General features: G+C 63.2%; 59 protein-coding genes (1 of these 59 running past the window's edge). 34 read left to right on the top strand and 25 right to left on the bottom strand.

Translation table 11 applies throughout. From position 1 onward, the window contains the following. From AC1D1F_RS18155 to AC1D1F_RS18130, 6 genes are all read right to left on the bottom strand, one after another. Positions 1-481, bottom strand: the start of a protein-coding gene (locus tag AC1D1F_RS18155; protein WP_477652631.1) for a tripartite tricarboxylate transporter permease. It extends 1,031 nt beyond the left edge of the window; the window shows 481 of its 1,512 coding nt (coding positions 1-481); the start codon lies at positions 479-481; its stop codon lies off the left edge, out of view. Positions 482-494: 13 nt separating this feature from the next. Then, positions 495-980 carry a tripartite tricarboxylate transporter TctB family protein gene (locus AC1D1F_RS18150; protein WP_477652630.1) on the bottom strand — a complete coding sequence of 162 codons (486 nt, stop codon included), beginning with the start codon at positions 978-980 and terminating at the stop codon, positions 495-497. A gap of 346 nt (positions 981-1,326) precedes the next feature. Then, a complete protein-coding gene (gene tfpB, locus AC1D1F_RS18145) occupies positions 1,327-3,129 on the bottom strand; it encodes a type IV pilus assembly ATPase TfpB (protein WP_477677016.1) in 1,803 nt (600 codons plus the stop codon). Positions 3,130-3,195: 66 nt separating this feature from the next. Then, positions 3,196-3,981, bottom strand: a complete 786-nt coding sequence (locus AC1D1F_RS18140; protein ID WP_477696385.1) for a class I SAM-dependent methyltransferase — start codon at positions 3,979-3,981, stop codon at positions 3,196-3,198. Further along, on the bottom strand, positions 3,981-4,490 hold the full coding sequence (locus AC1D1F_RS18135; RefSeq protein WP_477677014.1) for a DNA-deoxyinosine glycosylase: 510 nt from the start codon (positions 4,488-4,490) through the stop codon (positions 3,981-3,983). Before AC1D1F_RS18135 ends, AC1D1F_RS18140 begins: the two co-directional genes overlap by 1 nt. Then, a complete protein-coding gene (locus AC1D1F_RS18130) occupies positions 4,487-5,332 on the bottom strand; it encodes a TatD family hydrolase (protein WP_477677013.1) in 846 nt (281 codons plus the stop codon). Before AC1D1F_RS18130 ends, AC1D1F_RS18135 begins: the two co-directional genes overlap by 4 nt. Positions 5,333-5,550: 218 nt before the next feature. Here AC1D1F_RS18130 and AC1D1F_RS18125 point away from each other — a divergent pair, with 218 nt between their 5' ends. From AC1D1F_RS18125 to AC1D1F_RS18090, 8 genes are all read left to right on the top strand, one after another. Next, the gene (locus tag AC1D1F_RS18125; protein WP_477652625.1) at positions 5,551-6,627 is read left to right on the top strand and encodes an extracellular solute-binding protein; all 1,077 of its coding nucleotides are present in this window, start codon (positions 5,551-5,553) and stop codon (positions 6,625-6,627) included. Between the two features lie 21 nt (positions 6,628-6,648). Then, the gene (locus AC1D1F_RS18120) at positions 6,649-7,749 is read left to right on the top strand and encodes an ABC transporter ATP-binding protein (protein ID WP_477677011.1); all 1,101 of its coding nucleotides are present in this window, start codon (positions 6,649-6,651) and stop codon (positions 7,747-7,749) included. A gap of 7 nt (positions 7,750-7,756) precedes the next feature. Continuing rightward, entirely contained in the window at positions 7,757-8,659 is a 903-nt protein-coding gene (locus AC1D1F_RS18115) for an ABC transporter permease (protein ID WP_477677010.1), read from the top strand. A gap of 10 nt (positions 8,660-8,669) precedes the next feature. After that, entirely contained in the window at positions 8,670-9,530 is an 861-nt protein-coding gene (locus tag AC1D1F_RS18110; RefSeq protein ID WP_477677009.1) for an ABC transporter permease, read from the top strand. A gap of 206 nt (positions 9,531-9,736) precedes the next feature. Then, on the top strand, positions 9,737-10,672 hold the full coding sequence (locus AC1D1F_RS18105; RefSeq protein WP_477677008.1) for a S1C family serine protease: 936 nt from the start codon (positions 9,737-9,739) through the stop codon (positions 10,670-10,672). 45 nt (positions 10,673-10,717) lie between these two features. Then, on the top strand, positions 10,718-11,731 hold the full coding sequence (locus AC1D1F_RS18100; RefSeq protein ID WP_477677007.1) for an AAA family ATPase: 1,014 nt from the start codon (positions 10,718-10,720) through the stop codon (positions 11,729-11,731). After that, positions 11,712-12,671 (top strand): DUF58 domain-containing protein, encoded by a 960-nt coding sequence (locus tag AC1D1F_RS18095; protein ID WP_477677006.1) that lies wholly within the window; start codon positions 11,712-11,714, stop codon positions 12,669-12,671. Before AC1D1F_RS18100 ends, AC1D1F_RS18095 begins: the two co-directional genes overlap by 20 nt. Before the next feature lie 21 nt (positions 12,672-12,692). Continuing rightward, positions 12,693-13,793 (top strand): VWA domain-containing protein, encoded by a 1,101-nt coding sequence (locus AC1D1F_RS18090; protein WP_477677005.1) that lies wholly within the window; start codon positions 12,693-12,695, stop codon positions 13,791-13,793. 30 nt (positions 13,794-13,823) lie between these two features. On the opposite strand, the gene AC1D1F_RS18085 is transcribed toward AC1D1F_RS18090, so the two are convergent. From AC1D1F_RS18085 to AC1D1F_RS18065, 5 genes are all read right to left on the bottom strand, one after another. Then, on the bottom strand, positions 13,824-14,723 hold the full coding sequence (locus tag AC1D1F_RS18085) for an amino acid ABC transporter substrate-binding protein (RefSeq protein WP_477677004.1): 900 nt from the start codon (positions 14,721-14,723) through the stop codon (positions 13,824-13,826). An 81-nt stretch (positions 14,724-14,804) separates the two neighbouring features. Beyond that, positions 14,805-16,124 (bottom strand): hypothetical protein, encoded by a 1,320-nt coding sequence (locus AC1D1F_RS18080; RefSeq protein ID WP_477696384.1) that lies wholly within the window; start codon positions 16,122-16,124, stop codon positions 14,805-14,807. A 92-nt stretch (positions 16,125-16,216) separates the two neighbouring features. Next, entirely contained in the window at positions 16,217-17,320 is a 1,104-nt protein-coding gene (locus tag AC1D1F_RS18075; protein ID WP_477696383.1) for a molybdopterin-dependent oxidoreductase, read from the bottom strand. An 8-nt stretch (positions 17,321-17,328) separates the two neighbouring features. Further along, the gene (locus AC1D1F_RS18070) at positions 17,329-18,570 is read right to left on the bottom strand and encodes a RidA family protein (RefSeq protein WP_477696382.1); all 1,242 of its coding nucleotides are present in this window, start codon (positions 18,568-18,570) and stop codon (positions 17,329-17,331) included. Between the two features lie 10 nt (positions 18,571-18,580). Further along, on the bottom strand, positions 18,581-19,894 hold the full coding sequence (locus tag AC1D1F_RS18065) for an amidase (protein ID WP_477696381.1): 1,314 nt from the start codon (positions 19,892-19,894) through the stop codon (positions 18,581-18,583). A gap of 111 nt (positions 19,895-20,005) precedes the next feature. Here AC1D1F_RS18065 and AC1D1F_RS18060 point away from each other — a divergent pair, with 111 nt between their 5' ends. Next, the gene (locus tag AC1D1F_RS18060) at positions 20,006-20,902 is read left to right on the top strand and encodes a LysR substrate-binding domain-containing protein (protein ID WP_477676999.1); all 897 of its coding nucleotides are present in this window, start codon (positions 20,006-20,008) and stop codon (positions 20,900-20,902) included. A 164-nt stretch (positions 20,903-21,066) separates the two neighbouring features. Continuing rightward, positions 21,067-21,750 carry a cyclase family protein gene (locus AC1D1F_RS18055; RefSeq protein ID WP_477676998.1) on the top strand — a complete coding sequence of 228 codons (684 nt, stop codon included), beginning with the start codon at positions 21,067-21,069 and terminating at the stop codon, positions 21,748-21,750. Position 21,751: 1 nt separating this feature from the next. On the opposite strand, the gene AC1D1F_RS18050 is transcribed toward AC1D1F_RS18055, so the two are convergent. Further along, the gene (locus AC1D1F_RS18050) at positions 21,752-22,135 is read right to left on the bottom strand and encodes a nuclear transport factor 2 family protein (protein WP_477676997.1); all 384 of its coding nucleotides are present in this window, start codon (positions 22,133-22,135) and stop codon (positions 21,752-21,754) included. 249 nt (positions 22,136-22,384) lie between these two features. Between AC1D1F_RS18050 and AC1D1F_RS18045 the strand changes: the two genes are divergently transcribed. The 5 genes from AC1D1F_RS18045 (at position 22,385) to AC1D1F_RS18025 (ending at position 26,531) form a co-directional block, all read left to right on the top strand. After that, a complete protein-coding gene (locus AC1D1F_RS18045) occupies positions 22,385-22,810 on the top strand; it encodes a VOC family protein (protein WP_477676996.1) in 426 nt (141 codons plus the stop codon). 318 nt (positions 22,811-23,128) lie between these two features. Beyond that, positions 23,129-23,743 carry a TetR/AcrR family transcriptional regulator gene (locus AC1D1F_RS18040; RefSeq protein WP_477676995.1) on the top strand — a complete coding sequence of 205 codons (615 nt, stop codon included), beginning with the start codon at positions 23,129-23,131 and terminating at the stop codon, positions 23,741-23,743. Positions 23,744-23,836: 93 nt separating this feature from the next. Next, positions 23,837-24,691 (top strand): oxidoreductase, encoded by an 855-nt coding sequence (locus tag AC1D1F_RS18035; RefSeq protein WP_477676994.1) that lies wholly within the window; start codon positions 23,837-23,839, stop codon positions 24,689-24,691. Between the two features lie 63 nt (positions 24,692-24,754). Further along, complete coding sequence (locus AC1D1F_RS18030) at positions 24,755-25,756, top strand: NADP-dependent oxidoreductase (RefSeq protein WP_477696380.1); 1,002 nt, start codon at positions 24,755-24,757, stop codon at positions 25,754-25,756. 70 nt (positions 25,757-25,826) lie between these two features. Beyond that, positions 25,827-26,531: an SDR family oxidoreductase gene (locus tag AC1D1F_RS18025; protein ID WP_477676992.1), complete on the top strand. Its 705-nt coding sequence runs from the start codon at positions 25,827-25,829 to the stop codon at positions 26,529-26,531. 21 nt (positions 26,532-26,552) lie between these two features. On the opposite strand, the gene AC1D1F_RS18020 is transcribed toward AC1D1F_RS18025, so the two are convergent. The 3 genes from AC1D1F_RS18020 to AC1D1F_RS18010 all read right to left on the bottom strand — a co-directional run bounded on the left by AC1D1F_RS18020 (position 26,553) and on the right by AC1D1F_RS18010 (position 28,497). Continuing rightward, the gene (locus tag AC1D1F_RS18020) at positions 26,553-27,404 is read right to left on the bottom strand and encodes an alpha/beta fold hydrolase (protein WP_477696379.1); all 852 of its coding nucleotides are present in this window, start codon (positions 27,402-27,404) and stop codon (positions 26,553-26,555) included. A 77-nt stretch (positions 27,405-27,481) separates the two neighbouring features. Beyond that, entirely contained in the window at positions 27,482-27,697 is a 216-nt protein-coding gene (locus tag AC1D1F_RS18015; protein ID WP_477652606.1) for a glycine zipper 2TM domain-containing protein, read from the bottom strand. Between the two features lie 308 nt (positions 27,698-28,005). Then, positions 28,006-28,497 (bottom strand): VOC family protein, encoded by a 492-nt coding sequence (locus tag AC1D1F_RS18010; protein WP_477676990.1) that lies wholly within the window; start codon positions 28,495-28,497, stop codon positions 28,006-28,008. Between the two features lie 225 nt (positions 28,498-28,722). Between AC1D1F_RS18010 and AC1D1F_RS18005 the strand changes: the two genes are divergently transcribed. The 3 genes from AC1D1F_RS18005 to AC1D1F_RS17995 all read left to right on the top strand — a co-directional run bounded on the left by AC1D1F_RS18005 (position 28,723) and on the right by AC1D1F_RS17995 (position 30,078). Then, the gene (locus AC1D1F_RS18005) at positions 28,723-29,004 is read left to right on the top strand and encodes a hypothetical protein (protein WP_477676989.1); all 282 of its coding nucleotides are present in this window, start codon (positions 28,723-28,725) and stop codon (positions 29,002-29,004) included. 25 nt (positions 29,005-29,029) lie between these two features. Continuing rightward, the gene (locus tag AC1D1F_RS18000; RefSeq protein ID WP_477676988.1) at positions 29,030-29,533 is read left to right on the top strand and encodes a DMP19 family protein; all 504 of its coding nucleotides are present in this window, start codon (positions 29,030-29,032) and stop codon (positions 29,531-29,533) included. 95 nt (positions 29,534-29,628) lie between these two features. Beyond that, positions 29,629-30,078: a hypothetical protein gene (locus AC1D1F_RS17995; RefSeq protein ID WP_477676987.1), complete on the top strand. Its 450-nt coding sequence runs from the start codon at positions 29,629-29,631 to the stop codon at positions 30,076-30,078. Between the two features lie 57 nt (positions 30,079-30,135). Here AC1D1F_RS17995 and AC1D1F_RS17990 read toward each other — a convergent pair whose 3' ends face one another. The 5 genes from AC1D1F_RS17990 to AC1D1F_RS17970 form a co-directional block, all read right to left on the bottom strand. After that, positions 30,136-31,347 (bottom strand): hypothetical protein, encoded by a 1,212-nt coding sequence (locus AC1D1F_RS17990; protein ID WP_477696378.1) that lies wholly within the window; start codon positions 31,345-31,347, stop codon positions 30,136-30,138. A 14-nt stretch (positions 31,348-31,361) separates the two neighbouring features. Next, complete coding sequence (locus tag AC1D1F_RS17985; RefSeq protein WP_477696377.1) at positions 31,362-32,120, bottom strand: hypothetical protein; 759 nt, start codon at positions 32,118-32,120, stop codon at positions 31,362-31,364. A gap of 45 nt (positions 32,121-32,165) precedes the next feature. Further along, positions 32,166-32,735 carry a hypothetical protein gene (locus tag AC1D1F_RS17980; protein WP_477678927.1) on the bottom strand — a complete coding sequence of 190 codons (570 nt, stop codon included), beginning with the start codon at positions 32,733-32,735 and terminating at the stop codon, positions 32,166-32,168. Between the two features lie 45 nt (positions 32,736-32,780). Then, positions 32,781-33,056: a DnaJ domain-containing protein gene (locus AC1D1F_RS17975; RefSeq protein ID WP_477652591.1), complete on the bottom strand. Its 276-nt coding sequence runs from the start codon at positions 33,054-33,056 to the stop codon at positions 32,781-32,783. A gap of 301 nt (positions 33,057-33,357) precedes the next feature. Next, positions 33,358-33,783, bottom strand: a complete 426-nt coding sequence (locus AC1D1F_RS17970; RefSeq protein WP_477678928.1) for a hypothetical protein — start codon at positions 33,781-33,783, stop codon at positions 33,358-33,360. Between the two features lie 116 nt (positions 33,784-33,899). Between AC1D1F_RS17970 and AC1D1F_RS17965 the strand changes: the two genes are divergently transcribed. Together AC1D1F_RS17965 and AC1D1F_RS17960 are read left to right on the top strand one after the other, a co-directional pair. Then, positions 33,900-34,547, top strand: coding sequence for a hypothetical protein (locus tag AC1D1F_RS17965; RefSeq protein WP_477678929.1), 648 nt, complete (start codon positions 33,900-33,902; stop codon positions 34,545-34,547). Positions 34,548-34,769: 222 nt separating this feature from the next. Beyond that, positions 34,770-35,267, top strand: coding sequence for a hypothetical protein (locus AC1D1F_RS17960; protein WP_477678930.1), 498 nt, complete (start codon positions 34,770-34,772; stop codon positions 35,265-35,267). Positions 35,268-35,472: 205 nt separating this feature from the next. Here the strand turns inward: AC1D1F_RS17960 and AC1D1F_RS17955 are convergent, their stop codons facing one another. The 4 genes from AC1D1F_RS17955 to AC1D1F_RS17940 are packed head-to-tail and all read right to left on the bottom strand — an operon-like array spanning position 35,473 to position 38,614. Further along, positions 35,473-36,075, bottom strand: a complete 603-nt coding sequence (locus AC1D1F_RS17955; RefSeq protein ID WP_477678926.1) for a hypothetical protein — start codon at positions 36,073-36,075, stop codon at positions 35,473-35,475. A 38-nt stretch (positions 36,076-36,113) separates the two neighbouring features. Beyond that, complete coding sequence (locus AC1D1F_RS17950) at positions 36,114-36,620, bottom strand: hypothetical protein (RefSeq protein ID WP_477678925.1); 507 nt, start codon at positions 36,618-36,620, stop codon at positions 36,114-36,116. A 19-nt stretch (positions 36,621-36,639) separates the two neighbouring features. Then, positions 36,640-37,368: a lipoprotein-releasing ABC transporter ATP-binding protein LolD gene (gene lolD, locus AC1D1F_RS17945; RefSeq protein ID WP_477696376.1), complete on the bottom strand. Its 729-nt coding sequence runs from the start codon at positions 37,366-37,368 to the stop codon at positions 36,640-36,642. Continuing rightward, entirely contained in the window at positions 37,361-38,614 is a 1,254-nt protein-coding gene (locus tag AC1D1F_RS17940) for a lipoprotein-releasing ABC transporter permease subunit (RefSeq protein WP_477678923.1), read from the bottom strand. Before AC1D1F_RS17940 ends, lolD begins: the two co-directional genes overlap by 8 nt. A 151-nt stretch (positions 38,615-38,765) precedes the next feature. On the opposite strand from AC1D1F_RS17940, the gene AC1D1F_RS17935 reads away from it, so the two are divergent. Further along, positions 38,766-39,821, top strand: a complete 1,056-nt coding sequence (locus AC1D1F_RS17935) for a hypothetical protein (protein ID WP_477696375.1) — start codon at positions 38,766-38,768, stop codon at positions 39,819-39,821. A 51-nt stretch (positions 39,822-39,872) separates the two neighbouring features. Continuing rightward, positions 39,873-41,606 (top strand): single-stranded-DNA-specific exonuclease RecJ, encoded by a 1,734-nt coding sequence (recJ, locus tag AC1D1F_RS17930; protein WP_477678968.1) that lies wholly within the window; start codon positions 39,873-39,875, stop codon positions 41,604-41,606. Between the two features lie 400 nt (positions 41,607-42,006). On the opposite strand, the gene AC1D1F_RS17925 is transcribed toward recJ, so the two are convergent. Next, a complete protein-coding gene (locus AC1D1F_RS17925; RefSeq protein WP_477696374.1) occupies positions 42,007-42,675 on the bottom strand; it encodes a glutathione S-transferase in 669 nt (222 codons plus the stop codon). 191 nt (positions 42,676-42,866) lie between these two features. On the opposite strand from AC1D1F_RS17925, the gene AC1D1F_RS17920 reads away from it, so the two are divergent. The 12 genes from AC1D1F_RS17920 to AC1D1F_RS17865 all read left to right on the top strand — a co-directional run bounded on the left by AC1D1F_RS17920 (position 42,867) and on the right by AC1D1F_RS17865 (position 54,321). Then, positions 42,867-43,922 (top strand): ABC transporter ATP-binding protein, encoded by a 1,056-nt coding sequence (locus tag AC1D1F_RS17920; protein WP_477696373.1) that lies wholly within the window; start codon positions 42,867-42,869, stop codon positions 43,920-43,922. A 71-nt stretch (positions 43,923-43,993) separates the two neighbouring features. Continuing rightward, positions 43,994-45,298 (top strand): ABC transporter substrate-binding protein, encoded by a 1,305-nt coding sequence (locus tag AC1D1F_RS17915; RefSeq protein WP_477652583.1) that lies wholly within the window; start codon positions 43,994-43,996, stop codon positions 45,296-45,298. Positions 45,299-45,456: 158 nt separating this feature from the next. Further along, a complete protein-coding gene (locus AC1D1F_RS17910) occupies positions 45,457-46,371 on the top strand; it encodes an ABC transporter permease (protein ID WP_477678186.1) in 915 nt (304 codons plus the stop codon). A gap of 102 nt (positions 46,372-46,473) precedes the next feature. Next, on the top strand, positions 46,474-47,355 hold the full coding sequence (locus tag AC1D1F_RS17905; protein ID WP_477678185.1) for an ABC transporter permease: 882 nt from the start codon (positions 46,474-46,476) through the stop codon (positions 47,353-47,355). After that, entirely contained in the window at positions 47,352-48,065 is a 714-nt protein-coding gene (locus AC1D1F_RS17900; RefSeq protein WP_477696372.1) for a GntR family transcriptional regulator, read from the top strand. Before AC1D1F_RS17905 ends, AC1D1F_RS17900 begins: the two co-directional genes overlap by 4 nt. Before the next feature lie 148 nt (positions 48,066-48,213). Further along, positions 48,214-48,948: an aspartate/glutamate racemase family protein gene (locus AC1D1F_RS17895; protein ID WP_477678184.1), complete on the top strand. Its 735-nt coding sequence runs from the start codon at positions 48,214-48,216 to the stop codon at positions 48,946-48,948. A gap of 78 nt (positions 48,949-49,026) precedes the next feature. Beyond that, positions 49,027-49,887 (top strand): 3',5'-nucleoside bisphosphate phosphatase, encoded by an 861-nt coding sequence (locus AC1D1F_RS17890; RefSeq protein WP_477696371.1) that lies wholly within the window; start codon positions 49,027-49,029, stop codon positions 49,885-49,887. Further along, positions 49,887-50,792, top strand: coding sequence for a DMT family transporter (locus tag AC1D1F_RS17885; protein ID WP_477678182.1), 906 nt, complete (start codon positions 49,887-49,889; stop codon positions 50,790-50,792). The genes AC1D1F_RS17890 and AC1D1F_RS17885 overlap by 1 nt, the downstream gene beginning before the upstream one ends. A gap of 29 nt (positions 50,793-50,821) precedes the next feature. Next, positions 50,822-51,457: an L-threonylcarbamoyladenylate synthase gene (locus AC1D1F_RS17880; RefSeq protein WP_477678181.1), complete on the top strand. Its 636-nt coding sequence runs from the start codon at positions 50,822-50,824 to the stop codon at positions 51,455-51,457. Between the two features lie 135 nt (positions 51,458-51,592). Beyond that, positions 51,593-52,267: a site-2 protease family protein gene (locus AC1D1F_RS17875; protein ID WP_477696370.1), complete on the top strand. Its 675-nt coding sequence runs from the start codon at positions 51,593-51,595 to the stop codon at positions 52,265-52,267. Continuing rightward, complete coding sequence (locus AC1D1F_RS17870; protein ID WP_477678179.1) at positions 52,264-53,592, top strand: tryptophan--tRNA ligase; 1,329 nt, start codon at positions 52,264-52,266, stop codon at positions 53,590-53,592. Before AC1D1F_RS17875 ends, AC1D1F_RS17870 begins: the two co-directional genes overlap by 4 nt. 144 nt (positions 53,593-53,736) lie before the next feature. Further along, positions 53,737-54,321, top strand: coding sequence for a response regulator transcription factor (locus AC1D1F_RS17865; protein ID WP_436157339.1), 585 nt, complete (start codon positions 53,737-53,739; stop codon positions 54,319-54,321). The last annotated feature ends 278 nt before the right edge of the window (positions 54,322-54,599 follow it).

The raw sequence follows: 54,599 nt of genomic DNA, 5'->3' as shown, positions 1-54,599 counted from the left end.
GCACCACGGCGCCGATCAGGCCCAGCACCATCAGCGCGAAGTATTCGGCGGGGCCGAACTTGAAGGCCAGTTCGGTCAGCGGCGGCGCGAAGGCCGCCAAAATCAGCGTACCCACGCAACCGGCAAAGAAGGAACCCAGGCCGGCCGCGGCCAGCGCCGGGCCCGCTCGCCCTTTTCGGGCCATCTGGTAGCCGTCGATACAGGTGACCACCGACGAGGATTCTCCCGGCAGGTTGACCAGGATGGCGGTGGTGGAGCCGCCGTACTGGGCGCCGTAGTAAATACCGGCCAGCATGATCAGCGCCGACACGGGCGGCAGTGCATAGGTGGCGGGCAGCAGCATGGCGATGGTGGCAACCGGGCCGATGCCCGGCAGCACGCCGATCAGCGTGCCCAGCAGGCAGCCGATAAAGGCATACACCAGGTTGATGGGCGTGAACGCCACGCCAAAACCCAGCGAGAGATTTGCAATCAGATCCATTTTTTATATCTCCTTAGCCGATGAAGAAAGGCCACACCGGGAACTGCAGCTTGAGCAGGACGACAAAGGCGAGGTAACTGCCGATGGCCAACACGGTCGCAAGGATGAAGGTGTTTTTGACTTTCCAGCCGGCTTCGGCCATGCTGGAAATAAAGGTGAGCGCGTAGATCGCGACGATCATGCCCATGGGGGGTAGCTTGATGCTGGGCAGGCCGCCCAGCAGGACGCCGAAGATCAGGTTGGCCAGGATGATGTAGGCCAGCGGCTTCCAGGCCCATTTGCCGATCTTGTCACCGCCCTCGGTTTCGACGACCAGCGACTTGAAGGTGATGCCGGCGCCCAGGAGGGCCATCAGCACGCCCAGCATCAGCGGGAAATAGCCGGGGCCCATGCGGGCGCCCTCGCCCACGTTGTAGGTGGTAGCCCCCCATGCGAACGCCACACCGACGCCCATGAACATGAGGCCGGAGAAAAAGTCTTTCTGACTCTTGATATTCACGGCTGTCTCCTCAATACGTACATAAAAGTAAAAGAAAGAATCGCTGGATTGTGCATTCAATCCCCCAGGCCCGACATGTGGCTTTCACTTACCTTTCATCAATCTTTCACTTACCCCTCACTTACATGAAAGCAGGGTGCCCTGAAAGAGTGCTGAAAATCCGTGAAAACCCGCAGTCCAGGACCTGTTTACGGCCAGAACAGGCACCGTATTGAGGCCCCTGAACAATTTCAAAGAGCCGTTCACAAAACCCAGCGAAGCGGTCCTGGCTAGGCGCACCGCCGCAGACAGTGCTACAGCACGGCAAGGCGGTGCAACAACGCCAGGAGGGTTTTGTGAGCGGCTCTCAGGATAAGGGTGGGGTGGAGGCCAAAATTTCGTCGATGGTGGTCAGGCCTTCCGCCACTTTCAGCGCGCCCGCCAGCCGAAGCGGGCGCATGCCTTCGCTGACCGCCTGGCGGCGCAGTGCATCGATGTTCGGCTCCTTGGAGACCTTTTCCTTGAAGCCCTCGGTGACCGTCAGCAATTCATAGAGGCCCATGCGGCCCCGGAAACCCGTCATGCGGCAGTCCACGCAGCCCACCGGTTTGTAGGGCCGGTAGCCGCCGCTGATTTGCCAGGGCTTGACCAGTTCGGCCAGAGTCTCGCGCGCGGCGCTCTCGTCGGGTTCGCGGCAGCTGGGGCACAGGGTGCGCACCAGCCGCTGGGCCAGCACGCCCAGCATGGTGGCATTGATCAGGTAAGAAGGAACGCCGAGTTCCATCATGCGCGAGACCGCCGACGGCGCGTCGTTGGTGTGCAGCGTGCTGAACACCAGGTGGCCGGTGAGCGCCGCCTGCACCGCCATCTCGGCGGTCTGCAGGTCGCGGATCTCGCCCACCATGATGATGTCCGGGTCCTGCCGCATCAACGCGCGCAGGCCCTCGGGGAAATCAAAATCCAGGTGCGCCTGCACCTGCGTCTGGTTGAAGGAGGCCTCGATCATCTCGATCGGGTCCTCGATGGTGCTGACGTTGACTTCCTCGGTGGCCAGGCGCTTGAGCGTGGAATACAGCGTGGTGGTCTTGCCCGAGCCGGTCGGCCCGGTGACCAGGATGATGCCGTGCGGCCGCTTGACCAGGCTTTCCCAGCGGTCGGCGTCGTGCTGCGAAAAGCCCAGCGCGTCGAGGTTCTTCACCGTGGTGTCCGGGTCGAAGATCCGCATCACCATTTTTTCGCCGAAAGCCGTGGGCAGCGTCGACAGGCGCATTTCGATTTCGTCGCCGCGCGGGTTGCGCGTCTTGATGCGGCCGTCCTGCGGGCGGCGCTTTTCCACCACGTCCATGCGGCCCAGCAGCTTGATGCGCGCCGTCATGGCGTTGTGCACGCCCATGGGCAGCTGGTAGACCGGGTGCAGCACGCCGTCGATGCGGAAACGGATCACGCCCTGCTCGCGGCGCGGCTCCAGGTGGATGTCGCTGGCGCGCTGGTCGAAGGCGTACTGCCAGAGCCAGTCCACCACCTGCACCACGCCCTGGTCGTTGGCATCCAGCTGCTTGTTGCTCTTGTTGAGCTCCACCAGCTGCTCGAAACTCGCCGAGCCCGATGCGCTGCCCGATTTGACCGCCGCCTTGACCGATTTGGCCAGCGCGAAAAACTCGGCCGTGAACTTGGTGATCTCCTGCGGGCTGGCCACCACCAGGCGCACGCTGCGCTTGGCCTGGCGCTCGACTTCCTGCACCCAGTCGGTGATAAAGGGTTCGGAGGTGGCGATCACCACCTCGCTGGGCGTCACCTGCACCGGCAGCACCTTGTGGCGCTCCGCATACATGGCCGACATGGTGTCGGCCACCTTGCCCACGTCCACCTTGAGCGGGTCTATGCGCAGGTAGGCCAGGCCCGCCCGGCCCGCCAGCCATTGCGACATGGTCTCGATGTCCAGTGGCTTGCCGTCGGCCAGCCGTGTCATGCCGACGCTGGCCAGCCGCATCAGCGGCGGCTGCGCGCTCTGCACCTGCGAGCAGCGCGCGATGGTGCGCTGCGCTTCGGCGGCACTGATCACGCCGTCGTCACTGAGCCATTCCACCAGGATGCGCCAGTCCAGGGGGCCGGCATGGCCTTTTTTCGCATGCGAATCACGGTGGGATTTGGGGTGGGTCACAGCGCTCATGGGTGGCACTGTACCCCATCCCTCGTGGCTTTTGCCACCCTGCCCGGCTTGCTTCTTAACCGAACCTTAAGCCACCGGCTTGAACAGCCGCAGCCACTTTTTGGCCGGCAGGTCCCAGCGCGACTCGATCACGCCGGCCTGCAGCAAGAGCGCGGCGCGCTCGGGCCGCGTGGGCTCGCGCTGCGCCAGCACCACGGTGTTGCCTTCGCGCGTCGGGGTGAAGGCCCACACTGCTTCAGGGCCGAAAGCTTCGGCGATCTTGGTCAGCGACTGCAGGTAGCTGGAATCGCGGCCGAAGAGGTTCACCGTCATCACGCCGTCCTCGGCCAACAGCGCGCGGCAGTCGGCGTAGAAATCGGCGCTGTCCAGCACCGGCGCGGCGGCCTCGTGGTCGTAGAGGTCCACGTGCAGCAGGTCCACCGTTCCATGGTGAGCCGGTTTCTTGATTTCAGCGGCGGCATCGGCCTCGATCACATGCAGCCGCAGGTCGTCGCGCGGCAGCTTGAACCAGACCCGGCAGGCCGTCACCACCTGCGGGTTGATCTCGACGGCCGTCACCTTCATGCGCAGCTTTTTGTAGCAGAACTTGGTCAGCGCGGCCGAGCCCAGGCCCAGCTGCATGGCGTGTTTCTTCGGCATGGCCGCCGCATCCATGAACAGCAGGCCCGCCATCATGCGCTGCACATATTCGAGCTCGATGTCGTAGGGCGCGTCGCGCAGCATGGAGCCCTGCACCCATTCGGTGCCCAGGTGCAGAAAGCGCACGTCGCCGTAGTCCGAGAAGTTGACCTCGGGCAATTCCATTGCCGCGCTCTCTTTGGCCATCGCTTTGGCCGTATCTTTTCTTTGCATCAAACCAGTCCGTGTTTTTCAAAAACTTCCCGCCAGGCCGCGAGTTTGCGCTCAAAACTCCAGGAGGCGTTCGCCGGGCTGGTTGAGGGTAACTTGTAGACCGGCAATCCCAGCGCCAGCGTGTGTCTTGAATGCTTGAAACTTTCGCCGCCGTTGTGGGCGATCGCTTCCAGCGCCGGGCACAGCCGGCGCAGGCCCGCGAGGTCGTTCACTTCGGCGTTGCGGATCGCGCTGTCCAGGCTGCCCTCGCGCTCGCAGGCCGCGTACACGTCCCACAGGCCCAGGCCTTTGGACAGCAGCCATTCAGTGCGGGCCTGGTAGCCATCAGGCCCTGCGTCCGCGGGGCCGGGAGGCCAGAGCGCCTTGAGGATTTTCCAGAAATGGTTTTGCGGGTGGCCGTAATACTGCTGCTGCGCCAGCGAGGCCGCGCCCGGGAAGCTGCCCAGGACCAGCAGGCGCGTATTGCTGGAGACCAGCGGCGCCAAGCCTTCCAGAGGCACCGCCTTCATGCGAGCAGCGCCCCAAGTTTGGGCAGCGCGTGCCGCGCATTGGCCGTGGTCGCGGCCGCCAGCGCGTCCGTGCCGATGCCACGCAGTTCCGCCACCTGCTGCGCGATGCGCGGCAGCTCGCCCGGCTCGTTGCGGCCTTGCGGCTTGCCGGCCTCGCGCTCGGCCGCCGTCGCATAGATCCAGTGCGGCGGGATGTCGGGTGAATCGGTTTCCATCACCAGCGCCTCCAGCGGCAGCTCGGCCGCCAGGCGCCTGAGCTGCAGCGCCGGCTCAAAGGTCACGGCGCCGCCGAAACCGAGCTTGAAGCCCAGCTTGAGGAACTCCTCCGCCTGCTGCGCGCTGCCGTTGAACGCATGGCCTATGCCGTGCCAGCCGCCTTCGGGCGCCAGATCACGCAGGTGCTTGAGCAGCTTGTCGGCCGAGCGCCGCACATGCAGGATCACCGGCAGGCCGTGCTTGCGCGCCAGCTTCAACTGCTCGCGGTAAAAGTGCTCCTGGCGCTCGCGCTGGGGGCTTTGCGTGAGCGCCGGCACGAAGTAGTCCAGGCCGATTTCACCGACCGCCACCAGCCGCGGGTCCTCACGCCTGAGCGCCAGCTCCGCGTCCAGCGCCTGCAGGTCCTCATCACGCGCCTGCGGCACGCACAGCGGGTGTATGCCCAAGGCATAGCTGTCCGAGAAGCGGTGCGCCAGCACACGCACCGCCTCAAAGTTGAACACCCCCACCGCCGGCAGCACGCAGTGCGCCACGCCGTTAGCGGCGGCCCGCGCGCGCACCTCGGCGACGTCGGCGGCCAGTTCCCCGGCGTCCAGGTGGCAATGCGTGTCTATCCAGAAAGTCATGGGGTGAGTAGAAGATAAGGACGATAAGTCGAAGATGGAAGAAAAAACAACAGGGCAGGACCAGTCGCCAAAGATGTTGACACAGAAATGAAATCGGGACACCCTATGCTTTTTTCAGGCGGAACACCCCTTCATGGGTTCCGGTTTTCGCCCCGGTTTCTTTTCAGCTGATCTCCCTACGTCAACCCGTCCAACTCGACATAACAAAGGAAAGCCAAATGAAATTATCCCGCCTGATGAGCCAGATTCTCGGCGCCGGCCTTGTTGCCTCCAGCCTCGCCGGCACCGCCTGGGCGCAAGACCAGAAGTTGCGGCTGATCACCTGGGCCGACTACGTCCCCGCCGACGTCGTGGCGCAGTTCAAGAAGGAAACCGGCATCGACGTCGAGCTGACGCTCTCGAACAACGAAGAGATGATCTCCAAGCTGCGCGCCACCGGCGGCGCCGGCTTCGACCTGGCCCAGCCCTCGCAGGACCGCATCACCGGCCCGCAGCAGGAGTTCGGCATCTACAAGCCCATGGACCTCAGCAAGATCAAGTCCGATCTCTTCATCCCCTCCATGCTTGAGGCCACCAAAAAGAACACCACACTCGACGGCAAGGTCTACGGCCTGCCGCACATCTGGGGCACCGACGGCCTGGTCGTCAACACCAAGCTGGCCAAGATGGCCGACTACCCCGACCTCTGCAAGGCCGAGTTCAAGGGCAAGACCGCCGTGCGCCTGAAGCGCCCCACCCTGCTGGCCTTCGCCTTCGCCTCCGGCAAGGACCCCTTCGCGCTGTACAAGGACCCGAAAGCCTACGGCGCGCTGATGGACGAAGTCGGCAAGACCATGATCGCCTGCAAGGGCAACATCAAGTTCTACTGGGACAACAAGGACCAGCTGCTCAACGGCATGCGCGCCGGTGAAGTCGTGGGCGCCATGATGTGGGACACCGGCGGCTGGAAGCTCAATGGCGAGAAACCCGAGATCCAGTTCATCGCGCCCAAGTCCGGCGCCCTCGGCTGGATAGACACCTTCGCCATCCCCGCCAAGGGCCGCAACGATGCCGCCGCCTATGCCTGGATCAACTTCAACATGCGCCCTGAGATCGCCGCCAAGGTCGCGGGCTCGGCAGGCAACTTCACCGCCTCCAAGGGCGCCGACCAGCTGGCCGACCCCAAGCTCAAGGCCCAGTTCGCCGCCAGCTTCCCTGAAGCCGCGCTGAAAAACGTCAAGTGGTACCCCGCAGTGCCCGCCGGCATCGAGGACATCGAAGGCCGCGTGCTGGACCGCATCAAGGCAGCGCAGTAAACCGCCAACGCCGCGCCCACGGTGCACGCAGACCTGCAAGCCGAGCACGTCGGTAAAACCTACGCCGGCCAGCCCGCCGTGAAGGACCTGTCCTTCACGGTGGAGCGCGGCAGCTTTTTCTCCATCCTCGGCCCCTCGGGCTGCGGCAAGACCACGCTGCTGCGCATGATCGCCGGCTTTCTGTCGCCCGACGCGGGCCAGATCCACATCGGCGGCAAGCCCATGAATGGCGTGCCGCCCAACCAGCGGCCCGTCAACATGGTGTTCCAGCACCTGGCGCTGTTCCCCATGATGTCGGTCGGCGAGAACGTCGGCTACGGCCTGGCGCGGCGCGGCCTCTCGCGCACCGACATCGCCGCCAAGGTCGGCGCCATGCTGGAGCGCGTGAGCCTGCCCGGCATGCAGGACAAGCGCGTCGACCAGCTCTCCGGCGGGCAGCGCCAGCGCGTGGCCATCGCGCGCAGCCTGGTGCTCGAGCCCACGCTGCTGCTGCTCGACGAACCGCTGGGCGCGCTCGACCTGAAGCTGCGCGAGCACATGAAGGTCGAGCTCAAGCAGCTGCAGGCCGCCTTCGGCACCACCTTTGTCTACATCACGCACGACCAGTCCGAGGCCCTGGTGCTGTCCGACCACGTGGCGGTGATGAACGCCGGCAGCTTCGAGCAGGTGGGCACGCCGCAGCAGCTCTATTACCAGCCGCAAACCCCGTTTGTGGCCGGCTTTGTCGGCGCCAACAACAAGCTGGCCGCCAGCACCGGCGCGGCCGGCGCGGAGGCCGGCGCCGTGGTCGCGCTCACCACCGGCGACGGCCTGGCCCTGCGCGCCCGCGCTGCCGGCCGGCTGCAGCCCGAGCAGGCGGTGCAGGCCTTTGTACGGCCCGAGGCCATCAACCTGGCGCGCGACGCGACCGAGCTGCCGGCCAACCACACGGTCTACGCCGGCCAGGTCGAAAGCCTGTTGTTCGACGGCGCCAACTCGGCCGTGCTGCTGCGCGAGACTGCCAGCCGCACCGAGTTCCGCATCGCGCTGCCGCAGACCGGGCGCTTCGCCGACCTGCGCATCGGCGAGACGGTGGCTTTCAGCTTCGACCCCGAGCAGGCCGTCTGCTTCGGCAACAGCTAGGCCCGCCATGCAAGCCGCGGCCGTCCTGCCTTCCACTGGTGGTTCCGGGCAGTCGCAGGCCCGGCTGATCCTGTTGCTGCTGCTGGCGCCGGCCCTGGTCTGGCTAATCGGCCTGATCGTGCTGCCGCACATAGACCTCGCCGTGCTGTCGCTGCGCGAACGCATCGCACCGCGCCAGTACACGCCCAGCTTTGCGCAGTACCGCACCTTTGTCGAGGAGCCGCTGTACTGGCACACCTTTGTGCGCACGGCGCTGATGTCCATCCTGGCCACAGTCATCACGCTGCTGCTGGCCTTCCCGATTGCGTGGACGATTGCCAAACTGGTGCGCGGCCGCGCCAAGTCGCTGCTGCTGGTGATGTGCCTGATCCCCTTCTGGGTCAGCGAAACCGTGCGCACCCTGGGCTGGATGATTTTGCTGCGCGAATCCGGCGTGCTGCCCGCCGTGCTGGTGCAACTGGGCATCACGGCTGCGCCCGTCGAGCTGCTCTACCGCGACGCCACCATCCTGGTCGGCCTGGTCTACACCTCCATGCTCTTCATGGTGGTGCCGTTGATCAGCGCGCTCGAAAGCCTGGACGACACCCTGATCGAAGCCGCCTACGACCTGGGCGGCAACGGCCCGTCCATCCTGCGCCAGATCGTGATCCCGCATGCCGCGCCCGGCATCCTGGCCGGCTGCATCGTGGTCTTCATGCTGACCCTGGGCAACTACCTCACGCCCACCTTGCTGGGCGGCAAGAACTCGCTGTGGTTCACCGAGCAGATCTACACCCAGTTCATCACGCGCTTTAACTGGGAACAAGGCGCGGCGTTTGGCTTCTTGCTGCTGGGTTTGTCTACCGCCATCGTCTGGCTCGGGCTGAAACTCACCGGCCAGAAATTCGGCGAAGTCATGAGGCGTTCATGAAAGCCTCCGCATGATCGCCTCCCTGCCCCGCCCCGCCTGGCTGCGCGCCGGCACCTGGGCCTATGCCCTGGCGTTTTTCGCCTTCCTGTTCCTGCCACTGGTGGTGGTCGCGGTGTTCGCCTTTAACGACGCGCCCTACCCGGCGCCGCCCTGGCGCGGCTTCACGCTCGACTGGTTTTTCGGCAGCAAGGCCGGCCGCAGCGGCCTGTTTGCCGACGGTCCCATGCTGGCCAGCCTCTGGACCAGCGTGGTCGTGGCCGCCTGGGTCACGGTGCTGGCCGTGCTGGTCGGCACCACCAATGCCTTTTTGATCGAACGCGCGCGCTTTCCGGGCAAGCAGGCCCTGTCTTTCCTGATGCTGGCACCGCTGGTGATTCCCGGCGTCATCCTGGGCATCTCCATCCTGGCCTTCGCCAGCCGGATGGCGCAGCTGGCCGACGACTGGTGGGGCCTGGAGCTGGATTTTTTGCGCCCCGGCCTGCCTCTGGTGGTGATAGGCCAGTTTTCCTACATCGTCTCCATCGCCACCCTGGTCATCACCGCGCGCCTGAAACGTTTTGACATCACCCTGGAAGAAGCCGCCTACAACCTGGGCGCCTCCCGCGCCGCCGTCTTCACCACCATCACCCTGCCCTACCTGAAACCCGCGCTCATAGGCGCCGCCGCGATCTCGTTTTTGATGTCCTTCGAGAACTTCAACACCACCCTGATGCTGGTCGGCTCGGATGCGCCGCTCACCGTCATGATGTACGGCCGCATGCGCGAAGGCGCCACGCCTGTGCTCAATGCGGTGAGCCTGTTCCTGATGCTGGCTTCGGCTGCGCTGGCGCTGACCCTGCTGCGCAGTCCGCCCGACACCCCGGGCCGCTGAAAGCACACGCCCCCGGGGAACCCCGCCCCAAAAGCGGGCTCCAAAGCCCCGTTACAAAGCCCTTCCCGCAGATAGCCAAATGGCGTGCATGGATGAAGGAATCGTGATACGGTGCATCTGTAAATACAGGGCCTGAAAACCGCCTTCCAACCGCTTTCCGCCCCGTATCAGCCCGGTTTTGACACTTTGACCTCAGAGGTGAACGGATGCGCAGGCCAGCCCTTTACAGCAGTTCAAACCGTCCGGCGCAGGGCGCGGGTGACGCCCAGGCGCAGCCGCCCGACGAGGCCACCACCGCGGACGCCCCTCCTCCACCTTCCCGCTTTCCCCGCGTCGCCCGGCTCGCCCAGCGCCTGGCGCGCCACCAGCTCTACCTGCTGTGGTCCGTCGTCGGCCTGCTGGCCCTGCTGCTGGCCTTCAGCTTTGCCTCGCCGCTGCGCAACCCGGCGCGCAAGCTGACCCAGGACGACATCAACGCGGCCGTGCTCAAGACCCTGGAAACCACGGTCCTGCCCTCGCCCGGCACCAAGGCCTATGACACCATCATTCCCTCGGTCGTACGCATCGTCGGCCTGGGCAAGGACAAGGACGGCAAGGAAGACGGCGAGCGCAGCGTCGGCACCGGGGTGGTCATCGTCGACAAGGGCATCATCCTGACCAACCTGCACGTGGTGCAGAACGCCCAGACCATCAAGATCACCTTCGCCGACGGCCTGGAATCCACCGCCAGCATCACCGGCGTGCAACCCGAGAACGACCTAGCCGTGCTGCAGGCCCACAAGATTCCCGACGACCTGATTGCCGCCACCATGCGTTCCACCGCCGACCTGGCCCCCGGCGACCAGGTCATGGCCGTCGGCTACCCTTTCGGCATAGGCCCCTCGGCCTCGCAGGGCGTGATCTCCGGGCTCAAGCGCAACTTCCGCTCGCCCGAAGGCAAGCAGATGATGAGCAACCTGATCCAGTTCGACGCCGCCGCCAACCCCGGCAACTCCGGCGGCCCGCTGGTCACCATGGACGGCGAGGTCATCGGCATCGTCACCGCCATCTTCAACCCCAACCAGCAGCGCACCTTTGTCGGCATAGGCTTTGCCGTGCCCATCGAGAACGCCGCCTCGGCTGCCGGCATGCCGCCGTTCTGAACTCCTTCCACACCTCCTGACCCCAGCCTCCAAGGACCCCGCCGCATGGAACAGACCACCCCGCAAAACGCCAACCACGACACCGCCCAGCTCATGGAGCAGATCCTTTATGAGGTCAAGCGCGTGGTGGTCGGGCAGGACCGCTTCCTTGAGCGCGTCATGGTCGCCATCCTGGCCCAGGGCCACCTGCTGGTCGAGGGCGTGCCCGGCCTGGCCAAGACCTTGACCATCAAGACCCTGGCCAACACCGTGCAGGGCCAGTTCAAGCGCATCCAGTTCACGCCCGACCTGGTGCCGGCCGACCTGGTCGGCACCCGCATCTACAACCAGAAAACCGGCGAGTTCAGCACCTCGCTGGGCCCCGTCTTCACCAACCTGTTGCTGGCCGACGAAATCAACCGCGCGCCGGCCAAGGTGCAAAGCGCGTTGCTGGAAGTGATGCAGGAGCGCCAGGTCACGATTGCCGGCACCACCCACAAGGTGCCCGATCCCTTTCTGGTCATGGCCACGCAGAACCCGATTGAAACCGAAGGCACCTACCCGCTGCCCGAGGCCCAGGTCGACCGCTTCATGATGAAGGTGCTGGTCGACTACCCCACCGACGAGGAAGAGTTTGTCATCGTCCAGCGCGTCACCGGCCCCGCCGTCGCCGTGAGCGCCGTCGCCACCACCGAACAGCTGGCAGCCCTGCAGGCCGAATGCCGGCGCATCTACGTCGACCCTTCGCTGGTGCAATACGCCGTGCGCCTGGTCTCAGCCACGCGCACGCCCGTCAAGCATGGGCTCAAGGATTTGCAGCGCTTCATCACCTTCGGCGCCAGCCCGCGCGCCACCATCAACCTGACCGAAGGCGCGCGCGCCCTGGCCCTGCTGCGCGGCCGCAGCTACGCCCTGCCCGAAGACATGACCGACCTGGTGCCCGACGTGCTGCGGCACCGCCTGGTGCTGTCGTATGAGGCGCTGTCCGAAGGGCTGACCGCCGACGGCCTGGTCGCCAAGATCATGGCCAAAATTCCGCCTCCAGCAAAGCCGTTGGAACATGAAAAACTCGCCGCCTGAACCGGTCAAATCCGCTGCCGCCAACGCAGACCAGCTGCTGCGCCGGCTCGAGTGGACGGTGCTGCGCCGCCTCGACGGCCTGCTGCAGGGCGACTACCGCACCCTGCTGCGCGGCACCGGCATGGACCTGGCCGACCTGCGCGAGTACCAGCACCATGACGACGTGCGCCACATCGACTGGAACGTCACCGCCCGGCTCGAACAACCCCATGTGCGCGTCTTCACCGAAGACCGCGAGATGAGCGCCTGGTTTTTGCTGGACCTGAGCCCGTCCATGGACTTCGGCTCCAGCGAGCAGCGCAAGCGCAATGTCTCGGCCGAGTTTGTCGCCGTGCTGGCCCGCATGCTGACCCGCCACGGCAACCGCGTGGGCGCCATGCTCTACGGCTCCGGCGTCGACGCCGTGATTCCCGCGCGCGGCGGCCGCCACCATGTGCTGCACTTGCTGCACACCCTGCAATCCCGCCCCGAAACGACCAACCTCGGCCCGACGCGCCTGCATGAGCTGCTCGAATCCGCCGCCAACCTGGTGCGGCGCCGCTCCACCGTGTTCGTCGTGTCCGATTTCATCACCGAACCCGGCTGGGAGAAACCGCTGGGCCAGCTGGCCCGCCGCCATGAGGTGGTGGCCGTGCGGTTGCTGGACCCGCTGGAGCTGGACCTGCCCGACCTCGGCCTGATCCCGATACGCGACGTCGAAACCGGCGAGCAATTGCTGGTCGACACGCATGACGCCGGTTTCCGCAAACGCTTTGCGCGAATCGCGGCCCAGCGCGAGGCCGACTTGCGGCAGGCGCTGGCCCGCGCCGGCGTCGACGCGCTGGAACTCTCGACCGACGACAACCTGGTCGACGCCATCATGCGCTTCACCGAACTGCGCAAGCGCCGCAGCCGGATATCGGGTGGCGCCATGCCCACCCACCTGAGGCGCGCCGCCTGACGCCGCCAAGGACATCTCACCATGAACCTCCCCAGCTGGCTCACTTCTTTCATGTCCAAATTGCCTTTGCCGACGTTTTTGTGGCCGGAATTTTTGTGGCTGCTGCTAGCCATCCCGCTGCTGGTGCTGATCTACATCTGGCTGCTGCGCCGCAAGAAAAAAATGGCATTACGGTATGCCAGCCTCTCCATCGTGCGCGAAGCCATGGGCCGCGGCCAGAGTTTCCGCCGCCATGTGCCGCCCATACTCTTCCTGCTGTCCATCGCCGCCATGCTGGTCGCGGCCTCGCGCCCCTTCGCGGTCATCAGCCTGCCATCCCAGCGCGAAACCATCATCCTCGCCATGGACGTCTCAGGCAGCATGCGCGCCGCCGACGTGCTGCCCAATCGCCTGGTTGCCGCACAGAACGCCGCCAAAGCCTTCCTCGCCGACCTGCCGCGCAATGTGCGCGTAGGCATCGTCGCCTTCGCCGGCACGGCCTCCGTCGTGCAGCAACCCACACTGAGCCGCGAAGACCTGGTCGTAGCGATCGACAAATTCCAGCTGCAGCGCGGCACCGCCATAGGCAACGGCATCGTCGTCTCGCTGGCCGAACTGTTTCCCGATGCCGGCATTGATTTAGCGTCCATGCAATACGGCCGCGAGAAACCCCGCGGCACCTCCATAGACCAGGCCCTGGCTCCCGACAAGGGCGCCAAAAAAGAATTCGTCCCCGTCGCCCCCGGCTCTTACACCTCAGGCGCCATCATCCTGCTGACCGACGGCCAGCGCACCACCGGCGTGGATTCTTTGGACGCAGCCAAAGCCGCCGCCGACCGCGGCGTGCGTGTCTATACCGTGGGCGTGGGCACGGTGGACGGGGAGACGATTGGCTTTGAAGGCTGGTCCATGCGCGTCAAGCTCGACGAGGAGACCTTGAAGGGCATCGCGCGCACCACGCAGGCTGAGTACTTCTATGCCGGCACCGCGGCGGACTTGAAGAAGGTCTATGAGACGCTCAGTTCTCGGCTGGCGATTGAGAAGAAAGAGACGGAGATTTCCGGGTTGCTGGCGCTGGTGGCGGCTGCGCTGGCTTTGGTGTCGGCTAGTTTGTCGCTGCTTTGGTTTAACCGGATTCTTTGAGAGCGCCATTGCACAGCCCCCCCTTCTTGTCTACCTCTGGCTGTAATCCTCAAGAGGTCGATCGTTAGGTGATGCCCAGGCAGCCTTCGTTGCGTTACTGGCTGGAAGACCTAATTTGGCGCCGCGCGGCGGGATCGGGCGCATAAACCACTTGTCGTAGATTTTTTCCATCTCACCACTTTTGATCAGTTCCCTGATCGTGCCGTTTATGACCTCCTTAAACTTCGGGTCATCCTTCTTTAGCATGATCGCAATCGGCTCCACACTGATGGACTCTCCGACGATCTGATAGCCACTCGGATTTCTTGAGGCGGCAATATTTCCGGCAAGAACCTGGCTATCCATCACAAACGCATCAGCTCGCCCGGATTCTAGCAAGAGGAAACTCTCCGCCATGTCTTTGCCGAAAATCTCAATGAAATCAATTTTTGCCGCGCGTTCATGCTTGCGAAGAAGCTGCACCGACGTAGTTCCTGCCGTGGTGGCAACCTTCCTTCCATTCAATTGCGACAGCGAGTTGATTCCCGAACCGACCTTCACAGCCATCCGCACCTCTTCGACATAGGTCGTCAGCGCAAATGCAACGTCCTTCTGCCGGGCAGAGTTGTTTGTCGTGGCTCCGCACTCGACGTCAATCGTGCCGTTTTGCATCAGCGGAATTCGATTCAGCGAAGTCACTGGCAAATACCGGGTCTCCAATTTTTTGTTCAAAACTCGCTCGAGATCTTGAATCATTCGTTGGCAAATTTCAACGTGGAATCCGACATACGCCCCATTGCCAGTGGTGTACGACAACGCGCCAGAGGACTCGCGCACTCCCACATGGATGACTCCAGTTTCCCGAATTCGTCCCAATGTGTCATTCGTCTGGGCAATAGCGCTCGTCACAGCCAAGGCCAGTGAGGTAAAAATAAGATAAAGCGTTTTCATGATGTCTCCTTAAGTTTTGGATTTGGTCAAAGGCCACGGTGATCGGTCGAGGTGATATCGCCGGGAATCGAATAAACAATGCTACGGATAAGGTGTTGTTAAGTGACTAGCATCGGCGGACGCATCACCAACGATCGACTCCACATTCAAGACGTACATCGAACGCGCATGCTCATGAACCGAATCTATGCAGATCTGCCGCCCATCCGGTGCCCATCGCGGATGCAAATCGCAGCGGTTCTCCTTGGAGAGAGATGGATCCGCGTAAAAGCTACCCAACTCATACCGCTTGCCAGTCCTTACGTTGTAGAGGAACAGCACACGCTCATGGGTTACACCGTCAGGATAGGTATCGCTTAGCAACCACTGCGGATCTGTTGGGGAAAACGTCATATGCCCGTTTTCAGTGAGCGTTCCCGCACCCACGACATGGACCGCCCCGATCTCGCTGTCCTCGTACAGGTGGTAATGGATCTGCCCGGCGTGCGGCCCCCAAACAATGATTTCTCCGTCTCGCCTCCACAAGGGATGCGAGATTTGATATTCAGACTTTTCATAGTCAAAAGTACCGACGGCCCCTGAGTCAAAATCCTCAGAAAGCTGCGGCAACGGATGATCCGAGCATTCAAGCAAGCGCAGATCAGAACCGTCGGGATTCATGGTGATAAGCCGGTGTAGGAAACAAGTCTCGTCCTTCACCCGCTCAGTCCAGCGATGCAGGAAAAGGACTCTTGAAGAGGAAGGACTGACCTCAATGTGGCTGACCCAATGAATAGCCTTGCGCATGGATTCCCGTGGGTGAAACGCGGCCAGTTGCGCGTAGCTCACCGCCAGGCTCGCCGCCCCCGTTGCAAGTGCCATCATCCAGATGCCATCGTCTCCGGGGCACAGTGCGGGCGCCGGCACATCTCGACCACAAGGGTAGCCAATCGTCTCGTGGGTCAAATACAGCCGCCGATAGTCAACGCAAAGCGCCCACTTGCCGTTGGGTGCTGCAACATAAATTGGCATCGGAAGTGTTCGGCTTTCACCCGTATCGACGTCCCTGATTTCTGCTGCAAAAAACGGGTAGCGAGACGAGGCGTCATCGGTCCTGACGTTATAGAGAATCTTGCGTTTGTGCTCGTCCGTGCCTCCCAACCATTGAAGTTGCGAGCCCATCTGCCAATTCCAGGCCTGGGTCTTCCCCACAGAATGAAAGACCCCGTCACCCACAGCCATGTCGAAGTAACCCACCTTTGCCACCAGGTCTTCCGTGAGGTAGGCGTCCCGCCATGGGGTCTCATGTGCCAGAAGGAATCTCCCCGACGAATCCCAGTTGGACTTGTTGTAATAGCCAAAGAAATAGTGAGCGCTGCCCGCAGCAACGCGATTCGCAGGAATGGGGTTCAGAGGATGCATTTTTTGACTTGAATAAACACAGGGACAGGATGAACCCGCAACGTCGGCAGGACGAGCTCATCGAACAAGGAGGAAAAGAATCAGCCGTCTCGCTAGGCTGCGCTAACCGTGGCTGAAAATACGGAGTTTCTGAATCCGGTGGCGGGTTGATCTCTACCCTCCCGGTCAAATGCCCGGCACATCAGGACATGCGTGCCAACGTTTGGAATCCAGGAAGCGTCGAAGTGCTGCCACGATCGTTGAAGCCGTTCATGGAGTGACGCTTCGCACCAACTGGCACCGCCATCCGTACTCACCTCTACCCTGACCACGGGAACCGAACTCCATGCCCACCCGTGAAGCCTTGAAGGATGGCCTGCAGCGACCAGATCGCCGTCCGATGGGTCAATCAGCACTGAGTGAGGCTGGATTCCCCACACGGGTGTGCGCACTTCTTGGCCGTCACGCATGACGGTATCGTTGTACATGGTGGTCGTGAAATACCCAGGGCTGCGCATCTCCCGCAGTTCCAGTCGCTCCAGCCATTTGGTCGAATTGGTGCCGTAATACCCCGGAACTACGAGACGAACCGGGCCGCCGTGCTTATCGTCGAGCTCCTGGCCATTTAGATGCGTGGCAAGCATCACGTCTCCGGCAGTCACCTCTGGCAGCGGCAGATCCTTGACGTAAGCCGGGATGTCTATCCCATGGTAGTCACCACCATCGATGCCGTACGACCAAATAAACTGGGCGCCAGGAAGCACTTCCGCTCGATCAAGTACTTCCTGCAAGCGAACACCTCCCCAGGTAACGTTTGCCACCCGGCGGACAGGCACGGTAGGATGAAACGGATGTCCCGCGCACTCGTGAACTGAACTGATGGAAACTTGCTTCATCGAAGCCAGGTCCCCCAGCGACAGCTTGATGGGACGCCGCACCTGACCGGCAATTTCCACCTGCCACTTTCTCCGATCAATCGAAGGCATGGCCATGTGACGGAGGAAGAACATCTTCTCGGCCGGCGTCGTGAAGTCCACAAGCTCTTTAAGTGGCGGTTGGCTGAGGTTTGGCATTTCCACACCTGTAGCCCAATAACGGTTCGTAGACATCTTGCTCTCCTGAAATGGCAGGATGGCGCCATCCTTCTTGAACGGCGGCATTGAAACTGTAGAGCGAAGCGAAGGCATATCTGTAACCTCCGCCTCGCCATCGTTCACTTCAACTCCTAGATTCGCGCCGCATACACTTCGATGGCGATCACAGCGCCGCCCACTGGCAACGGCGAGGCCTTGACGACAGACCTGGCCGGCGCGGTCGGGAAGTAGGTTTTCCAAACCTCATCAAACTGAGCGAAATCCGAGAGATCTGTCAGGAATACCTGAGCCTTGGCAACGTGCGAAAGATCGCTGCCAACGCTGCGCAGTGCTGCATCAATGCGTTTCAACACCCACTCGGTCTGCAATCGAATCGCTGAGGAGTAATGGGGATACGCCGGCGACACCACGCACTCGTCCGGCAGTGTCCCAGTGTCAAAGCCTGGGAAAATTCCTGCCGAAAACACCAAGTCACCGCACCTGACGGCTTCAGGGCCTCGCGGTGAGATGTTCTTTGAAACCACCAAATCGTCACCGGTATAAGCGGTCAGGTCGATCTCGATGATGGTGTCGCCCACCAGCAAAGAGCCAATGCCGGTGACGGCCAGTGCCGTGGATGCAGGGATGCCGTCACGCCAGGCTTTCAAGAATCCGCTCTCTTGTTTGGTGTCGAGCAGGAGAGCTTGTCCTTTCACAACGTCTGCGGGCCGTGCCCCGCCGGCGCTCAGCGACCCGAGCATATTGCGGATCGTGTAGTTCGATTGCTTCTGCATATCGGCCTTCGCACCGCGTCCACCCGCTTCAGGTGGGACACCGTCAATGGCATTGTGCGCCAGTTGTCCAGAAGTGAAAACGAAATCCCCCGCGCGCATCGCTTCGACTTTTTTGGTCAGCGGCCGGGGGCCATCCGAGCTGGCAGGAGACTTTGTCAAGCCGCTATCGGCGGCAAGCGAAATCAGCGAGATCTCGAGGCGGGCCCCCGGGACGAGCAAGCCGGCTGCGCCGACCGTGGTACGTGTCGGTGGATTGGGAAAGTAACGCTTCCAGACGCGATCAAAACCGGGAAAGTCGCTGCTCTCCAGCAGAAAGACATGCGCCTTGACGACAGAATCAAGCGTGCTCCCGGCTTGCTGCAAGGTGCGAGACAGCGAACGCAGGATGTACTCCGTCTGAAGCTCAGCTTCAGAGGCGAAGTAGGGAAATTTTCCATCAACTTCGGCTTCAGGAGCAATTCCATTCACCCAGTCAGTTGCCAACACTGCGGAAGTGAAGATGAATGGGCCGGCTCGCACCGCTTCGGATTGCCAGATCGGGGCAGCCGTTTTGTGTCCGCGGAAGTGAACCAATTTTGCTGGTGATAAGGTTTCGGGCATATTTGTTCCTTCAAGTTGGGTTAGTCATGAGTTGCTCAATCCAGCGTGCAATCTGAAGCAGCTGGTCGTCGTGATACTTTCTGCCCACGACCTGAACGGCCAGGGGAAGCCCGCCGGGACCGCCACCAACAGGTAACGACAGGCAGGGCAAACCCAACAGAGACCAGGACAGGCAGAACGTTGCATCGCCGGTTGTGTTCAAACCGTGGGGGGCCTCACCAGGTGTCGCAAAGCTGAGGAGTGCGTCGTATTGCATGAACAGCAGATCGATGGCCGAGGCAAGGGTTGCGGCCCTCCTTTTTGCATCGAGGTAGGCTTGCTCGGTGATTGCTTGTCCGCGCGTGACTTCGTCCATCAGCGGCGCTCCTAGCTCGCCGGCGACTGGGCTCTGCGTCTCGGCAAGCAGCGATCTCCCCATCTCGTAACGGGAGATCGTTCTCTGTAGTTCAAGAGATTCCTCGAGTTGCGAAGGCCAGTCCGCCGGGTGGACCTGTGCTCCGGCGAAACTACAGCGCCGGGCTACAGCCTCAAGCGCCTCCACTGCCGACTCTTCAGCCCTATCCACGAAAGGCCCCGGCAACAAGCCGATACGCGGAGGAGACGACAGCGGCTGAGGCATTTCAACATTCCGCATGCCACGCAGCACACTGAAAAAAAGTGCCACATCCTCCACCCTCGATGCGAAGGCACCGACGGTATCGAGTGACCACGCATAGCCCTTGGTGCCAGCCGTCGACACCGAACCGAAACTCGGCTTGAAACCAACGGCGCCGCAAAAAGCCGCCGGCCTGACGATGGAGCCTCCTGTCTGCGTTCCAGTAGCAAGTAGCACTTGATGATCCCCGACTACGGCCGCAGATCCGGCGGAAGAGCCGCCCGGCGTGTGGTTCTTGTTATGGGGGTTGGTAGTGGCACAGGGACGGCTCGCACCAAACTCGACAGTGGCCGTCTTTCCCAGGATGACCGCTCCGGCCGCCCTTGCAAGGGCAACGCAAGCCGCGTCCATCACCGGTTTGTGCCCAAGGTAGGCGGACGAGCCATAAGACGTGGGATGTGTGCGCGTATCCGATAAATCCTTCACAGCGATCGGAATGCCATGCAGTACACCCCTGCGCGGCTGTAGATCCAGCGCCGCGGCCTCGCGCAACGCCTGCACCTCGTTGAGAGAAGCCCATGCATGCAGATCCGGCTCTCGCAAAGTTGCCCGGGCAATCGCTTCTCTCACTAGTTGCACCGACGTCAGCTGGCCAGCATCAATCCTTCGGCCAGTTTCCCAAACGGATGGACTGCGAGTGGCAGAGGAAGCGACGATTTCTGAGTGCATGGACGGCAGTCTAGGACGCCAACTCCATAACAACAAATTACTTATCGATAGCCAGCTATACAGAATCGGCATACACTCAAATTGGCGACGGACCTCACACCCCAGGCGAACATGAGACCACTCAATTCCAAGCACATCGAGACCTTCCGCGCTTTCATGCAAGGCGGAACCACGACGGCCGCAGCGAAGATTCTTCACATGACCCAGCCGGCGGTCAGTCGCACGCTGTCCCATCTTCAGTTGTCCACCGGCCTGAAACTGTTTGAGATGCATCGGGGGCGGCTTCTCCCAACACCAGAGGCGAATGAACTTTTTCGCGCAGTGCAGCGGCACTTTCTTGGCCTGGAAAAGGTTGAAGAAACAGTTGCGGCCCTTCGCCAAACGGGCATTGGGGTGTTGCGCATTGCGTGTACGCCGGTCCTCGCGCTGGCCGTCCTGCCTGCCGTGATCCAGCAGTTCAAAACCGACCATACAGGCGTAAAAATCAGTCTCCAGACCGTGGGCACCTCATTTATGCGGGACGGCCTGCTAAGCGGAATTTATGACCTGGCGATCTCGACAAGCGACATTAGCGCCAAGGGCCTTGAACCTGAGCTGCTGCACCAAACACGCGCCGTATGCGTCATGAATAAGCAACTCGGATTGGCCGCCAAGCCAGGGGTCCATGTCCGCGACCTGAAGGATTTCCCCCTTCTCGTCCACGGTGCGGACGACAGTTTGCAGCAGATGCTGCAGCAGGTTCTTGCCAAACACGGAGTCACGCCCCCTTCTGTTGTCGAGACAAACTACTCCGCCACTATCTGCACCCTTGCAGCAGCGGGAGTAGGGGTGGGCATCGTGAGTTCTTATGGAGCAGCGGCTTTCCGTGACGTGGTGCACGTAGCGCCGTTCACTCCCGGCATAAAGGTGCAGACGCACCTTGCCTATGCCCCAAACTCGGCGCCGTCGCGGCTAGCCCGCGATTTTGGCGACCGGCTCGGCCTGCATTTGCGATCACAAAGATACTGACTTTTCGAACGGGCTATGCCGGCGCGGCATTGGGTTGTAGCGGAGTTTCATAGGACGCGAGCTCTGGGCAGACTCTAAAATTTGCGCATCAACTTGAGCTCGGCCTGGAGGCGATTGCGCTGGCGGCAACAGCAAGTTTGTATAGAAAATTTGAAGGTAAAAGTATGCTGATCGACCTCTCCCACACTTTCGAAGATGGAATGCCAGGCGCGCGGTTCAAAGACAGGAATGGTGATTCTGTTGAGCTAACCGCCCATCTGCGTCCATATATGACGCATTCAGAATCAGAGTGCCACTACGACGGGAAGTCATCCTTCGAAGTAACTGATGTTGCATTTCAAACTTCGGTGGGCACCAAGCTGGACGCTCCGCGCCACCGTTTTCCCGGCGCGGAGGATATTGCTTCGATCGAGTTGGATAGATTGGTTCTTACAGGTGTAGTGTCGGACCTCCGGGACACTAAACCGCGCCAACAAATCGAATGGAGTGATCTTGGGCTGCAGGGCAATCTTGAAGGGCAAGCACTGTTACTTAACTTTGGCTGGGATCGTCATTGGGGCACGGAGACATATCGATCACATCCGTTTCTCTCGAGGGATGCACTGCGGCAAGTGCAGCGTGCCGGAATAAAGCTCCTGGGAGTGGATTGCTCCAATGTTGATTCAACCAGCGACATGGAGCGCCCCGCCCACACCTGGTTTTTGCGTGATGGAATCCTGATCATTGAAAATTTAACAGGACTGTCTGCGCTCCACGGGAAGTCCTTTCGGTTCTTCGCGATCCCCCTGAAAGCACGGGAAGCCGCAGCGTTTCCCGTTAGGGCGTTCGCAGAGATTCTGGACAACTAACCTACAAAGCCCCACTCTCGCCCGCCGCACCCTCCAGTTCAGCCTCAATCACAAAAGCCTGCAACCCAGCCATCCCCCCATCCCGAAAGCGCCAGACATCGCAGTAGGCATGGCGCACATCCTTCCTCGCCTCGTCCTTCAAAGTGATCTCGCCAAGTGCCGCGACAAAGTCCCCGTCGGCGATCATCTGGTGGACCTCAAACCTCGGCGGCTCCCGGTACTCACTCGCCATCCACTCGCGAACAGCGTCTTTTCCCTTCAGCGTCCTGTCCCCTACAAAGATCCATTCCGTGTCCTCCGTGCAGAACTGCAGGAATCCCTCGTAGTCGCCTTTCACGATGGCCGCATTGGCCTTTTGCAGAATCTCTTTGTGGCTATCTGGCATTGAGAAATCTCCTGTTTCAATGGGATGGATTCCAGAGTCTGATCGCGCACAAACACAGGGCGTTGTCAGCCACGGGCCGCGCAACACGTAGGCCACGCACTTTCCTCGGAGAGGGCCAGTCAGCCAAGTCCTACGCCCAAAGCTGAAACCAGGAGCTGGCGCTCAGTCCTCACAGGCCTAGCTTGGAATAAGCAACTCGCCGGCCATACACACCTTTGCGTACCCACCGCCGGCCAAGGAGGACTTGCAATGAAACTCGTGCCGCAACTGGCCTTTGACGGCAACTGCCGCCAGGCCTTTGAGCTTTATGAAAAAGTGCTCAGGGGCAAGATCACCGTGATGAACGCCTTGGGCGACAGCCCGGACGTCCCGCTTCCGCCGGGCTCCAAACCCTCGGCGCCTGAACACATACGCTTCGCCGAACTCCAGATGGGCGACTGGGCGCTGCTGGGCAACGACGTGCCGCCCGACGAGTTTGAGCCCATGCGCGGCTTCAACATCTCCCTGCATGCCCAAAGCGTCGCGGAGGCCACGCGCGTCTTTGATGCGCTGGCCGAAGGCGGCGAGGTCAAGGCGCCGCTGACGCGGATGCCCTGGGCCGCGCGCTTCGGCCAGCTGGTGGATCGCTTTGGGGTGCCCTGGCTGGTTCTGGCATTGGCTCCGCAGGACATCTGATTCACGGCTGGTCGTTCATCATGCGGCTGCTGAACATGTCCAAAAATGATTAGAAATGAACTCCGCTGGGCTTTAGTGACTTCGGGATGCACAATTTTGATTATTTAAGCGCGTTTTTGTCCAAAAACGATTATTTGGCTACCAGGCGATCTTGAGCGGTCCCGACAGCCTGGAGTGCAAATCTCGTCTCTTCAATCTGCGTAAATCTGCGAAATCTGCGGATGAATCTGTATCCACAGATTTCGCAGATTTGCGCAGATAAAAACCATCACGAACCGGCCCAAAACCTTCGCGGCGCACGTTTCGCCCAAATAACGTATGATGCGCGTCATGCGAAACGCAAAGCCACCCAAAATCAACGCCCGCTCCGCCGCCAAAGAGGCCTCCCACGAACGCATCGTGTCGGTGGCCGCGCGGGCGATACGGCGCAGCGGTTACGACGGCACCGGCGTGGCCGACATCATGAAAGAGGCCGGCCTGACGCATGGCGCGTTTTACGCGCACTTCGCTTCGCGCGAGGCCATGCTGGCCGAAGCCGCGACCCGGGCCTGCACCGAGTCTGCCGCCGTGATAGCGGGCGTTGCGGCCGGCTCGCCGCCTGAACAGGCCATGGCGGCCATGCTGCGCGCCTACCTCTCGCCGGAGCACCGGGAGCAGGTCGAGCTGGGCTGCCCCTTGGCCGCGCTGGGTTCGGAGACACCGCGCCAGGTGCCTGAAGTGCGCCGCGCGATCACCCGGCACGTCAAGGAAATGGTGGATTTTGTCGCCCGCCAGTCGCCTGAGTGGGGCCAGCCCGGCGCCCATGAGCGCGCGCTGGCGACGGTGGCCACCATGGTCGGCACCTTGCTGGTGGCGCGCGTGGTCGACGAGCCCGCGCTGGCGGACAGCTTTTGCGAAGCCGCGCTGCAGCAGCTGGTCCCGGTCTCCCACTGAATCCCGTTTTGTCGAGCCACGCCTGCTTTTTTCTTCGCCCTCATATATGACAGTCATCATGCCAAATTCACTTTTCACCGAAAGACCCGCACCATGAACACACACAACAAGATTGCCCTGGTGACAGGCGCCTCCTCCGGCATAGGCGAAGCGACCGCGCAGCGGCTGGCCGCGGCAGGCTACAAGGTCTACGGCACCAGCCGGCGTGGCGGCCAGGCAGGCGGGCAAGCTTTTGAGATGCTGCCGCTGGATGTGACCCAGGACGCGTCGGTGGAGGCCGCGGTGCGGAAGCTGATCCAGCTTGAAGGCCGCATCGACCTGCTGGTCAACAACGCGGGCTTTGGTGTCGCCGCGGCGGGTGCGGAAGAGAGTTCGATGGCGCAGGCCCAGGCGATCTTTGACACCAACTTCTTTGGCCTGGTGCGCATGACCCGTGCCGTGCTGCCGCACATGCGGCGCCAGGGCAGCGGCCGCATCATCAACATGGGCTCGGTGTTTGGTTTCCTGCCCATGCCCTACATGGCGCTGTATGCCGCGACCAAACACGCGGTGGAGGGTTATTCGGAATCGCTGGACCATGAGCTGCGCACCGCCGGCATCCGCGTTTCGGTGATAGAGCCCGCGAACACGAACACGCAGTTCGACGCCAACCTGCTGGAGCCCGATGAAAAACTCGAGGCCTACCGCGAGGTCCGCGCGGCCGTGACACACAAGATGAAGGAGCTCGTCGAGGCCGGCGACAAGCCCGCCATCGTGGCCGACACCGTGCTCAAGGCCGCGCTCGCGGCCAACCCCAAGCTGCGCTACACGGCCGGCGCCCGCGCGGGCAGCCTGCAATGGCTGCGCCGCCTGGCGCCCGCCGGCCTGGTGGATGCCGGGATCCGCAAGAACCTGCAACTCGACATGCCGGGGCTGTCACTGCCCCGCGCCGCAGCGCTCAGCAAGTAGTCCAGGCCCTGATTCAACACAAGCTCAACACAACCCGGGCACACCGGGAACAAGGAAAACAACATGAAAGCACTGACCTTCAAACGCTACGGCAAAACTCCCGATATCGGCTTCGCCGAGGTTCCGCGCCCGACGCTGAAGCCCGACGAACTGCTGGTCCAGGTCCATGCCGCGGCGGTGAACCCGATCGACAACATGATCCCGACCGGGCTTTTCAAGGCGGTGGTGAAGTTGCAGCTTCCTGCTGTGATGGGCAGCGACCTGGCCGGTGTGGTGACGGAGGTCGGTAGCCGCGTGACCCGCTTCAAGCCCGGTGATGCAGTGTTTGCGAGCATCTTCGACATCGGCACGGGCGCGATTGCCGAGTTCGCGGTGGTGCCGGAAAACGCCGCCGCGCTGAAGCCGGCCAATCTGGACTTTGTGCAGGCGGCATCGATCCCGATGGTGGGGCTGACCTCGTGGCAGGCGCTGAAAGAGCGGGTGAAGCTCAGGCCCGGGCAGAAGGTGTTTATCCCGGCGGGCTCCGGCGGCATCGGCACCTTCGCGATCCAGCTGGCCAAGCACCTGGGCGCCAAGGTCGGAACGACCACCAGCACAGGCAACGTCGAACTGGTGCGCGGCCTGGGCGCGGACGAGATCGTCGACTACAAAAAACAGGAATTCGAGAAGGTGCTGCACGGCTACGACGCGGTGCTGGGCACCGTCAGGGGTGATGCGATGGAGAAAGCCGTCGCCATCCTCAAGCCGGGGGCCAGCATGGTCTCCCTGGTCGGGCCGCTGGACGCGGCATTCGCCCGCGCGCGGGGGCTGAACTTCTTCCTGACCTTTGTGTTCGCGATGATGAGCCGCAAGATCATGGGCCTCGCGAAAAAGCAGGACGTCAATTACTCATTTCTTTTTGCGCACCCCGATGGCGCCCAGCTCGCCCACATCGGCGAACTGCTCAAGGCGGAGCGCATCCACCCGGTGATCGACAAGGTGTTTCCCTTCGAGCAGGCCAAGGAAGCGCTTGCCTACCTTGGCCAGGGACGCGCCAAAGGCAAGGTCGTGATCAAGGTTCGTTGAGTTTTGTTCGTGCCGGTTCGGGTGGAAACCGGCAGCCGATTTTTTTTCGCACTTTTTTTTGGAGATGTTTATGAAGATCAAAGATTCCGTTGTTCTCGTCACCGGCGCCAATCGCGGCATAGGCCTGGCCTTCGCGCGCGAGCTGCTGGCACGCGGTGCCCGCAAGGTCTATGCGGCGGCGCGCGACCCGGCCACCGTCACCCTGCCCGGTGTGCAGGCCCTGCGCCTTGACGTCAACAAGCCGGAAGACGTGGCGGCTGCCGCGGCGCTGGCATCGGACGTGACCCTGGTGATCAACAACGCCGGCATTGCCCAGCCGGGCGGCTTCCTGGCGGCCGACAGCGAGGACATCGCGCGGCGGATTTTTGAAACCAACTTCTTCGCCGTGCTGCGCATGAGCAAGGCCTTCGCGCCCGTACTCAAAGGCAACGGCGGCGGCGCGCTGCTCAATGTGCTGTCGGTGGCCTCGTGGGTCAACGGCGGCGAACTCGCGGCCTACTCGGCCAGCAAGTCGGCGGCCTGGTCGCTGACCAATGCCCTGCGCAGCGAACTCGCGCCCCAGAAAACCCAGGTGCTGGGCTTGCACATGGCCTATGTCGACACCGACCTCACGCGCGGCTTCGAAGTGCCCAAGTCCAGCCCCGAAGACATCGTCAAGCGCGCGCTGGACGGGCTGGAAGCCGGCGCCGATGAAGTGCTGGCCGATGAGGTGACGCAGCATGTCAAGCAAGGGATGACGGCGGCGCGGCCCAGCTACCTGCCGCAAGCGGCCTGAGCCTGAAGCGGCGCGGCCGGATCAGCCGGCCTGGCATTCTTTCGCGAAGGCGGCCAGCGCCCGCGTGAACGCCTTGGGCACCTCCAGCGGCGCGAACTCGCCGCTGCCCGCCAGCACCTCACCCTTGAGGCGCTTCGCGCCCGCGGCTTTCAGGGCGGGGAGGTAGTCGTCGGGCGAACGGCCGTCGGCGTCGCCGCGCAGGTAGAGCATCGGCGTTTCGATGTTTTTGTGCCGGCTGTTGTGCCGGGCGTCGGCCTGCAGGGCGCGGTACCAGTCAAAGCCTGCCTTGAGCGCCTCGGGGCGCTCATAGGCTTGCGCGAAGGCGGCTCTATGCGCCTCCGTCACGGCCTCTTTTTTGCCGGCCAGGAAGTCGGTGAAAAAATCAAAGTAGGCGCGCTGGTGGCCCGTGACCAGAAGCTCGGGCAGCTCAGGCAGGGCATGGAAGGCGAAGTGCCAGATGCGGGGATCAGCCAGGATCCTGTCCCAGGGGTCGATGCCGGGGATCACGGTGTTCATCACCACGGCCCCTGCGATGCGCTCGCCGTGGTCACGCGCGGCCGCATAGGCGATCATGCCGCCCACATCGAGGCCGGCCATGACAGGTGAGCGCGCACCAGCGCGTTCCGCCGCGCCGATCAGAATGTCGGCCAATACAGTCTTCTCCGCGGAAGCTGGGGCGCCGCGCGAATCACCGATGCCGGGTAAATCGAAGGCGAGCACGAAATGCCCGGTGGCGAGCGTGTCGATCACCGGGGCGTAGAGGTCCTTGGAATGGGGCCAGCCGTGCAAAAGCACGATGGCGGGCCTGGCGGGATCGCCGGCCGCGATCAGGCCGAGTGTCAGGCCTTCATGGGCCAGGGTGTCGGTGCGCATAAAGCATCCGGGTTCGTACACATGAAGCGCCTGCCTGGCGCTCCATGCGCGAACGAACCCGGCTTCCGGGCTAAGGCTTAGCGTTTCGGCTTGCTGACCTCGTGGCCGATCACACCGCCGACCGCGGCGCCGCCGACAGTACCCAAGGCACTGCCGCCGCTCAAAGCCGAGCCGGCCACACCGCCGACACCGGCGCCGATGACGGTGTTCCTGTCCTGCGTCGACATGCCGCTGCAGCCTGCCAGGCCGGCGAATAGCGCCGCGCAAAGTATGCTTTGTTTGATTCCAATCATGTCGTTCTCCTTCAGAAAGTGGATGAAAGTCTGAAGAGCCATAAATGCCGCTGTATCACGCCATCCACGCCTTCTTCCCTTGAATGAATCGCCTCCAACCGTGCATTGCAAGCAAGCCACGGCGATGGCTTTTCATTGCTGGTTTATTCATGCTAGGAGGCTGGGTGACCAAGGGTGTAGGACGAGGTCCCGAGGTCCCGTCCAGTTTCGCCAGGCGATATTGCAGCGAAAACAGCAAGGGCAAGGTAAGCGGCCCGGCAAGAGCAGCCGTGCCGCGGGACGCGTGCCATCCACCCCGAAGACGGACGTCAGCCCCGCCGTGCGGCCTCTATCTTGGCGATGTCGATTTTCTTCATCTTCATCATCGCGTCGAAGGCACGCTTGGCGGCCTTGCGATCAGGGTCGGCGATCGCATCGGTGAGAGCGCGCGGGGTGATCTGCCATGACAGGCCCCACTTGTCCTTGCACCAGCCGCACGCGCTTTCCTCGCCGCCGTTGCCGACGACCGCGTTCCACAGGCGGTCGGTTTCGGCCTGGTCATCGGTCGCGATCTGGAAAGAGAAGGCCTCGCTCTGCTTGAAAGCCGGGCCGCCGTTGATCCCGATGCAGGGGATGCCGGCGACGGTGAACTCGACCGTCAGCACGTCGCCCTGCTTGCCGTCGGGGTAGTCGCCCGGCGCGTGGAATATGTCCCCGACCTTGCTGTCGGGAAATGTTTTGGCATAGAACTTCGCGGCCTCCAGCGCGTCGCGCTCGTACCAGAGGCAGATGGTGTTCTTGCTGACTTTTTTGCTGGCCATTGTGTGTCTCCTGAAGGGTTGGGAATGCAGGTTGTTATCACCGTCAAAGCAGGTCCATCGTACTCACGGCGCAAGCCCGGTCTGTCGGATGCGGCTGACGCCTTTGTAGGGGGTCGCCTATGTCGTATGCTTTCGCGGCGGGTGTCGAGCTTAATCGGGTGTCCGGCCGGTGGCAAGAACACCGGCTAATATTGCCGGCCTAGGCCTCAAAAAGGAGAAGAACAAATGGACAACAACCAGACAGCCCTGCTATCCGAGATCCGTGACCTGCTGAAAGAGCAGAACACGCTCATCGCCGACATCAAGGCCATGAACGTCGAGGCCGCGGGCCGGAATCTGCTGGCGATGGACCAGGCCGGCGAGTGGCAGGCCTCGAGTACCGACGCCTTGCAGCGTGCCCGCCGCGAGAACAGGAAAACCTTCATCGTCTTCATGCTGTTTCTGCTTTTGATGGCCGGCTTTGCCTTCTACCGGTTCGGCTCCTTCAGCAGGATGCTGGGCGCATAAACGGCTTCAACGTCAAGGCCCACACATGACACGCATCATCCCGCCCCTGGTCCTCGAGATGGTGAACGAGGCCTCCAGTTCCGCCGGCTCCGATGTTTCCCCGTTCTGGCAATCGGACAGCGAGGGAACGCCGGAGGAAGGCATGTACCAGCTCGCGCTTGAGCTTGACATTGAAAACCCCGACCACCTTCTCAACCAGCTGCCACCCGGATACCGGATGGTCTACGCGATCTTCCAGTGGGAAACGAGCCGCGCCGGCGAAGGGTTCAAGACGGGTACGGACAACTCGGGGGCGGAACTGGTCCAGGCTGCGGCGAAAGCCTATGCCGAGGCGGGCATGCCCGAGGAAGCCATGGCGCTGGAGCGCATGCTGGCGCAGTACACACAGACACCGCTGGACTACGAGCGCATCGAGGCGGCCTACGAGGCAGAAGACAACAACCCCTACAAGGAGGACTGGGAGCGAATTCCGCAGCTGGTCAGGCATCTTTGCGAGAATGCGGACCGCTATTTTTATGTTGAGGCTTGAGCACTGACGATCCGCCGCATGCGCGCATGGGATGAAAATATCCTGAGGCCTTGCGCGCCGGGTGCGGTATGGTTCCGGCTAACACGGGAGATCAGATGAAACATATACGCGCAATGACGTGGACCGCGGCAGGCCTGGGCTGGCTCGCGGCCTTCTTCTTTTTGGGGTCGGCCATAGGCGGCGTTCAGTGGATAGCTCACACCGGGCGCACCGTTCCGGCCGCATTGAACATCGCGATGGCGGTTCTTTGTTTCGGGGCGGCCTACTGCTTGTTCTCCGGCGGAAAGCTTCCCAGAGGCCTTGCCATCCCCATCGTTCTGCTCGCGCTGTTGCACCTGGTGAACATCTTCACCTTCCTGCTGTTTGCGGCGCGTGTCCAGTCCGATTTTTTTGCGCCGCTGTTCCTGCTGTCGGCCTTCATTCCCACCAATACGGGCTTCACTTCTTGGATTCCCGGGTATCTCAACCTTTTCCTGCTTCCGGTGCTTTCATTGCTGCTTGTCTTTTTTGGCGGAAGCCGGGAAAGGGCGGCAGATCAAGCTTGATACCTGGCCGAGATTCAGGCCCTGGCCCGCGTTGCCGCCACCGCAGGCAGAAACCGCCTATTGCACATGGCATTCCCGCCGCAGCAAGGCCAGCGCGTCGTGGAGCGCATGAACCGCATCGCTTTGCAGCGTGGCCTGCGCCTCTTCCACAAAGTCATCCCACAAGCTGGCGTAGGCGTCCTGGCGCTGCACCGGTGCGTGGTCCACGATGTACTGGTGGGCCAGCGCGGGCTTGAAACCTGATTTGCGGATCTTGCGCAGCAGGGTCGCGGCGCTTTTCTCGGTCAGCACGGTCTTGGGTGCGGAACCGGCGGCCACGCACAGGAACAGGGTCAACAGCGAACCATCGTCCGCATTGCCGCCGGTCACCTTGCTCCACACGGCAGATGCCTGGCGGTCATGGTGATCGACCTCGTTCAGGCCGTCTTCGACCCAAAAATACCGGCCCATGAAGGCCGGGCTGCGGTCAAACAGCTGGCGCGGCGGCAAGGCCGTATCGAGTATTTTTGGCGCGTCGGCCATCACGGACTGCCGCACCGCCTCCACCACATCCCGCAGATGGGCAGGCAGCTTTTTCGGGACGATGAGGGGCAGCGCCGCCGGAGCAGCCCCGTGCTTTTTGCGCAAGGCTGTGATCATCTTCTCGAACGCGACCCAGTCGGGCATCTCGGTACGGCCCGTCGCCGGCACCAGCAAGGCGGTGCGAATCACCGCTTCGGCATCCTTGCCCGCGTCTTCGAGTTCGGCGGCGTCCATGCCCAGCTCGCCGGCAAGCCAGACGGCCGCATCGATCACCTGCGCCACCTGGCTGCGCCGGGCAAGTTCGGCCTGGTAGTCGGCCAGGTTGCGCAGCGACCATTTGGCCAGCAGCGGAATGTGCGCGTCGGTGAAGCCGCCGCCTTCATTCATGCCGAAGTGGCTGTTTTGCGGCATGGCGATCAGGGCCTTGAGCATGTCCGATCCGCCCTTGGAACGCGACAGCAGCGAGAAATCGCGCAGCGATTCAGCCGCCTGCCGGAGGTCGCCGTGGCAGGAATTTTCGAGGTACAGGCTGATCAGGTTCACCATGCGATCGCGGGCTTTTTCAAGGTCCGGACGCAGAAACTCATTGCCGAAATAACGCGCGATCTGCACCATGCCCTTGGGGCCTTCGACCCGCATGGCTTCGATTTTTTCGGCGCCGATGACGCCGTGCTGCACGCCGTACTGCAGCGCCTTCTCGAAAAAAGGACGCGCATCGTAGAGCGAGATGGTGGAAGGCGAAGACATGGGCGTTTGCAAGTTCAGATCGCCGATTCCTCGTCGGACTCGCGCGCCGTCGGTGTGGCCTTGCCGCGGTCGGTGTCGCCGGTCTCCACCTTGCCGTCGTCCTGCTCATCGTCGTCGTTCTCGTCCTCTTCATCGGAAGCCGCTTTGTGGGCACTGCCCTTGGCGCGCAGCACCATCAGCATTTCAATGAACAGGTCCGGCAGTTCGTAACGCAGTATCCAGGCGAGCTGCATCCAGTCCTGGTCGGCGACCTCCTCCTGCTGGACACGCGGTCTTTCGTAGGCCGAGGCCAGCAGGGCGGACTGGGACAGCATCTTGCCGTACTCGTCGGCCGCCTCAAAGCCGCCGCTGCGCGCAAAGCCCTCGACACGGCTCCACTGGTCGGAAAAATAATCGGCGAGCGCTTCGCTGCCGCCGTCCAGGTCGCCGATCGCGGTAAGAAATTCCACCGGGTCCGCGTCCTCCCGGAAGATCACCGCATTGACCATGCCGCGCAGGTGCGTGCGGGTCAAGTCCTTGTAGAGCTTTTCAATCACCACGGCGCGGGCAAACTGCGCGGGCGTGACCAACAGGCCGACCACCGACGCCCGGGAGTTGTCGTATTCGCGAATGACGGCCAGGACGTCCTTGGGCGGCAACTGCTCCAGCACCACCATCAGCGCTGCATCACCTTCGGCGTCGGCCAGCCCGACCAGCGCAGCCTCGGCGCCGACGATGTCGCCGGCCGCAATCAGGCTTTGGGTTTTTGCTATCAGGGCGAGATGCGTTGTCATCAGGGCTTTACCTTCCAGTTCATGCTTGCTTGCATCAGTCTTTGATCAGTCTTTGGCGTCAAAGCCCTGCTGGACCAGCCAGTCGGAACCTGCCTCGTGGCGCGCCCGGGCATCGCCGCTTTGCTCACGCTCGTCATCGCCCTCAAACATCACCGGGGCGCCGTCGCCGTTCTCATCACTGTCTTCGTCGTCTTCTTCGGCACTCACCATGGACGCGGCCACCGGCAGGCCCGCCATGTATTCCAGCCCCGCCGTCAGCGTCAGGAATTTCTCCCCGCCGGGCGCCTGCAGAACGATGTGCGCCAGGTCCTGGGCCCAGGGCGCCAGCACAAAACCATCCGCCAGGCTGCCCCAGGCCGGAAAGCCATCGACATCGACATCGTGGGTGAGCAGGTGCTCCATCACGGCTTTTCCCGTGAAATCAAAACCCTGGTGAAACACCACCGCCACCATCTCGGGGCTGGTGTCCATCATCTGGACCAGAAAGGCCATCTCCTGGCGTTTGCCGGCCAGGCGCTGGTGCAACACGTCGCGCCCCTCGGAGTCGAATCGCAGGTCATCCATCTCGGACTGGTAGGCCGAGCGCAGGTCGAGGAAATAGGGGGAGACGCTCATGCTGCCGGGTTTTTCATGGGGTGTTCTTCTTTGGGTCAGCCGGGGTCACAGCAGCGGGTTGAAATAATCGGTCCAGATGGCACGCGCCGTGTCTATCGGGCTGTCGAGCAGGTTGCGGCGGCGGTTGTCGTCATAGGCCTGGCGCTTGTCCGCATCCGACAGCACCTCATAGGCCTGCTGCACTGCCCTGAAACGCCCGGGCGCCTCGGGGTCGGCATTTTTGTCCGGGTGCCAGAAGGAGGCCTTCTGGCGAAAGGCTTTTTTGACATCGGCCAGCGTTGCCGCGCTGTCCAGCCCGAGGGCGGTGTAGTGATCAGTCATGCGAAGGTGGCTGTGTCCTGGACCGCAGGCAGGGAGCTGCACGGCATGTTGAAAGGCTCACGAAGTGAGGGGATACACCTGCGCGCGCGGCGAAGGGATCAAGGATTATGCCTGTCTGGCGCCGTGCAGGCTGGTGGCCGGTTAATGGCCTTGTTTGGCACTTGCCGCCCGCAGGCCAGGCCGCAAGTGCGGCCCGGAAAGACCGTGGCGCAGCAGAAAACGCCTGCAGCGCCTTCAACTTCCAATTAGTTTCGCATGCGAAATCCGGGTCACCGCCGATCTTTGGCCGTCTGCTTCGGCATTAGAAGTGAAGGGTAAATTCGTAGCTCGTGTGGCGGTTTCCGTAGTCATGTTCGATTCGAGCCGCGAACGCGTCTTTCAGGTCTGAAGTTATCTCGCCTCGCAGTGGCTCCAAATCCGCAGGAAGCCAGACCCGTCCAGAGCCATCCAGAGACATCACCCTCCAGGTTTGACGCAGCACATCGCCTGGATTCCCCTCGTCGCTAACGAACAGTACGTCGAGGTCGATGACCCGGCCTTTCCAGTAGCAGCTGTAATACTGGCGCGTTGGTTCCTGCCAGTCATAGCCCGTGGGCCGGATATAGACGTCACGCTCCCGGTCTATCGTCCACATAAAAAATTTTGCATCCGGCTCTTTGCTGATTTCACGCAGCTTGAACTTCACGATGTCGTCCTCAGACACTTCTCTTTCACTGACGAATGCCATCGGCATCTCCTGATGGATATGGCGCCCTGGCCGGGCCGCTCAATTGATTATGTCTTGGCTGCCGTCAGGCTACAGCCAGCTATCATCCGCCAATGCGTTCTTTCAAGGTCCTCCACATGAAAAAGTATCTGGCTCTCGTGCTTGCAACTGCAGCATTGTTGGTGGGCGCTGAGAAAAGCATTGCGCAGGCAAGCCAGCCGGCGTGGAAAGTCTCTGAAATAGAGTTCATGACCGGACGCAAGCGGTTTGATGCCATGGACTATGCCGGGGCACGCCAGCAGTTTGTGGCGGCGTGGAAGACGCTGGAGGAAAATCCTGGCTGGTCTCCTGAATGGGGGTCGCGTGTCGCCTGGGAAACAGGAATGGCCATTGCCTACACCTGCCGTGACTACGGGTCGGCACTCAAGATGCTCACCATTGCCCGTGAACAAAACAGCCTCATGCCCGAGAAGGATGAATTCAGAGAAGGCCGCATCGTGCGTGAGGCTGCACGCGTGGCTTATCAGGCCGGCCAGTTTCAACTGGCCGCCCAGTCTTACATCACCGCCTTGTCGAAAATGGAACCCGCTTACCAAAAGCGCAGCCCGCTGCTGGTGGCCGGGCTGCTGGAAGAAGCGTCACTCGCCTGGCAACGCGGCGGAGACCCGGCACGAGCAGAACAGGCCCGCACGCGAGCCGCCGAGATTCGCAGCCAGATTCCCCCGAATCCCATGATGAGCAGCGCCCACCCTTCATTGCAGCAGGCTTGCGGGGAACCGCGCTGAGGCCATGGCTGACCGCCGGTCATTTTCAACACCAGATCTCAAGATGAAAATGTGCGCCGAATGTCAGCCGCCCGCGCCGGATGCAGTTCTCGCGCGCTCAGCCTGTGGCTGTGGCATCCTCTGAGCCAAGCGCTCCAAGTGCCGAGAAACGCGTCGACTCAGACGTCGACGCCAGTGCCGTGTAACACGGTCGCGCTGAGCACACATAAAAAAGAGGCACCTATGCTGAAGAAAATGAAAAATTCAATCGTCCTGGCCGTGATCGCCGTTGTCGCGGCAGGCGTAGCGGGGTGCGCTGCCATGCGAGATCCCTATCCAGAGTCAACAAACCCCGATGCAGCAAAGCTGGTTATCGCCAGGGCTGGCAAACAGAATATGCAGGTGTATGGGTTTAAGGATTCGTCCAACTGCACGACCCCAATGAATTTCGGGGGAACCCAGCTCCTGGCTCAAGGGGAGGAACGTGTGGTGAGGCTGGACCCCCACAAGGAAATTGCATTTGCATTCAGCGCCTATGAAGGCACCGCACGCTGTCGTCTCATCGTATCGTTCGTGCCAGCGGCAGGAAAGACGTATCGAGCCACCCTCAACTCTGACCAGGAACAATGCTACGTGAGTCTTACTCGTCAGGAAGGAGTAGCGGAGGTGCGCGAATCCAGTCTTAGAAAACGTGATTTTGCGGGGTCGCTTACCGAAAGTGGGCCATTCTGCCGCCGTTGAAGCACAAACGGTGGCCGTCTGACAGCAATGGTTAAGGCATAGCCGTTCAAGCACCTAATGCTTATCAATGCAGGGAATTAACCCCACTCCGGCAAGCGCCCCGACACCAATCTAGTGCTGCGCTCCAGGTTGCCGGTGGGCTCATCGGCCGGCATGCCCGCCACTGGCGTTCGCGATGCGGCATAAATCGGGGGCCGGGTTGGCGTTAGTTTCGGCTTCCAGGTTTGATATCACGCGGATGCTCAGCCGTAGCCGCCCTTCTCGCGCGCACTTGTGCGGCGGTATCCGCTGTGTATTCCCGGAAGGAAGTACAGCCGTCCATTGCCGGGTACCCCAGCACGTAAACGGTAACTCCCCGGCCTGGAGTTGAAGGGCCGGATATTTGCAAATCACCTTCCGATACGAAGGTGTTCGACAAAGGCAGTGAGCTCCCCATCAGCTGATGCGCCACGTACTCCGCCCGCATTTTGGCAAGTTGGCTTCTTCGGCGCGCGTCGCCTTCATCCCTTGAGGCCCATCCCATGACCACCGCGACTTCAAAGCGACACAACCCTCGATTGCCGCGCAGTGAATCAATCCACTCGCGAAGTTCTGTTCTTGATGCCGCTGACAAAGCTACCGCGTGCAGAGGCAGTTCGATGGCTCGAACATGCTCAACCCGAACCGGCGACACAGCCTGAGCAGCGCCATGCACGGCAATTGCGCTTGCAAGAAACCAATGTTTAAGGCTCATTTTGGGAATGTGTGGCAAAAGAACACGAAGCCCCAGCACAAAGGCCGTACCGAAATCACGCGCTAGTTGCAGCATCAGCTCAACGCGCCGCCTGACCCGTGCGGCTTCCCCGCTTATAGCCAACCGGCCTTCTTCAGCTCGTCCACCAGCATGCGGCTGAACGATTCGACATAAGCCTCGGGCTCCATGCCGGCCGGGCCGTAAGAGAGGATGCTGATGTAGCCACGCGAAGCGCCTGTTGCGTCGCGCACGATCACGGAAACCTCGAAACTTCTGCCGCCGCCTGCGGCAACGCTCAACACCCCTGGTGTCAGCTCGACTGTGTATGCCGTGCCTTTTGGCACGCCGTTCTTCGCGAGTTCAGCTTCGACCTGGCGTGGGGCACTTTTGAGAAAGGCATCCAGAAGCGGGGTCACTTTGTCGCGCGACGGATTGATCTGGGCGCTGCCTGGATAGCGCATGGTGATGCTGTCAAATCGGTCCCAGCGGGCTTGGGCCGCGGTGATCTTGAATTGAGTGGCGGCAACCGCCTTGCTGGTGACACTCGAGCCTGCGCATGAGGCCAGCAACACAGCCAGCGCCGGCGCGAGCACCAGGATTTTCCAGTTCAGTTTTCCCATGCTTCCCTCTCCCTTTTTTTTACGATTGAAGTAAACCGCTGACAAGACTCAGCTGGCGCCCGCAGCGCTGCGCGAGCGTGGCGTCATGCGTGACCATCACAAACGCGGTGCCGTGGTCGCGCGCCAGCTGAAGCATCAGGTCGAACACACCGTCGGCCGTGCTGCGGTCCAGGTTGCCGGTGGGCTCATCGGCCAGCACGCACGCTGGCCGCGTGACGAGCGCACGCGCAATCGCAACGCGCTGGCGTTCGCCGCCTGACAGCTCCGCGGGGCGGTGGTGGATACGGTCTTTGAGGCCGACGGCGGCCAGCATCGCCGTCGCGACGCGTGCGCATTCTGCGGGGGACTCGCGACGTATCCACAGGGGCATGGCCACATTGTCGAGGGCGCTGAATTCGGGCAGCAGGTGGTGGAACTGGTAGACAAAACCCAGATGTTTATTGCGCAGGTCGCCTTGCTGCTGGGGCGACAGGGCTGACAGCGTCTGGCCCTTGAGTTCAACCTGGCCGCTAGTGGGCGCGTCGAGGCCGCCCATCAAATGCAGCAGCGTGCTTTTGCCGGAACCCGAAGCGCCGACGATGGCCAGGGTTTCGCCGGCGTGGACTTGCAGGTCGACACCGTGCAGCACGGTCAGGTCTATACGGCCTTCGTGGAAGCGTTTGGTGAGGGCTTGGGCTTTGAGGACCACTTCGCCGTTGGCACTGGCGCTTTGCAGCGTGGCAGTCATATCGTTCTTGAGCTCACTCATAGCGCAGGGCCTCCGCCGGATTGACACGGCTGGCGCGCCAGCTCGGGTAGATGGTGGCCAGGAAGGACAGCACGAGGGAGATGACGACGATGGGCATGATGTCGGCGTATTGCGGTTCACTGGGCATGCGACTGATGAGGTAGATGTCTTTGGGCAAAAAGCTGGCGTTGAGCGCACGCTCGATGGCCGGCACGATGACGTCGATGTTGAAGGCGATGCCCAGGCCCAGCAGCAGGCCGGAGAGCGTGCCGATGACACCGACCAGTGCGCCCTGCACCATGAAGATTTTCATGATGCTTTTGGGGCTGGAACCCAGGGTGCGCAGGATGGCGATGTCGGCGCGCTTGTCGGTGACTGTCATGACCAGGGTGCTGACGAGGTTGAAGGCGGCGACCGCGACGATGAGTGTGAGGATGATGAACATCATGCGTTTTTCGAGCTGCACGGCGGCGAACCAGGTTTTGTTCTGGCGCGTCCAGTCGCGGATCAGCAGGTCGCCGCTGAGGCTTCTCGACAATTCATAAGCCACCTCGCGCGCCTGGTGCAAATCTTTCAGGCGTATGCGTATGCCGGTGGGGCCTTCGAGGCGGAAGATTTTCGCGGCGTCTTCCTGGTGCATCATGACCAGGGCCGAGTCGTATTCGTAGTGGCCGGAGTCAAAGGTGCCGACCACCGTCATCTGCTTGAGGCGGGGCACCACGCCGGCCGGGGTGACCTGGCCGCTGGGGGCGATCAGGGTGACGGTATCGCCCTCGCGCACGCCCATGGCGCGGGCCAGTTCGCCGCCCAGCACCACGCCGAAATTGCCGGGCACCAGCTTGGCCAGCGTGGGCGCCGAGGTCACGGCGAGGTCGGTGACCTGGCCTTCGAGGGCCGGGTCTATGCCGCGCACGATGGTGCCTTTCATGTCTTCACCGCGCGCCAGCAGCGCCTGGGCCGCGATAAAGGTGGCGGCGCCTGTGACTTGCGGGTTGGCCTTGATTTCGGCCAGGGTCTTGGCGGGGTCGGGCAGCGCGATGCCGTTGGGCGCGAAGACCTCGATGTGGGAGATCACGCCCAGCATGCGGTCGCGCACTTCCTTCTGGAAGCCGTTCATCACGCTGAGCACGATGATCAGGGCCGCGACGCCGAGCGCGATGCCCAGCATGGAGACACCCGAGATAAAAGAGATAAAACCGTTGCGCCGGGTGGCGCGGCCGGCGCGGGTGTAGCGCCAGCCGAGGATCAGCTCATAAGGGATTTGCATACTCAACCTGGTGGTCCTTGCCGGCCCTTGAGGCCAACCCGGACGGATTTTTGTACATGGATGTGTTCTCGCCTTCAAAACCGGACCGCTGGATCCGCCTGCGGCGGCTGCGATTTGGACGCCCAATTGTGGCATCCCGGACAATAGCCCCATGTCAGCCAATTCCCCCACCCCTTTCACAGGGCCGCAGCTGCTGCTTCCCTTCGCGGCCTGCAGCGCGGAGGCCTGGCTCCCCACGATGAAAGCCTTGCCGGCCGATAGCACGCGCAACCTGGGCCAGCTGCTGAAGGGCATGAAGTCAGTGCACACTGATGAAGCGGATGCCCACACGCTGTCGCCGCCGCATGAACGGGCCTTGGCCCTGGCGCTGGGCCTGGCGGATTCGGGCACGGCGGACGGGCTGATTCCCTGGGCGGCGCGCGATGCGGCGCTGCACCTGCCGGCCTCTACCGGCAAAGCCTGGGCCTGGATCACGCCCTGCCACTGGGCCATGGGCCGCGAGCATGCGACGCTGACGGACCCGGCCGCGCTGGGCCTGCAAGAGGATGAATCGCGCGCCCTGCTGGCGGCCATGCAACCTTATTTCGTCGACGACGGCATCACCCTGCATTACATTCCCGCGTTGGGGCCGTCGCGCTGGCTGGCTGAAGGCGAGCTGTTCCGCAGCCTGCCGACCGCCTCGCTGGACCGGGTGCTGGGCCGCAATGTGGACCCCTGGCTGCCCAAGCAGGACAAGAACGATGCCAACAGCACCGCCCGCAAGATGAAGCTGCTGCAAAACGAGATGCAGATGCTGCTGTACACGCATGCACTGAACGACGAGCGCGCGGCGCGGCGCCAGCTACCGGTCAATTCCTTCTGGCTCAGCGGCACGGGCGCGTTGGATTTTCTCCCTCTCCCCCTGGGAGAGGGCGGGGGTGAGGGCCAGCAGCCGTCAATCCATTCGCGGCAAGTTACCGCGCCACGCAGCCTGGCACAAGCCGTGTTCGCCGACGACTGGGCGGCTTATGCCCAGGCCTGGGCGGCACTCGATGCGAACGAAATCGCCGCCCTGCTGGCACGCCAGCGCGCGGGCGAGGCCGTGCGGCTGACGCTGTGCGGTGAGCGCGGGGCCACGACGTTTGAAACGGCTAACCAGGGTTTCTTTGCCAAAATCGCCGGCGCCCTGTCCCCTACCCCTTTGTTGACCGTGCTGGAACGGCTGTAAACGCCCAGCGAACGACACCCCCTCATATATATTGAGAGTTTTGATCCCCTCATGAAAATCCAGGTACGCGAAGTCCCGCCGCGCAGCGTCTGGGCGCTGCAGCAGGCCGGCATCCACCCGCTGCTGGCGCAGCTGTATGCAGCGCGGGGCGTGCATTCGATTGACGAACTCGACGACGGCCTGGGCCGGCTGCTGGCGCCTTCGTCGCTGCGCGGCACACAGGAAGCGGCAAAGCTGCTGGCCGACGTGATGGCCGCGGGCCAGAAGATTTGCGTGGTGGCCGATTACGACTGCGACGGCGCGACGGCCTGCGCCGTGGCGTTGCGCGGCCTGAAGCTGCTGGGCGCGCCGCATGTGGGCTACCTGGTGCCGGACCGCGTGACCGACGGCTACGGCCTGACGGCGCCGATCGCCGAGCGCGTGAAGGCCGGCGGCGCCGACCTGCTGGTGACGGTGGACAACGGCATCGCGAGCATGGACGGCGTGGCGCGCGCGCGCGAACTCGGCATGCGGGTGCTGGTGACCGACCACCATCTGCCGGCGCTGAAGGACGGGCTGGTGGTGCTGCCCGAGGCCGACGTGATCGTGAACCCCAACCATCCGGATTGCGGCTTCGAAAGCAAATCAATCGCCGGCGTCGGTGTGATGTTTTATGTGCTGCTGGCGCTGCGGGCGGAGCTGCGCGCGCGGGGAGCTTTTGATGCGTCCAACCAGCCCAAGCTTGATGCCTTGCTGCCGCTGGTCGCACTGGGTACCGTGGCCGACGTGGTCAAGCTGGACGCCAACAACCGCCGCCTGGTGGCGCAAGGCTTGAAGCGCATACGCGCGGGCCACTTGCCGGCCGGCCTGGCAGGTTTGTTCAGCGCGGCGGGCCGCCAGGCGGCAGTGGCCACCACCTTTGACTTCGCCTTCGCGCTGGGCCCGCGCATCAATGCGGCGGGCCGGCTCAGCGATATGACCTTGGGCATTGAATGCCTGCTGACCGACGACGCGGCGCGCGGCGAAGAACTCGCGAAAACGCTGGACGGCATCAACCGCGAGCGCCGCGACATCGAGGCCGGCATGCGCGAGCAGGCGCAGCTGGCGGCTGACGCGATGATTGACGAGGACGAGGAGCCGCCGCCGGCGATCGCGATTTTCGACCCGGAGTTCCACGAGGGCGTGGTCGGCATCGTCGCCTCGCGCATCAAGGACAAGCTGCACCGGCCGACCTTTGTGTTTGCCGCGAGCCAGGCGCCGGGCAAGGAGCATGAGCTCAAGGGCTCGGGCCGGTCGATCCCGGGTTTCCATCTGCGCGATGCGCTGGACCTGATGACCAAGCGCCACCCGGGCGTGATGCTGCGCTTCGGCGGCCATGCGATGGCGGCGGGCTGCACCATCGCCGAGGAAAACTTTGAACTCTTCGAGCAGGCGCTGCAGCAGGTGGCGCACGAATGGCTGGACGCGGCCACGCTGACGCGGCGCATGGACACCGACGGCCCGCTGGCGCCCGAATACCGGCGCGCCGACCTGGTCGACACATTGCACAAGGAAGTCTGGGGCCAGGGTTTTGCCGCGCCGACCTTCAGCGAAATCGTGGAAGTGGTGTCGCAGCGCCTGGTCGGCGAAAAACACCTGGCGCTCAAGCTCAAGCACCAGGGCCAGCCGGTGGACGGCATCTGGTTCGGCCATACCGAGGCGCTGCCGGCGCGGGTCAAGCTGGCTTTCCGGCTCGATGCCGATGAATGGCAGGGGGTGAAGCGGGTGCGTTTCCTGGTGGAGGGCGCGGAGATTCCGGCGGGCTGAGGCTGCGCCCCCACCGTTCGGGCTGAGCTTGTCGAAGCCTTGCTTGTTCTTGCCGTGCGCTTGTTGCAGGGTCCTGCTGGCCGGGATCGCCCGGCATGCGACTCACTTTCTTTTGCTTCGCCAAAAGAAAGTAAGCAAAGAAAAGGCGACCCTGGTTGCTGCGTCCCTTCGCTTCGCTACGGGCAACCTGCGGTGCTCGGTCCAGACGGGGTCTCGCTAAACTCGCTTCGCTCAGACAACGCGATCCCTGATCCGCCTGAACCTCCGCTCCTCGGCGCATCCACAAGGGGTGGGGACAGGGATGCCGAACAGCCGGAGTTCGGGCATTTCCAATAAAGCTGCCCCAGTTTTTCAAGCCGCGCGCAGTTTGTGCGCAGCCGGGAAACCGCGAAGCCTTGACTTATTGCAGGCCGAACTCGCCGCCGCGCTCAATCGCGCGCTGGTAGGCAGGCCGGGCGTGGATGCGCGCGAGGAAATCCATCAGGCGCGGCCGGCTTTCATTGAGCCCGCCGCGCGCGGCGGCGGCTTCCAGCGGGAAGCTCATCTGGATGTCGGCGCCGCTGAAGTCGGCGCCGGCGAACCAGCCGCCCTGGGGCAGCGACATTTCCAGGAAGTCCAGGTGCTGGCGCAGTTGCGGCTCGATAAAGGTCTTCTTGACCTTGCCGGCAATCCCGCGGGCGATCGGCTTCACAAAAAACGGCATGGGCGAGTTCTCGATCTTGTCGAACACCAGCTTGAGCAAGAGCGGCGGCATGGCCGAGCCTTCGGCGTAGTGCAGCCAGTAGGTGTAGCGCAGGTGCTCGGGCGTGCCGGCCGCGGGGGCCAGCCGGCCGGCGCCGTAGCGTCCCACCAGGTAGTCGATGATGGCACCCGATTCGGCCAGCGTGAGATCGCCGTCGGTGATCACGGGCGACTTGCCCAGCGGGTGCACGGCGCGCAGCGAGGGCGGGGCCAGCATGGTCTTGGGGTCGCGCTGGTAGCGCTGGATCTCATAGGGCAGGCTCAGCTCTTCCATGAGCCAGAGAATGCGCTGCGAGCGGGAGTTGTTGAGGTGGTGCAGGGTGATCATGGGGATTCCGGAAAAGGGTGGGTGCCATGGTAGGCCATCCCCGGCGGCCTTGAAGCCGCCGCGGCGCGCACCGCGGCCGGCGATTTTTGCACCCGGCAGGGGCGAGCGGGCACCACAAACAGGCATTTTGTACACAATCCTGTCGCTGATCGCATACAAAACCTGGCACAAGCCTTGCACTCAAGGCTGGCATGAACGCCCTTGCCAGCCCCACGCCCGCCGCCATTGAAGCCGTCGCGCTGACCAAACGGTACGCGCCGCAGGACCGGCCTGCGGTGGACGCCATCAACCTGCGCATCGCCAGCGGCAGCTACTGTTGCCTGCTGGGGCCGTCGGGCTGCGGCAAGAGCACGACGCTGCGCATGATGGCGGGCCATGAGTCCGTCACCAGCGGGGACATCCTGCTGGACAACCGCAACATCACCAACCTGCCGGCCGCCGGCCGCGGCACGGCCATGATGTTCCAGAGCTTCGCGCTGTTCCCGCACCTGTCGGCGCTGGACAACGTGGCCTTCAGCCTCAAGATGAAAGGCGTGGACAAGGCGGCGCGGCGGCAACAGGCCGGGGCCCTGCTGGAACGGGTGGCCATGGGCCACCTGGCCGAACGCAAGCCGGCCGAGCTTTCCGGCGGGCAGCAACAGCGCGTGGCGCTGGCGCGCGCGCTGATCACGCAGCCGCGCGTGCTGCTGCTGGACGAGCCGCTGTCGGCGCTGGACCCGTTTTTGCGTATCCAGATGCGCGCCGAGCTGCGCCGCTGGCAGAAGGAGCTGGGCCTGACCTTCATCCACGTCACGCATTCGCAGGAAGAGGCGATGGCGCTGGCCGACACCATGGTGGTGATGAACCACGGGCTGATCGAGCAGGTGGGCTCGCCGCACGAGATCTACAACCGCCCCGCGAGCGAATTCGTCGCGCGTTTCATGGGCGGCCACAACGTGCTGGACACGCCGGCGGGCCGCATAGGCGTGCGCACCGACCACATGCAGATCACCCCAGCCGGCCAGGCGGCCCCCGACGCGGCGCACAACCGGCGCGCGGTGGTCACCGATGTCGAGTACCAGGGCACCTATGTGCTGCTGGGCCTGCAGAACCCCGGCGTATCGCTGAGCGCCAGCAGCACGGCGGAGCTGTCGGTGATGGTGCCGGAAGCGGCATTCGCGGCCCGGCCCTATGCGCCCGGCGACAGCGTGCAGCTGTCATGGGCGCCCGAGGCGGCGCACACGCTGCAGGCCGCGGCGCCTGCCTGACCATTTTTGTTTTTCTGTTTTCAACCGTCCCTTCGCAAGAAGTTTCCACCCCCAGCACAGGAGTTTTCACCATGTCCGACGCTCTTCCTGATCAACAAGCTCCCCAAGACATCGCCGCTGACACACCGGCAGGCGGCGTGGCCCGCCGTTCCCTGCTCAAGGGCACGGCCGGCATCCTGGCCACGGGCATGTTCCCGGCCGTGCATGCGCAGGAAAAAATCGTGCTGCGCTACCTGGGCACCGCGGTGAACCAGGACAAGGCGATTGCCGAGAAGTTCAAGGCCGACACCGGCATCACCATCCAGTACGTGGCCGTCACCACCGACGACGTGACCAAGCGCGCGGTGACCGCGCCCAACAGCTTTGACCTGATAGACACCGAGTACTTCTCGCTCAAGAAGATCGTGCCCACCGGCAACCTCAAGGGCATAGACACCAAGAAGATCAAGAACGCCGACAAGATCACCTCGCTGTTCACCACCGGCACGGTGGCCGGCAAGGCTGTGGGCGACCAGGGCACGGCGCCCAAGAAGGTGATTTACCTCGAAGGCGAAAAGAGCAAGGTCTTCGCCAAGAGCCCGACGCAGTTCATGTCGCTGATTCCCACGGTGTACAACGCCGACACGCTGGGCATACGCCCCGACCTGATCAAGCGCCCCATCAGCTCCTGGGCCGAGTTGCTGAACCCCGAGTTCAAGGGCAAGGCCGCGATCCTGAACATCCCGTCCATCGGCATCATGGACGCGGCCATGGTGGTGGAGGCGAAAGGCATCTACAAATACCCGGACAAGGGCAACATGACGAAAAAGGAGATCGACCTGACGATCGCCACGCTGATCGAGGCCAAGAAGGCCGGCCAGTTCCGCGCGCTGTGGAAGGACTTCAACGAGTCGGTCAACCTGATGGCGTCGGGCGAGGTGGTGATCCAGTCGATGTGGAGCCCCGCCGTGACGGCCGTGCGCACCAAGGGCATCGCCTGCAACTTCCAGCCGCTGAAAGAGGGCTACCGCGCCTGGGCCGCCGGCTTCGGCCTGCCCGCCACGCTCTCGGGCAAGAAGCTGGACGGCGCCTATGAATTCATCAACTGGTTTCTCGACGGCTGGGCCGGCGCCTACCTGAACCGCCAGGGCTATTACAGCGCCGTGCTGGAAACCGCCAAGGCCAAGATGGAAGCCTATGAGTGGGCCTACTGGATGGAAGGCAAACCGGCGTCGCAAGACATCAAGAGCCCCACCGGCGACGTGCTGGCCAAGGCCGGCGCGGTGCGCGACGGCGGCAGCTACGAAGCGCGCATGGGCGGGATTGCCTGCTGGAATGCGGTGATGGACGAAAACAATTACATGGTCCAAAAGTGGAATGAATTTGTAGCAGCCTAGAAGTAGGCACACCCCCGTTGACGCTCACTTCGTGTAGCGTCCTCCCCCCTTGCAGGGGGCGCCCGCTGCGGCCCGGCAAAGCCGGTTCCGCGCGGACGCTGGGCTGATTCGGCTCGCTTCGCTTGCCCTTGGTTTTGTCGTCGTTCAACTGGATTTCTATGAGTGCTCCTGCTGTCGCTGCACATTCCGCCCCGGCCAAGGCGCCCGGGCGTGCGCTGGCCGCCTGGTGGCAGGCCATGCCGCTGACAGCGGTGTTTGTGCTGTTCTTCCTGGTCCCGCTGGCGCTGGTGCTGGCGGTGAGTTTCTGGGACTTCAATGAATACGAGTTGCTGCCGGGCTTCACGCTGAAGAACTACTTCGCCATCTTCGATGGCTGCGGCAACACCGCCGAGCTGTGCGTGACCTTCAAGACCTATTTGTCGACCTTCAAGTTCAGCTTCCTGGTGTGGCTGATCACGCTGGTGACGGGTTTCATGGCGTCCTACTTCCTGGCGTTTCACGTGCGATCGCAAGGGGTGCAGACGCTGCTCTTCGTGCTGTGCACCATCCCGTTCTGGACATCCAACGTGATCCGCATGATTTCGTGGGTGCCGCTGCTGGGCCGCAACGGCCTGGTCAACCAGAGCCTGGTGGGCATGGGCGTGGTGAACCAGCCGGTGGAGTGGCTGCTATTCTCGGACTTTTCGGTGGTGCTGGCCTTTGTGCACCTCTACACGATGTTCATGATCGTGCCCATCTTCAACTCGATGATGCGCATAGACCGCAGCCTGATCGAGGCGGCCAACGACAGCGGCGCCTCGGCCTGGCAGACGCTGTGGAACGTCATCGTGCCGCTGTCGCGCACCGGCATCATCATCGGCTCCATCTTCGTCATCACCATCGTGATGGGCGACTTCGTGACCATAGGCGTCATGGGCGGCCAGCAGATCGCCTCCATCGGCAAGGTCATCCAGGTGCAGACCTCCTACCTGCAGTTTCCGCTGGCGGCGGCCAATGCGGTGATCCTGCTGGCGCTGGTGCTGATGATCATCTGGGCCTTGACGCGGCTGGTCGACATCCGGAAAGAACTATGACCCCCACGCTTGTCACTTCGTGTACTACGCTGCCCCCCCGAGGGGGCTGGCCTTGCTTGGGGCGGCCCGGCGCTGCGGCCCCTCCTGCGGAGGTTCTAAGCTATGTCCGATAAACGCTCTGCCGGTTTCTGGTTCCTCGCCGCATTTTTTGCGCTCTTTGTACTGTTCCTGTACGGCCCGATGTTCGTCATCGTGCTGCTGAGCTTCCAGGGCCCGGAAGGCGGGCTGACCTTTCCGCTGCGCGGTGTCTCGCTGCACTGGTTCCACAAGCTGGCCGAGGGCCTGGGCGTGGTGGACATAGGCGCGGCGCTGAAACGTTCGCTAGGCCTGGGCCTGGCGGTGACGGCGTTCACGGTCGTGCTGTCGGTGCTGGCCGGCCTGGCTTTCCGCAAAAAGCTCGCGGGCGGCAACACCCTGTTTTTTGTGGTGGTGTCCAGCCTGATCATGCCGTCCATCATCGTGTCGCTGGGCATAGGCCTGGAGTTCCGGCTGCTGGACAACGGCATCAAGAAAGCGCTGGAGCTGCTGGGCATGTCCGGCGCGCTGGAAGATTACGGCACGGCGCTGGGCCTCTTTACCTCGGCGCTGGGCGCGCACCTGACCTGGACGCTGCCCTTCGGCCTGCTGATCATGTTCGCCGTCTTCAACCGCTTCAACCCGGCTTACGAGGAAGCCGCGCGCGACCTGGGCGCCACGCCGTGGCAGGGCTTTCGCCACGTGGTGCTGCCGCTGGTCGCTCCCTCGGTCGTGGGCATAGGCATGTTCGGCTTTACCCTGAGCTGGGACGAAATCGCCCGCACCTCGCAGGCCATCGGCGACGTCAACACGCTGCCGCTGGAACTGCAGGGCCTGACGACCACCGTCACCACGCCGTCCATCTACGCGCTGGGCACCGTCACCACCGTGGTGTCGCTGGGGGTGATGGCCCTGGCCATGGGCCTGGCATGGTGGCTCGGCAGGCGGCAGAAAAAAGGACATCGATGAGCCCCGCGAATACGGCAGCTTCCGCAACGCCCCTGACCGACAGCGAGATGTATGAGCGCGTGGTCTCGGCCATCCTCGACCACCGCCTGCCGCCGGGCACCAAACTGGGGGAAGACAAGCTGGCCGGTGCCTTCGGCGTGTCGCGCACGCGCATACGTCCGGTGCTGGTGCGCCTGGCCAATGAGCAGGTGGTCACCTTGGTCCCGAATCGCGGCGCCACCGTGGCCCAGCCCACCGAACAGGAAGCGCGCGAGGTCTTCGAGGTGCGCCGGCTGATAGAACCCACGCTGGTGGAGCTGTTCATCGCCAGGGCCAATGAGGCCGACATGCGCCAGCTCAAGCGCTGCATCGACGACGAGGAAGCCGCGCGGCTGGCCGGCGACATGCACCGCGCGATCCGGCTGTCGGGCGACTTCCACCTGCAGATCGCCGAGCGCGCCGGCCACCAGACGCTGGGCCGCATCCTGCGCGAACTGACCTCGCGCACCTCGCTGATCCTGATGACCTACAGCACAGGCCACAAGGACAGCCGTGACGAGGCTGCCGCCTGCGGCTGCCGCGAACACCGCGTCCTGCTGGACGCCATCCGCCTGCGCGACCCGCGGGAAGCGACGCGCCACATGCGCGAGCACCTGACCCGCCTGGAGTCGCAGCTGCAGTTCACGCCGCCGGCGGGTGAGGCGCCGGATCTGTCGGCGCTGTTCTCCTGATGTGGCCTATGAAGAATTCTGGGAGTGCAACCCGTAGAGGTATTCCACCAGCGGGGGCCGCGGGTCCGGCTTTGCCGGCCCCAGGCGCCGCCCCCTCGAGGGGGGAACAGGCTACACGCAGTGAGCCTGGACGGGGGTGAGTTCTTTCATGCGTAGGCTTTTGGTCATCAATCCGAACACTTCAGCGTCGGTCAGCGCATTGCTGCAAACCCATGTGCAGGCCGCCGCCGGGCTGCACGTGCAGGTCAGCACCGTCACCGCGCGTTTCGGCGCGCCCTACATTTCGGACGAAGCCAGTTACGCGGTGGCCGCGCATGCCACGCTGGACACCTGGGCGGCTGCCCTGGCCGGCGCGAAGGAAGCGCCCGACGCGGTGCTGATAGGCTGCTTTGGCGACCCCGGACTGCTGGCGCTGCGCGAAAGCAGCCCGGTCCCCGTCACCGGCCTGGCCGAGGCGGCCTTCATCGAGGCGGCGCGCCATGGCCGCTTTGCCATCGTTACCGGGGGCGAGCGCTGGGGCCCCATGCTGCAGCGGCTGGCCCAGGCGCTGGGCCATGCGCCTTCGCTGGCCGGCATCCACACCGTGGCGCCGACCGGCGCACAGCTCGCCGCCGACCCGGCCGCCGCGCGCACCCTGCTGGCCCAGGCCTGCCGCGATGCGGTGCGCCAGCTGGGCGCGCAGGCGGTGATCCTGGGTGGGGCGGGCCTGGCGGGCATGGCCGCGGCCCTGCAGCCCGGGGTCGGCGTGCCGCTCATCGACAGCGTGCTGGCCGGCGCCCATTGGGCCCTGCGCAGCCATGCGCCGCCGCCGCAGCGCGGCACGCCGGGCTTCGACGTGCCCTGGGAAAACCTCTCGCCGGAACTGAGCGCTTTGGGTCTGTAGATCCCGGCCGAACGGGCAGGAGGCAGGGATATGTGAGCGCGCACTGCAGCTGGCAGTCATAAAGCCTAAAATGTCCCTGTGACCCCGCAAAACATCCTGAATGCCGACCTGCATTGCCACTCTGTGGTCTCGGACGGCACGCTGACGCCGGAGGCGCTGGCCGAACGGGCCAAGGCCAACGGGGTGGAACTCTGGGCCCTGACCGACCACGACGAAATCGGCGGCCAGCAGCGCGCCGCGGCGGCCGCCAAGGCCCAGGGCATGCACTACCTGACGGGCACTGAGGTCTCCGTCACCTTCGCCGGGCAGACCGTGCACATCGTGGGCCTGGGTTTTGACGCCGAAAATCCCGACATCGTGCAAGGCCTGCGCAACACGCGCGGCGGGCGCGAACAGCGCGCGATGGAGATGTCGGACTCGCTGGCCAAGGCCGGCATCAAGGGTGCTTACGAGGGCGCGCTGAAGTTTGTCGGCAACCCCGAGCTGATCTCGCGCACGCATTTCGCGCGTTTCCTGGTCGAAAGCGGCGTGTGCCGCGAAACCAACGAAGTCTTCCGCAAATACCTGACCGAAGGCAAACCCGGCTACGTGCCGCACCGCTGGGCGACGCTGCGCGACGCCGTGACCTGGATCACCCAGGCCCAGGGCGTCGCGGTGATCGCCCACCCGGGCCGCTACAAGTTCACCCCCAACGAGGAATACGCCTTGTTCACCGAGTTCAAGTCCCACGGCGGGCGCGGCGTGGAGGTTGTCACGGGCAGCCACACACCCCAGGAATACCTCAAGTACGCCGAGACGGCCAAGGAATTCGGCCTGGCCGCCTCGCGCGGCAGCGACTTCCACAGCCCCGACGAGAGCCACACCGACCTGGGCACCCTGCCCTTCCTGCCGGGTGAACTCACGCCGGTCTGGGAACTGCTGGCGGACCGCATCCAGTGATGGCCGGTCCCGCCAAAAATACCTCCCACGCCCCGACCGGCATCGCGCTCCTGGTGGGCGCGGTCGGCTGTTTCGCGGTGCTGGACACCACCACCAAGGTCATTTCCAACAGCGTGCCGCTGCTGATGGCGCTGTGGTTCCGTTATGCCTTCCAGGCCGTGGCCACCACCCTGGCGGTGCTGCCGTCGCGCGGCCTTTCGGTGCTGCGCACGGCGCACCCGAAATACCAGCTGCTGCGCGGCCTGCTGCTGCTGTTCACCAGCCTTTTTGCGTTCTACAGCCTGCGGCACATGCCGGTGGGCGAGTTCACCGCCATCGTGATGATCACGCCGCTGGTCATCACCCTGCTGGCCTCGCTGACGCTGGGCGAGCGCGTGTCCTGGCTGCGCTGGACGCTGGTGGTGGGCGGCTTCGCGGGGACAATCATCATCATCCGGCCCGACGGCGACGACTTCAACTGGGCGATGCTGCTGCCGATAGGTTTGGTGATCTGCAACGCCTGGTTCCAGATCCTGACCAGCCGGCTGGCGCGCACCGAAGACCCTTTCACCATGCACTTCTACACCGGCTGGGTGGGTACGCTGGCCGCCTCGCTGGCCCTGCCCTTTGTCTGGGCCTCGCTGGACTCCTGGACGCTGTGGGCCAGCCTGGCGCTGATGGGCCTGATGGGCACGGTCGGCCATTTCATGATGATCCTGGCCTACGGCCGCGCGCCGGTGTCCACGCTCACGCCTTTTCTTTATGCGCAGATCGGCTTTGCCATGCTGGGCGGCTGGATCGCGTTTTCGCATGTGCCGGACCGCTGGTCCATGGTGGGTATGGGGATGGTCGCCGTCTGCGGCGCGGTAGGCGCCTGGCTCGCGGTGCGCCAGGGCCGCGTGCCGATAGAGCCCGTCGAGTCTTGAATCCAGCGCTTTGAAAACCATCTGACGCTATGGCCCAGTTTTTTGAAGTTCACCCCGAGAACCCGCACACCCGGCTGCTCAAGCAGGCGGTGGCATTGCTGGAGCGCGGCGGCATCGCGGCCGTGCCGACCGATTCAAGCTATGCCCTGGTCTGCCACCTCGACGACAAGGCCGCGGCCGACAGCCTGCGCCGCATACGCGGGGTGGACGACAAGCATCACCTGACGTTGCTGTGCCGCGACTTGAGCGAGCTGGCCAATTACGCGCGTGTCGACAACAAACAGTTCCGCCTGCTGAAAGCCGCCACGCCCGGGCCCTACACCTTCATCCTCGAAGCCAGTAAGGAAGTGCCGCGCCGCGTGAGCCACCCTTCGCGCAAGACCATAGGCCTGCGGGTGCCCGAACACAAGGTGCTGCAGGCGCTGCTCGAGCTGCACGGCGCGCCGCTGCTGGCCACCACGCTGATCCCGCGCGGCGGCGGCGAGCCGCTCAACGACGCGCACGAGATACGCGAATTGCTGGAGCACGAACTGGCCGCCGTGATAGACGCCGGCGCCTGCCACCAGGAAGCCACCACGGTGATAGACCTGACGCCCATGGGTGAGGGCGGCGATCCCGTGGTGGTGCGGCAGGGGCGAGGTGACTTAGCGGCGCTGGGCCTTTAACCCACGAGCTCCCTTCCAAGCAGGGGCCGCGGAACCCGCTTTGCCGGGCCGCAGGCGCAGCGCCCCCTCGGGGGGCAGAGAGCTACGCGCAGCGAGCGAACGTGGGGGCACACAGTCCAGTGAGACAATCCCGGGATGGATATCGCCAACCTGATTCAAACCGTCGCCATCTATGCGCTGCCGGTGCTGTTCGCCATCACGGTGCACGAAGCCGCGCACGGCTATGTGGCCCGTCACTTTGGTGACAACACAGCCTGGATGATGGGCCGCGTGACGCTCAACCCCATCAAGCACATAGACCCGGTCGGCACCATCCTGATGCCGCTGCTGCTGTACTTCGCAACTTCGGGGACTTTCCTGTTTGGGTATGCCAAGCCGGTGCCGGTGCAGTTCGGCAACCTGCGCAAGCCCAAGCGCGACATGATCTGGGTGGCGCTGGCCGGCCCCGCCGCCAACTTCATCCAGGTGATCATGTGGGCCGTGGTGTACGCATTGCTCGTCGGGGCCGGTATCTCCGAGCCTTTCTTCCTCGTGATGTGCCAGGCCGGCGTGCTCGTCAACCTCGTGATGTGGGCCTTCAACCTGTTTCCGTTTCCGCCGCTTGACGGCGGGCGCATCCTGATGGGCCTGTTGCCATGGAAGCAGGCGCAGTTTCTCGCGCACCTCGAGCCATGGGGCTTTTTCATCGTCATGGGGCTTGTCCTCCTCGGCGTCGTCAGCGCCTACTGGCTCTGGCCACTGGTCGTGCTCGGCTACGGCCTGCTGGACCTGCTCAATCTCACCATCTCCCTGCCCCCAAGACTGCTATGAGTTCACCGTCCCCCACCCGCTTCCTGACCGGCATCACCACCACCGGCACGCCCCACCTGGGCAATTTTGTCGGCTCCATCCGGCCCTCGGTGCAGGCCAGCTTCCGCGCCGACGTGCGCAGCTTTTATTTCCTGGCCGACTACCACGCGCTGATCAAGTGCGACGAGCCTGCCCGCATCCAGCAGTCCACACTCGAGATCGCCGCCAGCTGGCTGGCCGCCGGGCTGGACCCGGAGCGCGTGACCTTCTACCGCCAGTCCGACATCCCCGAGATTCCCGAGCTGACCTGGCTGCTCACCTGCGTCACCGGTAAGGGCGTGCTGAACCGTGCCCATGCCTACAAGGCCTCGGTCGACAAGAACGAGGCGGCCGGCAACGACCCGGACGCCGACGTCACCGCCGGGCTCTTCATGTACCCGGTGCTGATGGGCGCGGACATCCTGCTGTTCAAGACGCACAAGGTGCCGGTCGGGCGCGACCAGATCCAGCACATCGAGATGGCGCGCGACATGGCCCAGCGCTACAACCACCTCTACGGCGAGCACCTGGTGCTGCCCGAGGCGGTGATCGAGGAATCGGTCGCCCTGCTGCCCGGCCTGGACGGGCGCAAGATGAGCAAGAGCTACGACAACACGATTCCGCTGTTCACGCCGCGCGAGCAGATGCGCAAGCTGATCGCCGGCATCGTCACCGACTCGCGCGCGCCCGGCGAACCCAAGGACGTTGAGGGCTCGGCGCTGTTCCAGATCTACCAGGCCTTCGCCGGCGCCGAGGAAACCGAAGCGTTACGCAAGGCTTACGCCGAAGGCATCGCCTGGGGCGACGCCAAGCAGCTGCTGTTCGAGCGCATAGACCGCGAAGTCGCGCCCATGCGCGAGCGCTACCACGCCCTGATGGCCGACCCCGGCAAGATTGAAGCCATCCTGCAGGCCGGCGCGCAAAAGGCCCGCGCCGAGGCCACGCCCTTCATGGCCGAGCTGCGGCGCGCCGTGGGCCTGCGCAAGCTGGACACCCGCCCGGCCACGCCGGCCGGGGCCAAGGCGGCAAAAACAGCGAAGAGCGCCGTGCCGGCCTTCAAGCAGTACCGCGAAAAGGACGGCCTGTTTTATTTCAAGCTGCAGGACGCCGAGGCCCGGGTGCTGCTGCAAAGCCGCGGCTTTGAAGCGCCGCGGGACGCCGCGCAGATGATTGCCGCGTTGCAGCAAGACGGCCAGGCGGCCTTGGCGGGGCTGCTGGCGCAGGGGCAGGTCCAGGTTTTGCCGGGCGTCAGCGACACCGACGTGGCGGCGGCCTTGCGGTTTTTTGCGGAGGCGGCGGCTTCCTAGGAACAGTCCACGGCCTGGGCCTTGTTGTTTTTTTGGATCAGCGTTCTGAAAAAATACCGCAATTGCCCGTTTATTTATGCCCCAAAGTTGACACACAGCAGTTATGCTCGATGGCTAATAGGACCAATACTTTAGACCTGATTAATGAGTATTTTTGTAATAGATGACCACCCGCTCATGCGCGAAGCGGTTGTTATGTTGATCCGCCGCCTGAGCAGCAAGGCCACCGTGACCGAGCTGGACCGGCTCGCTGCCGTCATGCCCGCCGTGCAGGAACAGGGCATTCCCGAACTGATCTGCCTGGATCTGCGCCTGCCCGACACCAACGGTGTTTCCGGCGTGCGCGAACTCAAGCAGCAATTCCCCGGCGTGCCCCTGGTGGTACTGTCGGCCGCGCCGGCCCAGGACTACGAGGATCTCTCGATCGAGGCGGGCGCGGATGCCTACATCCAGAAGTCGGCAGGCGCCACCGAGATCTCCAACGTGCTGCGCGTCTTCCTCAGCGAAGACCTGGACCCGGAACCCTCCACTCCGACCGAAAAGCTCTCCAAGCGGCAAAAACAGCTGCTGGTGATGCTGGACAAGGGCATGAGCAACCGCGACATCGCTGAAGAACTGCAGATCAGTGAGCACACGGTCAAGGTTCATTTGTGGCGCCTCTTCAGGCGCCTCAACGTCAAGAGCCGGTCGCAGGCTAGCCACCTGGCTCGCACACAGGGCTTGCTCTAATCAGTCTCCGGGCCGCCTGCGGCCTGGCGCTCATGCCTCTTGCTGAGGTCTGCTGGCCGGGGGTAGCCCGGCAGCTACTCACTTTTCTTTTGCTTCGCCAAAAGAAAAGTAAGCAAAAGAAAAGGCGACCCTGGTTGCTGCGTCCCTCCGCTTCGCTACGGGCAACCTGCGGTGCTCGGTTCAGGCGGGGTCTCGCTAAACTCGCCTTCGGCTCAAACAACGCGATCCCTGATCCGCCTGAACCTCCGCTCCTCGGCGCATCCACAAGGTCCACAAGG

The organism is Polaromonas sp. P1_H6 (assembly GCF_056405195.1).
The sequence above is the reverse complement of the archived record's forward strand: the minus strand, read 5'-3'. Positions and strand labels throughout refer to the sequence as shown.

Excerpts from the sequence above, each read along its gene's own strand:
- AC1D1F_RS18055 (WP_477676998.1), top strand. The coding sequence starts at position 21,067 with ATGCTGATCGACCTCTCCCACACTTTCGAAGATGGAATGCCAGGCGCG.
- AC1D1F_RS18135 (WP_477677014.1), bottom strand. The coding sequence starts at position 4,490 with ATGAAGGCGGTGCCTCTGGAAGGCTTGGCGCCGCTGGTCTCCAGCAAT.
- AC1D1F_RS17880 (WP_477678181.1), top strand. The coding sequence starts at position 50,822 with ATGGCCCAGTTTTTTGAAGTTCACCCCGAGAACCCGCACACCCGGCTG.
- AC1D1F_RS18070 (WP_477696382.1), bottom strand. The coding sequence starts at position 18,570 with ATGCCCGAAACCTTATCACCAGCAAAATTGGTTCACTTCCGCGGACAC.
- AC1D1F_RS17885 (WP_477678182.1), top strand. The coding sequence starts at position 49,887 with ATGGCCGGTCCCGCCAAAAATACCTCCCACGCCCCGACCGGCATCGCG.
- tfpB (WP_477677016.1), bottom strand. The coding sequence starts at position 3,129 with ATGAGCGCTGTGACCCACCCCAAATCCCACCGTGATTCGCATGCGAAA.
- AC1D1F_RS17875 (WP_477696370.1), top strand. The coding sequence starts at position 51,593 with ATGGATATCGCCAACCTGATTCAAACCGTCGCCATCTATGCGCTGCCG.
- AC1D1F_RS18090 (WP_477677005.1), top strand. The coding sequence starts at position 12,693 with ATGAACCTCCCCAGCTGGCTCACTTCTTTCATGTCCAAATTGCCTTTG.
- AC1D1F_RS18005 (WP_477676989.1), top strand. The coding sequence starts at position 28,723 with ATGGACAACAACCAGACAGCCCTGCTATCCGAGATCCGTGACCTGCTG.
- AC1D1F_RS17955 (WP_477678926.1), bottom strand. The coding sequence starts at position 36,075 with ATGCTGCAACTAGCGCGTGATTTCGGTACGGCCTTTGTGCTGGGGCTT.
- AC1D1F_RS18110 (WP_477677009.1), top strand. The coding sequence starts at position 8,670 with ATGATCGCCTCCCTGCCCCGCCCCGCCTGGCTGCGCGCCGGCACCTGG.
- AC1D1F_RS17950 (WP_477678925.1), bottom strand. The coding sequence starts at position 36,620 with ATGGGAAAACTGAACTGGAAAATCCTGGTGCTCGCGCCGGCGCTGGCT.
- AC1D1F_RS18085 (WP_477677004.1), bottom strand. The coding sequence starts at position 14,723 with ATGAAAACGCTTTATCTTATTTTTACCTCACTGGCCTTGGCTGTGACG.
- AC1D1F_RS18015 (WP_477652606.1), bottom strand. The coding sequence starts at position 27,697 with ATGATTGGAATCAAACAAAGCATACTTTGCGCGGCGCTATTCGCCGGC.
- AC1D1F_RS18115 (WP_477677010.1), top strand. The coding sequence starts at position 7,757 with ATGCAAGCCGCGGCCGTCCTGCCTTCCACTGGTGGTTCCGGGCAGTCG.
- AC1D1F_RS18030 (WP_477696380.1), top strand. The coding sequence starts at position 24,755 with ATGAAAGCACTGACCTTCAAACGCTACGGCAAAACTCCCGATATCGGC.
- AC1D1F_RS17960 (WP_477678930.1), top strand. The coding sequence starts at position 34,770 with ATGCTGAAGAAAATGAAAAATTCAATCGTCCTGGCCGTGATCGCCGTT.
- AC1D1F_RS18060 (WP_477676999.1), top strand. The coding sequence starts at position 20,006 with ATGAGACCACTCAATTCCAAGCACATCGAGACCTTCCGCGCTTTCATG.
- AC1D1F_RS18000 (WP_477676988.1), top strand. The coding sequence starts at position 29,030 with ATGACACGCATCATCCCGCCCCTGGTCCTCGAGATGGTGAACGAGGCC.
- AC1D1F_RS18045 (WP_477676996.1), top strand. The coding sequence starts at position 22,385 with ATGAAACTCGTGCCGCAACTGGCCTTTGACGGCAACTGCCGCCAGGCC.
- AC1D1F_RS18040 (WP_477676995.1), top strand. The coding sequence starts at position 23,129 with ATGATGCGCGTCATGCGAAACGCAAAGCCACCCAAAATCAACGCCCGC.
- AC1D1F_RS18100 (WP_477677007.1), top strand. The coding sequence starts at position 10,718 with ATGGAACAGACCACCCCGCAAAACGCCAACCACGACACCGCCCAGCTC.
- AC1D1F_RS18125 (WP_477652625.1), top strand. The coding sequence starts at position 5,551 with ATGAAATTATCCCGCCTGATGAGCCAGATTCTCGGCGCCGGCCTTGTT.
- AC1D1F_RS18095 (WP_477677006.1), top strand. The coding sequence starts at position 11,712 with ATGAAAAACTCGCCGCCTGAACCGGTCAAATCCGCTGCCGCCAACGCA.
- AC1D1F_RS17920 (WP_477696373.1), top strand. The coding sequence starts at position 42,867 with ATGAACGCCCTTGCCAGCCCCACGCCCGCCGCCATTGAAGCCGTCGCG.
- AC1D1F_RS17995 (WP_477676987.1), top strand. The coding sequence starts at position 29,629 with ATGAAACATATACGCGCAATGACGTGGACCGCGGCAGGCCTGGGCTGG.
- AC1D1F_RS17985 (WP_477696377.1), bottom strand. The coding sequence starts at position 32,120 with ATGACAACGCATCTCGCCCTGATAGCAAAAACCCAAAGCCTGATTGCG.
- AC1D1F_RS17970 (WP_477678928.1), bottom strand. The coding sequence starts at position 33,783 with ATGGCATTCGTCAGTGAAAGAGAAGTGTCTGAGGACGACATCGTGAAG.
- AC1D1F_RS17865 (WP_436157339.1), top strand. The coding sequence starts at position 53,737 with ATGAGTATTTTTGTAATAGATGACCACCCGCTCATGCGCGAAGCGGTT.
- recJ (WP_477678968.1), top strand. The coding sequence starts at position 39,873 with ATGAAAATCCAGGTACGCGAAGTCCCGCCGCGCAGCGTCTGGGCGCTG.
- AC1D1F_RS17990 (WP_477696378.1), bottom strand. The coding sequence starts at position 31,347 with ATGTCTTCGCCTTCCACCATCTCGCTCTACGATGCGCGTCCTTTTTTC.
- AC1D1F_RS17895 (WP_477678184.1), top strand. The coding sequence starts at position 48,214 with ATGCGTAGGCTTTTGGTCATCAATCCGAACACTTCAGCGTCGGTCAGC.
- AC1D1F_RS18065 (WP_477696381.1), bottom strand. The coding sequence starts at position 19,894 with ATGCACTCAGAAATCGTCGCTTCCTCTGCCACTCGCAGTCCATCCGTT.
- AC1D1F_RS18020 (WP_477696379.1), bottom strand. The coding sequence starts at position 27,404 with ATGCGCACCGACACCCTGGCCCATGAAGGCCTGACACTCGGCCTGATC.
- AC1D1F_RS18130 (WP_477677013.1), bottom strand. The coding sequence starts at position 5,332 with ATGACTTTCTGGATAGACACGCATTGCCACCTGGACGCCGGGGAACTG.
- AC1D1F_RS18105 (WP_477677008.1), top strand. The coding sequence starts at position 9,737 with ATGCGCAGGCCAGCCCTTTACAGCAGTTCAAACCGTCCGGCGCAGGGC.
- AC1D1F_RS18080 (WP_477696384.1), bottom strand. The coding sequence starts at position 16,124 with ATGCATCCTCTGAACCCCATTCCTGCGAATCGCGTTGCTGCGGGCAGC.
- AC1D1F_RS18035 (WP_477676994.1), top strand. The coding sequence starts at position 23,837 with ATGAACACACACAACAAGATTGCCCTGGTGACAGGCGCCTCCTCCGGC.
- AC1D1F_RS17870 (WP_477678179.1), top strand. The coding sequence starts at position 52,264 with ATGAGTTCACCGTCCCCCACCCGCTTCCTGACCGGCATCACCACCACC.
- AC1D1F_RS18010 (WP_477676990.1), bottom strand. The coding sequence starts at position 28,497 with ATGGCCAGCAAAAAAGTCAGCAAGAACACCATCTGCCTCTGGTACGAG.
- AC1D1F_RS17975 (WP_477652591.1), bottom strand. The coding sequence starts at position 33,056 with ATGACTGATCACTACACCGCCCTCGGGCTGGACAGCGCGGCAACGCTG.
- AC1D1F_RS17935 (WP_477696375.1), top strand. The coding sequence starts at position 38,766 with ATGTCAGCCAATTCCCCCACCCCTTTCACAGGGCCGCAGCTGCTGCTT.
- AC1D1F_RS17965 (WP_477678929.1), top strand. The coding sequence starts at position 33,900 with ATGAAAAAGTATCTGGCTCTCGTGCTTGCAACTGCAGCATTGTTGGTG.
- lolD (WP_477696376.1), bottom strand. The coding sequence starts at position 37,368 with ATGAGTGAGCTCAAGAACGATATGACTGCCACGCTGCAAAGCGCCAGT.
- AC1D1F_RS18050 (WP_477676997.1), bottom strand. The coding sequence starts at position 22,135 with ATGCCAGATAGCCACAAAGAGATTCTGCAAAAGGCCAATGCGGCCATC.
- AC1D1F_RS17925 (WP_477696374.1), bottom strand. The coding sequence starts at position 42,675 with ATGATCACCCTGCACCACCTCAACAACTCCCGCTCGCAGCGCATTCTC.
- AC1D1F_RS17980 (WP_477678927.1), bottom strand. The coding sequence starts at position 32,735 with ATGAGCGTCTCCCCCTATTTCCTCGACCTGCGCTCGGCCTACCAGTCC.
- AC1D1F_RS17910 (WP_477678186.1), top strand. The coding sequence starts at position 45,457 with ATGAGTGCTCCTGCTGTCGCTGCACATTCCGCCCCGGCCAAGGCGCCC.
- AC1D1F_RS18140 (WP_477696385.1), bottom strand. The coding sequence starts at position 3,981 with ATGCAAAGAAAAGATACGGCCAAAGCGATGGCCAAAGAGAGCGCGGCA.
- AC1D1F_RS17915 (WP_477652583.1), top strand. The coding sequence starts at position 43,994 with ATGTCCGACGCTCTTCCTGATCAACAAGCTCCCCAAGACATCGCCGCT.
- AC1D1F_RS17905 (WP_477678185.1), top strand. The coding sequence starts at position 46,474 with ATGTCCGATAAACGCTCTGCCGGTTTCTGGTTCCTCGCCGCATTTTTT.
- AC1D1F_RS17900 (WP_477696372.1), top strand. The coding sequence starts at position 47,352 with ATGAGCCCCGCGAATACGGCAGCTTCCGCAACGCCCCTGACCGACAGC.
- AC1D1F_RS17940 (WP_477678923.1), bottom strand. The coding sequence starts at position 38,614 with ATGCAAATCCCTTATGAGCTGATCCTCGGCTGGCGCTACACCCGCGCC.
- AC1D1F_RS18025 (WP_477676992.1), top strand. The coding sequence starts at position 25,827 with ATGAAGATCAAAGATTCCGTTGTTCTCGTCACCGGCGCCAATCGCGGC.